The 57671-nt window shown below is 65.7% G+C and carries 49 protein-coding genes, 1 tRNA gene and 1 pseudogene (2 of these 51 cut by a window edge); 25 read left to right on the top strand and 26 right to left on the bottom strand.

Annotated elements, in window-relative coordinates; genetic code table 11:
- A protein-coding gene (gene typA / locus AC1MH0_RS09010) for a translational GTPase TypA (RefSeq protein ID WP_056051990.1) crosses the window boundary here: on the top strand, positions 1–736 show its 3' portion. 1109 nt of this gene lie to the left of the window's left edge; only the last 736 of its 1845 coding nucleotides appear in the window; the start codon falls outside the window, past its left edge; the stop codon is at positions 734–736.
- Positions 737–1159: 423 nt separating this feature from the next.
- Here typA and AC1MH0_RS09005 read toward each other — a convergent pair whose 3' ends face one another.
- Positions 1160–1813, bottom strand: coding sequence for a L,D-transpeptidase family protein (locus AC1MH0_RS09005; RefSeq protein ID WP_480965585.1), 654 nt, complete (start codon positions 1811–1813; stop codon positions 1160–1162).
- A 223-nt stretch (positions 1814–2036) separates the two neighbouring features.
- On the opposite strand from AC1MH0_RS09005, the gene AC1MH0_RS09000 reads away from it, so the two are divergent.
- Positions 2037–2441, top strand: a complete 405-nt coding sequence (locus AC1MH0_RS09000) for a hypothetical protein (RefSeq protein ID WP_480965584.1) — start codon at positions 2037–2039, stop codon at positions 2439–2441.
- A gap of 108 nt (positions 2442–2549) precedes the next feature.
- Entirely contained in the window at positions 2550–2870 is a 321-nt protein-coding gene (locus AC1MH0_RS08995) for a DUF3297 family protein (protein WP_480965583.1), read from the top strand.
- A 277-nt stretch (positions 2871–3147) separates the two neighbouring features.
- Here the strand turns inward: AC1MH0_RS08995 and AC1MH0_RS08990 are convergent, their stop codons facing one another.
- The 6 genes from AC1MH0_RS08990 to ligA all read right to left on the bottom strand — a co-directional run bounded on the left by AC1MH0_RS08990 (position 3148) and on the right by ligA (position 14631).
- Positions 3148–5016, bottom strand: coding sequence for an ABC-F family ATP-binding cassette domain-containing protein (locus AC1MH0_RS08990; RefSeq protein WP_056489932.1), 1869 nt, complete (start codon positions 5014–5016; stop codon positions 3148–3150).
- Between the two features lie 546 nt (positions 5017–5562).
- The gene (locus AC1MH0_RS08985; RefSeq protein WP_480965582.1) at positions 5563–6579 is read right to left on the bottom strand and encodes a cell wall hydrolase; all 1017 of its coding nucleotides are present in this window, start codon (positions 6577–6579) and stop codon (positions 5563–5565) included.
- A gap of 174 nt (positions 6580–6753) precedes the next feature.
- Complete coding sequence (locus AC1MH0_RS08980; protein WP_031393111.1) at positions 6754–7551, bottom strand: LytR/AlgR family response regulator transcription factor; 798 nt, start codon at positions 7549–7551, stop codon at positions 6754–6756.
- Positions 7548–8693, bottom strand: a complete 1146-nt coding sequence (locus tag AC1MH0_RS08975) for a sensor histidine kinase (protein WP_082453239.1) — start codon at positions 8691–8693, stop codon at positions 7548–7550. The genes AC1MH0_RS08980 and AC1MH0_RS08975 overlap by 4 nt, the downstream gene beginning before the upstream one ends.
- A gap of 138 nt (positions 8694–8831) precedes the next feature.
- Entirely contained in the window at positions 8832–12302 is a 3471-nt protein-coding gene (locus AC1MH0_RS08970; RefSeq protein ID WP_480965581.1) for a TonB-dependent receptor, read from the bottom strand.
- Positions 12303–12507: 205 nt separating this feature from the next.
- The gene (ligA, locus tag AC1MH0_RS08965) at positions 12508–14631 is read right to left on the bottom strand and encodes an NAD-dependent DNA ligase LigA (RefSeq protein ID WP_480965580.1); all 2124 of its coding nucleotides are present in this window, start codon (positions 14629–14631) and stop codon (positions 12508–12510) included.
- A gap of 117 nt (positions 14632–14748) precedes the next feature.
- On the opposite strand from ligA, the gene AC1MH0_RS08960 reads away from it, so the two are divergent.
- Positions 14749–15720: an SDR family oxidoreductase gene (locus AC1MH0_RS08960; RefSeq protein ID WP_480965579.1), complete on the top strand. Its 972-nt coding sequence runs from the start codon at positions 14749–14751 to the stop codon at positions 15718–15720.
- 138 nt (positions 15721–15858) lie between these two features.
- Positions 15859–16203: a hypothetical protein gene (locus AC1MH0_RS08955; protein WP_480965578.1), complete on the top strand. Its 345-nt coding sequence runs from the start codon at positions 15859–15861 to the stop codon at positions 16201–16203.
- Between the two features lie 198 nt (positions 16204–16401).
- Here the strand turns inward: AC1MH0_RS08955 and recN are convergent, their stop codons facing one another.
- Positions 16402–18066: a DNA repair protein RecN gene (gene recN, locus AC1MH0_RS08950; RefSeq protein WP_480965577.1), complete on the bottom strand. Its 1665-nt coding sequence runs from the start codon at positions 18064–18066 to the stop codon at positions 16402–16404.
- A 75-nt stretch (positions 18067–18141) separates the two neighbouring features.
- On the bottom strand, positions 18142–19041 hold the full coding sequence (locus tag AC1MH0_RS08945) for an outer membrane protein assembly factor BamD (protein ID WP_480965710.1): 900 nt from the start codon (positions 19039–19041) through the stop codon (positions 18142–18144).
- Between the two features lie 244 nt (positions 19042–19285).
- Here AC1MH0_RS08945 and AC1MH0_RS08940 point away from each other — a divergent pair, with 244 nt between their 5' ends.
- Positions 19286–20110, top strand: a complete 825-nt coding sequence (locus AC1MH0_RS08940) for a class I mannose-6-phosphate isomerase (RefSeq protein WP_480965576.1) — start codon at positions 19286–19288, stop codon at positions 20108–20110.
- 298 nt (positions 20111–20408) lie between these two features.
- Entirely contained in the window at positions 20409–21581 is a 1173-nt protein-coding gene (locus tag AC1MH0_RS08935) for a glycosyltransferase (RefSeq protein WP_480965575.1), read from the top strand.
- A 141-nt stretch (positions 21582–21722) separates the two neighbouring features.
- Here the strand turns inward: AC1MH0_RS08935 and AC1MH0_RS08930 are convergent, their stop codons facing one another.
- The 4 genes from AC1MH0_RS08930 to yajC are packed head-to-tail and all read right to left on the bottom strand — an operon-like array spanning position 21723 to position 25033.
- Positions 21723–22097: an Mth938-like domain-containing protein gene (locus tag AC1MH0_RS08930; protein WP_093398720.1), complete on the bottom strand. Its 375-nt coding sequence runs from the start codon at positions 22095–22097 to the stop codon at positions 21723–21725.
- Between the two features lie 7 nt (positions 22098–22104).
- Positions 22105–23070, bottom strand: coding sequence for a protein translocase subunit SecF (gene secF, locus AC1MH0_RS08925; RefSeq protein WP_056489900.1), 966 nt, complete (start codon positions 23068–23070; stop codon positions 22105–22107).
- A 14-nt stretch (positions 23071–23084) separates the two neighbouring features.
- Complete coding sequence (secD, locus tag AC1MH0_RS08920; RefSeq protein ID WP_056489897.1) at positions 23085–24689, bottom strand: protein translocase subunit SecD; 1605 nt, start codon at positions 24687–24689, stop codon at positions 23085–23087.
- Positions 24689–25033: a preprotein translocase subunit YajC gene (gene yajC / locus AC1MH0_RS08915; RefSeq protein ID WP_056066746.1), complete on the bottom strand. Its 345-nt coding sequence runs from the start codon at positions 25031–25033 to the stop codon at positions 24689–24691. The genes secD and yajC overlap by 1 nt, the downstream gene beginning before the upstream one ends.
- Before the next feature lie 170 nt (positions 25034–25203).
- Here yajC and AC1MH0_RS08910 point away from each other — a divergent pair, with 170 nt between their 5' ends.
- Together AC1MH0_RS08910 and AC1MH0_RS08905 are read left to right on the top strand one after the other, a co-directional pair.
- The gene (locus AC1MH0_RS08910; protein ID WP_480965574.1) at positions 25204–25512 is read left to right on the top strand and encodes a putative quinol monooxygenase; all 309 of its coding nucleotides are present in this window, start codon (positions 25204–25206) and stop codon (positions 25510–25512) included.
- Between the two features lie 93 nt (positions 25513–25605).
- Positions 25606–25682 (top strand) — tRNA-Pro (locus tag AC1MH0_RS08905).
- 141 nt (positions 25683–25823) lie between these two features.
- Here the strand turns inward: AC1MH0_RS08905 and AC1MH0_RS08900 are convergent.
- On the bottom strand, positions 25824–28106 hold the full coding sequence (locus tag AC1MH0_RS08900) for an NADP-dependent malic enzyme (protein WP_120300575.1): 2283 nt from the start codon (positions 28104–28106) through the stop codon (positions 25824–25826).
- Positions 28107–28641: 535 nt separating this feature from the next.
- Between AC1MH0_RS08900 and AC1MH0_RS08895 the strand changes: the two genes are divergently transcribed.
- The 5 genes and pseudogenes from AC1MH0_RS08895 (at position 28642) to AC1MH0_RS08875 (ending at position 32440) form a co-directional block, all read left to right on the top strand.
- Positions 28642–29178 carry a glycoside hydrolase family 108 protein gene (locus tag AC1MH0_RS08895; RefSeq protein ID WP_480965573.1) on the top strand — a complete coding sequence of 179 codons (537 nt, stop codon included), beginning with the start codon at positions 28642–28644 and terminating at the stop codon, positions 29176–29178.
- An 87-nt stretch (positions 29179–29265) separates the two neighbouring features.
- Positions 29266–29499: pseudogene (locus AC1MH0_RS08890) on the top strand (3TM-type holin); the annotation flags it as partial.
- A 204-nt stretch (positions 29500–29703) separates the two neighbouring features.
- A complete protein-coding gene (gene hslV / locus AC1MH0_RS08885) occupies positions 29704–30246 on the top strand; it encodes an ATP-dependent protease subunit HslV (protein WP_107954625.1) in 543 nt (180 codons plus the stop codon).
- 119 nt (positions 30247–30365) lie between these two features.
- Positions 30366–31661 (top strand): ATP-dependent protease ATPase subunit HslU, encoded by a 1296-nt coding sequence (gene hslU / locus AC1MH0_RS08880; protein ID WP_056489881.1) that lies wholly within the window; start codon positions 30366–30368, stop codon positions 31659–31661.
- A 113-nt stretch (positions 31662–31774) separates the two neighbouring features.
- On the top strand, positions 31775–32440 hold the full coding sequence (locus AC1MH0_RS08875; protein ID WP_480965572.1) for a nitroreductase: 666 nt from the start codon (positions 31775–31777) through the stop codon (positions 32438–32440).
- A gap of 207 nt (positions 32441–32647) precedes the next feature.
- On the opposite strand, the gene AC1MH0_RS08870 is transcribed toward AC1MH0_RS08875, so the two are convergent.
- The 4 genes from AC1MH0_RS08870 to AC1MH0_RS08855 form a co-directional block, all read right to left on the bottom strand.
- Positions 32648–32914: a hypothetical protein gene (locus tag AC1MH0_RS08870; RefSeq protein ID WP_132896051.1), complete on the bottom strand. Its 267-nt coding sequence runs from the start codon at positions 32912–32914 to the stop codon at positions 32648–32650.
- Positions 32915–32971: 57 nt separating this feature from the next.
- Positions 32972–34396, bottom strand: coding sequence for a DEAD/DEAH box helicase (locus tag AC1MH0_RS08865; protein ID WP_480965571.1), 1425 nt, complete (start codon positions 34394–34396; stop codon positions 32972–32974).
- Positions 34397–34622: 226 nt separating this feature from the next.
- Positions 34623–35357, bottom strand: coding sequence for a Crp/Fnr family transcriptional regulator (locus AC1MH0_RS08860; RefSeq protein ID WP_480965570.1), 735 nt, complete (start codon positions 35355–35357; stop codon positions 34623–34625).
- Between the two features lie 177 nt (positions 35358–35534).
- Positions 35535–35765 (bottom strand): DUF6894 family protein, encoded by a 231-nt coding sequence (locus AC1MH0_RS08855; protein ID WP_480965569.1) that lies wholly within the window; start codon positions 35763–35765, stop codon positions 35535–35537.
- Between the two features lie 151 nt (positions 35766–35916).
- Between AC1MH0_RS08855 and AC1MH0_RS08850 the strand changes: the two genes are divergently transcribed.
- The 5 genes from AC1MH0_RS08850 to AC1MH0_RS08830 all read left to right on the top strand — a co-directional run bounded on the left by AC1MH0_RS08850 (position 35917) and on the right by AC1MH0_RS08830 (position 41040).
- The gene (locus tag AC1MH0_RS08850; protein ID WP_107954629.1) at positions 35917–36936 is read left to right on the top strand and encodes a fumarylacetoacetate hydrolase family protein; all 1020 of its coding nucleotides are present in this window, start codon (positions 35917–35919) and stop codon (positions 36934–36936) included.
- 140 nt (positions 36937–37076) lie between these two features.
- Positions 37077–38366: a thiamine pyrophosphate-dependent enzyme gene (locus tag AC1MH0_RS08845; RefSeq protein ID WP_480965709.1), complete on the top strand. Its 1290-nt coding sequence runs from the start codon at positions 37077–37079 to the stop codon at positions 38364–38366.
- 56 nt (positions 38367–38422) lie between these two features.
- Positions 38423–39430 carry an alpha-ketoacid dehydrogenase subunit beta gene (locus tag AC1MH0_RS08840; protein ID WP_056053047.1) on the top strand — a complete coding sequence of 336 codons (1008 nt, stop codon included), beginning with the start codon at positions 38423–38425 and terminating at the stop codon, positions 39428–39430.
- Entirely contained in the window at positions 39430–40809 is a 1380-nt protein-coding gene (locus AC1MH0_RS08835) for a dihydrolipoamide acetyltransferase family protein (RefSeq protein WP_480965568.1), read from the top strand. The genes AC1MH0_RS08840 and AC1MH0_RS08835 overlap by 1 nt, the downstream gene beginning before the upstream one ends.
- Positions 40810–40815: 6 nt before the next feature.
- A complete protein-coding gene (locus AC1MH0_RS08830) occupies positions 40816–41040 on the top strand; it encodes a hypothetical protein (protein WP_480965567.1) in 225 nt (74 codons plus the stop codon).
- Between the two features lie 128 nt (positions 41041–41168).
- Here AC1MH0_RS08830 and AC1MH0_RS08825 read toward each other — a convergent pair whose 3' ends face one another.
- From AC1MH0_RS08825 to AC1MH0_RS08810, 4 genes are all read right to left on the bottom strand, one after another.
- Positions 41169–41945, bottom strand: coding sequence for an SDR family NAD(P)-dependent oxidoreductase (locus AC1MH0_RS08825; RefSeq protein ID WP_480965566.1), 777 nt, complete (start codon positions 41943–41945; stop codon positions 41169–41171).
- Between the two features lie 145 nt (positions 41946–42090).
- Positions 42091–43287: a thiolase family protein gene (locus AC1MH0_RS08820; RefSeq protein WP_480965565.1), complete on the bottom strand. Its 1197-nt coding sequence runs from the start codon at positions 43285–43287 to the stop codon at positions 42091–42093.
- Between the two features lie 65 nt (positions 43288–43352).
- Positions 43353–44801: a glucoamylase family protein gene (locus AC1MH0_RS08815; RefSeq protein ID WP_480965564.1), complete on the bottom strand. Its 1449-nt coding sequence runs from the start codon at positions 44799–44801 to the stop codon at positions 43353–43355.
- Positions 44802–44876: 75 nt separating this feature from the next.
- On the bottom strand, positions 44877–47873 hold the full coding sequence (locus AC1MH0_RS08810) for a TonB-dependent receptor (protein WP_480965563.1): 2997 nt from the start codon (positions 47871–47873) through the stop codon (positions 44877–44879).
- A gap of 314 nt (positions 47874–48187) precedes the next feature.
- Between AC1MH0_RS08810 and AC1MH0_RS08805 the strand changes: the two genes are divergently transcribed.
- On the top strand, positions 48188–48979 hold the full coding sequence (locus AC1MH0_RS08805) for an enoyl-CoA hydratase/isomerase family protein (RefSeq protein WP_480965562.1): 792 nt from the start codon (positions 48188–48190) through the stop codon (positions 48977–48979).
- A gap of 81 nt (positions 48980–49060) precedes the next feature.
- Here the strand turns inward: AC1MH0_RS08805 and gorA are convergent, their stop codons facing one another.
- From gorA to pgi, 3 genes are all read right to left on the bottom strand, one after another.
- Positions 49061–50434 carry a glutathione-disulfide reductase gene (gene gorA, locus AC1MH0_RS08800; protein WP_480965561.1) on the bottom strand — a complete coding sequence of 458 codons (1374 nt, stop codon included), beginning with the start codon at positions 50432–50434 and terminating at the stop codon, positions 49061–49063.
- Positions 50435–50540: 106 nt separating this feature from the next.
- The gene (locus AC1MH0_RS08795) at positions 50541–50918 is read right to left on the bottom strand and encodes a DUF4174 domain-containing protein (RefSeq protein ID WP_480965560.1); all 378 of its coding nucleotides are present in this window, start codon (positions 50916–50918) and stop codon (positions 50541–50543) included.
- A 143-nt stretch (positions 50919–51061) separates the two neighbouring features.
- Positions 51062–52552 (bottom strand): glucose-6-phosphate isomerase, encoded by a 1491-nt coding sequence (gene pgi / locus AC1MH0_RS08790; RefSeq protein WP_056489844.1) that lies wholly within the window; start codon positions 52550–52552, stop codon positions 51062–51064.
- 125 nt (positions 52553–52677) lie between these two features.
- Between pgi and lepB the strand changes: the two genes are divergently transcribed.
- From lepB to era, 3 genes are all read left to right on the top strand, one after another.
- A complete protein-coding gene (lepB, locus tag AC1MH0_RS08785) occupies positions 52678–53487 on the top strand; it encodes a signal peptidase I (RefSeq protein WP_107954639.1) in 810 nt (269 codons plus the stop codon).
- Positions 53484–54146 carry a ribonuclease III gene (gene rnc, locus AC1MH0_RS08780; protein ID WP_480965559.1) on the top strand — a complete coding sequence of 221 codons (663 nt, stop codon included), beginning with the start codon at positions 53484–53486 and terminating at the stop codon, positions 54144–54146. Before lepB ends, rnc begins: the two co-directional genes overlap by 4 nt.
- Positions 54147–54501: 355 nt before the next feature.
- The gene (gene era, locus AC1MH0_RS08775) at positions 54502–55377 is read left to right on the top strand and encodes a GTPase Era (RefSeq protein WP_333961951.1); all 876 of its coding nucleotides are present in this window, start codon (positions 54502–54504) and stop codon (positions 55375–55377) included.
- Positions 55378–55605: 228 nt separating this feature from the next.
- On the opposite strand, the gene AC1MH0_RS08770 is transcribed toward era, so the two are convergent.
- Positions 55606–56304 (bottom strand): NAD-dependent deacylase, encoded by a 699-nt coding sequence (locus AC1MH0_RS08770; protein ID WP_480965558.1) that lies wholly within the window; start codon positions 56302–56304, stop codon positions 55606–55608.
- A 216-nt stretch (positions 56305–56520) separates the two neighbouring features.
- On the opposite strand from AC1MH0_RS08770, the gene AC1MH0_RS08765 reads away from it, so the two are divergent.
- Positions 56521–57315: a hypothetical protein gene (locus AC1MH0_RS08765; protein WP_480965557.1), complete on the top strand. Its 795-nt coding sequence runs from the start codon at positions 56521–56523 to the stop codon at positions 57313–57315.
- A gap of 217 nt (positions 57316–57532) precedes the next feature.
- Positions 57533–57671 carry the 5' end (the start) of a fumarate hydratase gene (locus AC1MH0_RS08760; RefSeq protein WP_480965556.1) on the top strand. 1379 nt of this gene lie beyond the right edge of the window, so only the first 139 of its 1518 coding nucleotides appear in the window; its start codon is at positions 57533–57535; its stop codon lies off the right edge, out of view.

Below are 57671 nucleotides of genomic sequence, written 5' to 3'. Positions count from 1 at the left end.
TCAGCTGGGCGTGCTGATCGAGACGATGCGTCGCGAAGGTTTCGAGCTGGGCATCTCGCGTCCGCGCGTGCTGTTCGGCGAGGACGAGAACGGCAAGAAGACCGAGCCGTACGAGACCGTCATCATCGACGTCGACGAGGAGCATTCGGGCACCGTCGTCGAGAAGATGAACACGCGTAAGGCCGAGCTGACCGACATGCGTCCGTCGACCGGCGGCAAGACCCGCATCACCTTCTCGGCGCCGTCGCGCGGGATGATCGGCTATCATGGCGAGTTCCTGTCCGACACGCGCGGCACGGGGATCATGAACCGGCTGTTCGAGAAGTACGGTCCGCACAAGGGCGCGATCGAGGGCCGCAAGAACGGCGTGCTGATCTCGAACGGTTCGGGCGAGGCGAACAACTACGCACTGGGTCCGCTCGAAGAGCGCGGCATCCTGTTCGTGGGCCATGGCGAGGCTCTCTATGAGGGCATGATCGTCGGCGAGAACGCCAAGCCGGACGACCTCGAGGTCAACCCGATGAAGACCAAGGCGCTGACCAACTTCCGCGCGAGCGGCGGCAAGGACGACCAGGTCCGCCTGTCCCCGCCAAAGCGCGCGACGCTGGAGCAGGCGATCGCGTACATCGACGACGACGAGATGGTCGAAGTCACGCCGAAGTCGATCCGCCTGCGCAAGCGCTTCCTGGATGCCAATGAGCGCAAGCGCGCTAGCCGGGCTAAGCAGAGCGCTTGAGGCCAGCAAAGGCGAAGCCGGCTGAGCCTCAGGCGCTCGGCCGGCCTCGCTCAAGCGAGGTCCGACGACGCGGCTTTGCCGTGTCGCGCTCGTTCGGAAATGAAGAAGGGCCGGGGGGAAACCTCCGGCCCTTCTTCTGTTTGTGCGCGAAAGGCAGGACAAGCCCAATGCATCCCCCCTCCCTGAAAGGGAGGGGCCGGGGGTGGGTCGGTTTCCGTATCGCGGCACGGTTGCGGCAAAAGCTGGCCGACCCACCCCCAACCCCTCCCTTCCAGGGAGGGGGGAATGGCGGTCTTCACGGCGATGCGGCGAACCAAATCTAGTCCAGGAAACTAAAGGATCCTCTCCCTCCGGGAGAGGAAAAGACGCCGAAGGCGGCGAAGGTGAGGGCACGGCGCGCCACCGCCCGAAACCGCCCCCCCCTCAAGCAGCAGTAATCCGCCCACCCCGTTCCAACATCTCGCCACTCGTAACGATAACCCGATCCCCCAGCTTAACCTGCTCGAAAATCAGCTTCGCAAACGCCGTAGGCACCCCAACGCACCCATGCGTAGCGTACTTCCCATCCATCAGCGCGCTGCCGTGAATCGAAACCCCGTCATTGGTCAGCCGCATCATGTACGGCATCGGCGCCCCGTACAGGTTCGACACGTGATGCGCGTCCTTCTGCGTGATCTTGAACACGCCGAGCGGAGTAGGCTTCTCGTCCGCACCATAGATCACCGCCGCCGTCCCGATCTCGTACCCGCTGCGAAAGATCGACAAGGTCTGCGCCACCAGGTCGACCGTGATCACGATCGGCCCCTCCGGCACGCCCGCCGTATCCCAATAATACGCCCCATGTCGCAAAGGCTCCGGCACGTTCAGCACCCGCTTCACGACATACGCGTCCGCCGGGTCCTCCGCAGCGACCGCAACCGGCTTCGGCGCCGCCTTCGCAACCGGCGCGGCGATCCGACCCACATGCGCAGGCGCCTCGACCGCCCGCACCTTCACGGGCGATCCGGACAAGGCCAGCCCACCGATCAGCACCGCACTCCCGTCGAGCACGGCAAAGGCGATCGCTCGCGTCGTCATCATCCTGCGCATCGCGGCACCTTATTCGATATTCGTAAACAATGCCCAGCAGTGCCGCGCCGCCCGCGTCCCCGCACGGGACCGCCTTCGCCAGCTATACCGTGGGTTAACAAGCCGTTCCGAACCGGTTCAGACCGAATCGCCTAAATCCTGAAACACGGTCGGACACTTATGCGTTTGTCCCAAGCGGACCGGGCGTAACTAGTAACGGAGTTCGGAAGAGATGAACGGATTTTTCAAGAAAGCAGGCCTCGGCGTAGCACTCGCCGCAACGGCTCTGACAGCAGCAGCACCAGCCGACGCGCAGCGTTGGGGACGCGGCGGTTATGGGCGTGGCTACGGCGGCGGCTGGCACGGCCATCGTGGCGGCGGCAATGCAGCAGGCGCAGCAGTGCTCGGCGGCATCCTCGGCCTGGGTGTCGGCGCAGCGATTGCCGGCAGCAACAACCGCAATCGGTACTACGACCGCGGGTATTACAATGGCGGCTATTACGCGCAGCCACCGGTGGCCTATTACAACCCGCCGGTTCGGACCTACTACCGTGAGGATTACCGCCCGCGGTGCTGGAACGAGTGGCGCGTCGACCCCTATTACGGCGATCGGGTATCGGTGCAGGTTTGCAGCTGATTCGATCATGAGGTTGCGGAGAGGCGTCGGGAGCAATCCCGGCGCCTCTTTTGCGTCCGGTGCCTTTTTTCTGGCGCGTGCCCGGTGCTTGCCGCTAGACGCGCGACCATGACCGACACGCCAAACACCCCCGAGACCGAAGCCGCCGCCACCCCGGCCGCAACCGGCGACACGCCCCCCGATCGCCTGTCGATCAACCAGCGCAGCCCGTTCTTCCAGCAGGACCTGCTCGAACGCGGCATCGGCATCCGCTTCAAGGACAAGGTGCGCCACGACGTCGAGGAATATTGCATCTCGGAAGGCTGGATCCGTGTCGCGCTCGGCAAGAAGGTCGACCGCAACGGCAACCCGCTGACGCTCAAGCTGGTCGGCCCGGTTGAGGCCTGGTTCGAGCGTCCGGCAGCAGGCGCGGATACCGACGAGGTCTGAGCCCGAAGAGCTCGGAGCCTATCTCTGAGCTGAGAGAAGGATGTTTCCCCGCGAAGGCGGGGACCCAGACTGGGCTCCCGCCTTCGCGGGAGAACATAGAAGCGCGAACCGTCGCTGAGTTACTGGCGCGCTGGAATACGGCTGCCCCATCACAAATCTCGTCACCCCAGCGAAAGCTGGGGTATCCCGCTTGGCGGACGCCGCGACCCGAATGGGGAGATCCCAGCTTTCGCTGGGATGACGGGCTTGGGGTGGCCGCTCTGGAAGGCGAGGCCTCTTAAGCCTCCACGCCCTCCAGCGCCTCGCTAGCCTCGAGCCACTTCGCCTCGCTGGCCTCGAGCTTCGCATGCACCTCGGCGCGACGCTTGCTCAGATCCCCCATCGACATGCGCGAGAACCGCGGCTCCGCACTCGCCGGATCGACCATCGCGCGGTCCAGAGCATTGCGCTCCTTGGTGAACTTCGCGGTTTGCTCCTCGATCTCGCGCAGAGCTTTCCGCAGAGCGGCGTCATTACTCTTCGCCTCGGCCGCAGCCTTCTTGCCGGCCTTCTTGTCGGCCTTCGACGCCGCATCGCCCTTGCCGCCATCGCCCTTCAGGACAAACGCGATGTAATCGTCGAGGCTGCCGTCGAATTCCTTCGCCGTCCCGTCGTCGACCAGTACGAGACGATCGGCGGTCAGCTCCAGCATATGCCGGTCATGGCTGACCAGCACGACGGCGCCGGTATAGGCGTTGAGCGCCTGCACGAGGGCCTCGCGCGCATCGACGTCCAGATGGTTGGTAGGCTCATCGAGGATCAGCAGATGCGGCGCGTCGCGCGTAATCAGCGCCAGCGCCAGACGCGCCCGCTCGCCACCCGACAGCTTGCCGACCCGGGTCGTCGCCTTGTCGCCCGAGAAGCCGAACCGCCCCAACTGCGCGCGCACGGCGGCCGGGGTCGCGCCCTTCATCAGGTGCGACATATGCTCGATCGGCGAATCGGTCGGATCGAGTTCCTCGACCTGATACTGCGTGAAATACCCGACCTTCATCTTGCCCGACGACGACATCTCGCCGTCCATCGGTGTCAGCTGCGCCGCCAGCAGCCGCGCGAGCGTGGTCTTGCCGTTGCCGTTGCGCCCGAGCAGCGCGACCCGGTCGTCGGGATCGAGCCGCATGTTGAGCCGCTTCAGGATCGGCACGTCGGCATAGCCCACGGTCGCCATGTCGAGCGTGATCAACGGCGGACGCAGCTCGGTCGGGTTGGGGAAGCCGAACGACAGCGTCGGATCATTATAGCTCTCGGCGATCGGCTGCATCTTCGACAGCATCTTCTGCCGCGACTGCGCCTGCTTCGCGGTCGAGGCGCGGGCGGAATTCTTGGCAATATATTCCTGCAGCTTCTCGCGCTGCACCGCCTGGTTCGCCCGTGCCGCCTCGATCTGCGCGAGACGCTCGGCACGCTGCCGCTCGAACGCGTCGTAGCCGCCCGGATACAGCGTGATCTTGCCGCCCTGCAGATGCAGGATGTGATCGACCACGTTGTTGAGGAAATCGCGCTCGTGGCTGACTACCACGATCGTCGCCTTGTAGCCCTTGAGGAAGTCCTCCAGCCACATCACCGCTTCGAGATCGAGATGGTTCGAAGGCTCGTCGAGCAGCAGCAGGTCCGGCTGCGAGAACAGCAAGGCGGCAAGCGCCACGCGCATCTTCCAGCCACCCGAAAAGCTGTCGAGCGTCCGCGCCTGCATGTCCTCGTCGAAGCCGAGGCCGAGCAGGATCTGCGCGGCGCGGGCGGGCGCGGTGTAGGCGTCGATCGCGATCAGCCGCTCATACACGTCGCCGAGCCGGTCGGGATCCTCGCTCGTCTCGCTCTCGATCATCAGCGCCGCGCGCTCCAGATCGGCTTCGAGCACGGTCTCGAACGGGGTCTTCACGCCGTGCGGCGCTTCCTGCGCGAGGTAGCCGATGCGCGCGCCCTTCGGCATGTCGGCGGACCCGTCGTCGGGCTCGAGCTGACCTGCGATCACGCGCACCATCGTCGACTTGCCCGCGCCGTTGCGCCCGATCAGCCCGACGCGCGAGCCCGGCGGCAACGCAGCCGTGGCGCCATCGAGGATAACGCGTCCGCCCAGGCGTACCGTGATATTGTTCAGGTTCAGCATGGCGCTGCCGTTAGCAGATGCAGCATGGTTTTGCGAGGGTTGGGGTAGGGGGGCATTTACGGACCGATCCCCAAGTCCGACGCTTCTCGATCCTCCCCCGCCAGGGGGAGGTGGCGCCAAAGGCGACGGAGGGGGAGGACACGAACAGAGGTTTCGCATGCCTCCCCCTCCGTCTGGCAAGCGCCAGCCACCTCCCCCTGGCGGGGGAGGATCAGATTGCCGATCCGTCTTCGATAGAAGACCACCGCAGCGAAGGGTCACCACTCCGGCAGAGGCCACCACCCCGGCGGGGGCCACCACCCTGCGCGCCCACCACCCCGGCGAAGGCCGGGGCCCAGTTGGAAAGGTCCTTGTAACGAAGCGCAGTCCGCAGTTGGCAACGTCCCCCAACTGGGCCCCGGCCTTCGCCGGGGTGGTGCAGGGATTGGAATAGGGAGCCTCTAAAACTCCCTCCCCTTTAGGGGAGGGCTGGGGTGGGGCTTGTCCGCAAACGTGTCGCTCGGGGCAGTGCCCCACCCCGACCCTCCCCTGAAGGGGAGGGAGCTATCAGGTTTCGTCCGACACTACCGCGTCGTCCCCGGTACCACCGCCCAGCATCGGAGCCGCTCGCCCACCAACATGAATCCGCACCCCCGAAACGAGCCGCGTCTGCACAACCGCCGCACCCGCAATCGCCGAACCAGAACGCAACACCCCCCGGTGCACCGTCACCCCGTGCAGCGCATCGGCCGGCTCCGCACCCGAGTCCGCAACGTCGTTCCGATTACCATAATGCACCGAAACCCCAGCAACCTGCGATGCAACCGCCGCCACACCACCACCGCTCGCAAATCCAACACCCCGAATCCCAGGCTCGACCCCAGCATAAGCCTGCCGAAACGTCAGCGCCCGTTCCAGCGCCCCCTGCCAGCGATAAAACACATGCGCCCCAACCGTCGTGATCCGCGCAAGACTCGATGCCCACCACGGCAGTATGCTGGTCGTATGAAACGACGTCGCCGCCCCAACCGGCGCGTACACGCTCCCCCCAAGCGCCGCCGCCGCAACCGCACGCGCGCGATCCCAAGCCCCCGGCTCGCGCGCACGGTTCATCGAGCCATCGCACGTAAAGCTGAACTGGCACCCGGTCCGCCGCTCGGCACCCTGATACACGACCCCGCAAACACTGTTCGGAAAGGCCCGGTCACGCACCCGGTTCAGCACCACCTGCGCCACAGCCCGCTGCCCATCCTCCGACTGCGACCGCGCCTCGTAATACACCGCCGCAGTCAGGCAGTCGGCTGCACGGCTAGCATCATCGACGGAATGCGACGTCAAAAACGGCGGGGCAACGAACGGCGCCGCAGCCGCAAACGGCGCATCGGGGGCCGCCGTCGCGATCTTCGCCGAAATGTCATCGGGCACATGCAACGCCATCCGGCTCAGCAAGGCGCGCGAGTTCCGCTCCGGCTGGACCCGAGCGATCGCCGCCGGCCGATCCGCCGGCACGCACGACGTCGCCATCACCAAAGCGGGCAGGCTGATCAGCGCGTGGCGGTAAAGGCCGTAACCCGACGTCTTCATCCCCCCGCTCTAAGCCGCGGGGTTTAGGGACTGGTTAATGGCCACGGGACGCGGGGGAAGCGCCCGCTAAGGAAGCGCACCCCCGTCATCCCGACGAAAGTCGGGACCTCGATCGGCAAGGACGGAGCCGGTTACCGGGAGATCGCAACTTTCGCTAGGACGACGGGCTCGAACTCAGTGAACGAACCGCGCCACCACATCACGATACGACCGCGAAACCTTCACGCTCGCCCCCGAATTCAGCACCAGGAAACATTCCCCATTGGTATGCGGCTTAACCTGCTTCACCAGATCCAGGTTCACGATCGTCGACCGATGCACCCGCTGGAACCGCCGCGGATCCAACCGCTTCTCCAGATCCTTCATAGTCTCGCGCAAGATCAGCGTATTATCGCCGGTATAGATGCACATGTAATCGCCGGCCGCATCGATCCGCTCGATCGTATCGACATCGACGCGGAAAATCTGCCCGCGATCCTTGATGTTGATGAGCTTCTCGAACCGGTTCGCCGACACGGCATCCCCGTCGGGCATATCCGCCGCCGCATCCGGCGCGACATCGGCGAGCACCTCGCGCAACCGATCGACTTCCTCGACCCCGCGCTTCTCGGACAGACGCTGCCGAACCCGCTCGATCGTATCGGCCAGCCGCGATTCCTCGACCGGCTTCATCAGATAATCGACCGCCTGCGCCTCGAATGCGCGCAAGGCGTGGTCCGAATACGCGGTCACGAACACGAACAACGGCGGCTCGACTTCCATCAGCCCCTGCACGACGGAGAACCCGTCGAACCCCGGCATCTGGATATCGAGGAAGACCAGGTCGGGCTTGTGCGTCTTGATCGCGCGAATCGCCTCGCGGCCGTTCGAGCATTTTTCGATGATCTCGACGTCTTCATGGGCCTGGAGTCGGAGTTCCAGCCCCTGGATCGCCAGCGGCTCGTCGTCGACGAGAATGGTACGGATGGTCATGAGGCCTCTCTGTTCACGTCTTCAAGCTGATACGGAATCTCGATCTCGACCGAGAATCCGCCAGCGGGCGTGGAGCGGGTTTCGAAACGGTGGTCGGGCCCATATGCCTGAGCCAACCTGTCTCTAATATTAGCGAGCCCCACGCCTGTGGATTGGCTTGAACCGATCCGGCCCTCGATCAAGCCCGGACCGGTATCGGATACGGCGATCTGCACGCGTTCCCCGGCGAGCCGCACTTCGACGCAGATTTCGGCGCCTTCCTCCTGCGGCGTGACGGCGTATTTGATCGCGTTTTCGACCAAAGGTTGCAGGAGCAGCGACGGCAATCTCGCCCGTTCGGCGCGCGGATCGATGTCGAACTTCGGCCGCATCCGATCCTCGAAGCGCATCTTCTCGATCTCCAGATACAGCTTCAGCTGATCCACCTCCTGCGCGACGGTGACGTGCGCGGTCGGCTCGTTCGCCAGCGTGTAGCGCAGGAACGACGACAGCCGGCTCAGCATCGCATTCGCCCGCTCGGTCTGCTTGAGCAGCACCAGCGTCGAGATCGAGTTCAGCGTGTTGAACAGGAAATGCGGGTTGAGCTGGTACCGCAGCATCGCCAGCTGCGCCGACGAGGCCTGGTTCTCGAGATGCTCCATCTGGTCGATCTGCTGCTCGACGATCAGGTAGAAGTTGATCCCGAAATACAGCGCGGACCATCCGAACAGCACCGTGAACGTGACGTACACCGACCCGAGCAGCCGCGTGAGAGTCACCCCCGGCGTCGCGGTCGCGATGAACGAGAAGGTGAACGCGTCGAGCACCGCATACAGGAACGTCGCCGCCGCCAGCGTCGCGATCGTCAGAAATATGCCGACCAGCCGGTTCATCCGGCGATACTGGCCGTACATCGTCGAGAGCAGCAGCGTGATGCAATATCCGACGATCGCCTCGACGATCACCGGGATCACCCCGTCGAGCGACAGCCCGTTCGAGATCGACACAACCCCGCGCAGCAGCAGGTAGCCGCTCCACCCCACCGCCTGCAGGATCCAGAACGCCCGCGCCTTGTTCTCGAAGAACGGTCGCGCCGTGAAGGGCAGACGCCGCGTGGAGTTCAAGGCGGAAGAGCCGGGGGGCGGGACGGAAGAATTAGCCATTGGCCCATCGTCTTACACGCCGCGCAAGGCACACGCAAAAGCCGAACGGTTTGGTCGTGCGCTAGGTCGCCAAACGAAATAGGCCGCCGCGTCCCGAGGGACGCGGCGGCCAATTCGACCGATCAGGTCGGACGCGCTTTAGAAGGTGAAGCGAGCACCGATACGGATCGAGTAGAGCGACTGGTTCACGTACACCTGATCAGGCTGCGGCGTGAAGTTCGCGCTGCCGCCGACCGGCGAGTAGCGATACTGGGCGCAAGCCTGTCCGGCGTTGGTTGCCACGGCGCCATAGGTGCCACCGGCAGGATTGGCCGCACCTGGCGCCACGCCGGTCGGAACCGCGGCCTGCAAGCACTGCACGCGGACCACCGGGGTGTTGTACGGGAAGACGTACTCGCGCTGCTGGCCCCAGTTCTTGTTGATGAAGTTCGTGAAGTTCTCGATGTCCGCGAACAGCGTGATGCGCGAGCCGCCGACGAAGGTCGGAATTTCCTGCGCAACGTGAAGGTCGAGACGCGTGAACCACTTGGAATTGAAGCCGTTACGCGGTGCAGTCTTGCCACGATACTTGCCGAGACCCGACGAGTCGATGAACGCGTTGACCGCATCGCGGACTGCAGCGCTGCTGTACGAAACCTTCGCATCGTCCAGCGTCGGCACGTACATCAGGTAACGGTTGCCGCCCGTACCGGAGTTCGAGCTGACGCCCGTGGTACCGAATACCGACGCGCGCCCGCTGCCGTTGTTGCCGAAATCCTGGAACGTGTAGCTGAACGGATGACCGATCCGCGATTCGCCGAACAGCGCGAACGTGGTCTTGTAGTCCCCGAAGAAGGCGTGGTCGTAGTTCACGCCGTACTTGAAGAAGTACTTAACCTGGTCGTTCGAGATGCCATAGGCGACGTTGTTGGGATCGACGAACGCACCGTTCGAATAGTTCGATCCCGCGGTCGACGACGTCGCCGGCGCTGCGTCCTTGACGTCCTGGTACGTGAAGCTGCCGTTGATGCTCAGCCCCGAATCCCATGCCTTGTCGAGACGCGCGACGGCGATGTAGGCGCGCCCCTTCTTGGTGTTGGTCAGCAGGATGTCGGTGTTGGTGTTGGTGCTCGTCGCACCGCCATCGATCAGGTTCTGGTAACGCTGGCGACCGTCCGGGGTCAGCGAACCGGCGATCGGCACCGAACGGATGTCGGTGAAATACACCTGGTTGCGAACCTTCGAGTACAGCAGGTCGGCACCGAACACCCAGTCGTCACCCAGCGGTCCGAGGTTCGCCGTATATTCGCCCGTCAGCGTGGCGCGCCACTGCGACGGGATCTTGAAGTTCGGGTCGAGTGCGTTGACCGTCGCGTTCGCGGGAACCGAACCGTTGGTCAGGAACGTGTTGGCCGCGGTTGGAACCGACGTACCGGTCACGCCGGTCAGGAGGGCCGCGGCGGTTGCTGCCTGCTGGGCAGCCGGAGTGCCGGCGGGGAAGCCGTTGAACCCGGTCGCCGTGCGGCTGACGTTGAACGAATTGGTCAGCACGCCGGTGTTCGAGAAGCTGTTCGACACATAAACGTCGGGGGTGCCGCCGCCGAAGACGCCGCCGCCGCCGCGGATGCTGATGCGCTGCGCAGGCTTCCAGTCGAAGCCGGCGCGCGGCTGGAACAGGTCGAACCCGGAGATGTTCGCGCTGTTGTTGTTGATGTTGACGCGCTGGCCGTTGACGATCGCGCCATTGGCATAGCGCGCTGCGAAGGCGGCGCTGAGAGGCGGATTGTCATCCATCGCATACAGGTCGTAGCGCGCGCCGAAGCTGACGTTCAGCGTCGGCGTCACCTTCCACGAGTCCATCACGCCGAACGTGTAGCTCTGGTAGCCGAACTGTGCTGCGGCGGCATTGGGATCGAGTGCGGCCAGACCGTTATTGCCCACGATCGCGTTGCCGTACGCAAACGACCCTGCATTGCGGTTCTGCAGGTCTGCGATCGAGTCGAAGTAATAGCTGCCGGCGCTGTTCTGCAGGAACGAGTTGAAGATCGACACGCTCGAGATTTCGGTGAACACGCGAACGTCATGGTCGTTCATGGTCAGGCGCGCCTGGACCAGGCCACCCCATGTTTCGGTGCGCAGTTCGTTGGTCTGACGCGAGCTGTCCGGACCGAACGACACGGTGCCGGCATTGTTCTCGCAGGCGGTCGGCGAGACGGTCAGGCCCGCTGTCGCGGCCGTGCTCGTCGGGTTGGTGCAGACGCGGAACTGCGCGAAGCCGCGGCCGAGCAACGGATCCTGGATACGCGTGTAGTTCTTGTAGAAGCCGCGAACTTCGGTCGAGAAGCTGTCCGACCATTCCGAGTTCAACTGCGCGACGCCGGTGTGCAGGCGGTTGCCCTGGATATAGGCGTTCGACGCCAGGCCCAGACCGGTCGGTGCGGTCGGGAAGGTGTTCTGGAGCAGGTTGATGGCGTCGTTGGCGTAGGTGTAGGTCAACGACAGACGCTGCTTGTCGGTGATGTTCGCGTCGATCTTGGCGACGACGCGGTCGTCCTTGTCGCCGAGGTTACGCAGCACGCCGCCGGTGTCGTAATTGTAGACCGACTTCGCGATCGCGCTGATCTGGTCGACCTGCGCCTGGCTGATGCCCAGAATGCTGGTGCCGGCGTTGTTGTCGGTCGGACCCTCGGCGATCGGACGACCACCGCGAAGGCGCTCGCCGGCGACCATGAAGAACAGCTTGTCCTTGATGATCGGGCCGGACAGCTCGGCGCCGTAATTCTCGGTCTTGAAGTTGGGGACGCTGACGCGCAGGTCCTTGGTGCGCTTGCCGACGAACTCGTCGCGCGACTGCGAGTAGAAGCCGGTGCCGTGGAAGTCGTTGGTGCCCGACTTCAGCACGATGTTGATCGCGCCGCCCTGGAAGTTGCCCTGGCGGACGTCGTAAGGTGCGACCTGTGCCTGGAACTGGCCGATCGCATCGAGCGGGATCGGCGAACGGCGGCTGGGCAGGCCATCGCTGTTCAGGCCGAAATTGTCGCTGACCGACACGCCGTCGACGGTGAAGCGGTTATAGCGCGCGTTCTGGCCGGCGAACGAGACCGAACGGCCGCCCGAGGGGCTGTCGTCGAGGCGGGCGAACGGATCGCGACGCTCGAGATCGCGGATGTCGCGGTTGACCGAAGCGATGTTGGCGATCTGGCGCGCGTTGAGGACGGTCGTCGGCCCTTGCGAGATCGAGCGCGCGTTGGGCAGGCTGGCGGCGGTCACGACGATCTCGTCGGCGCCACCGGCAGCGTCGGTGGCCAGATCGATCGGAAGATCGAACGCCTGCGCGACGGTGATGTTGACGTCGGTGACCTGCTTGCTGCCATAGCCGGCTGCTGCGACGGCAACGGTGTAGGGGCCGCCGGGACGGAGGCCGTTGACGTTGAACGTGCCCGAACCATCGGTGGTCGCGGTCGAGCGCGAACCGGTCGAGGGGCTGGTGATCTCGACAGTCGCGCCGTTAACCGGCGCGCCATTCGCGGTCACGGTGCCGCGGATCGAGGAGGTCGTTTCCTGCGCGGACGCAGTCATCGGGGCGATCAGCGCAATCGCTGCCGCTCCCAGGAATAGGTTGTTACGCATTGAAGTTCCCCTTTGAGCTTCTGCTCGAGATCCGCGACTTTTCGTTCGGCCTGCCGCGCCCCTGCACGCGGGATATTTCGGTTCTGTGACATTGGCGAGTCGGGAAGTGTCACAGACACACTCGGTCATGGTGCGTTGCAAAAAAGCCACGCAATCGAACCCTTTCGGGGCAGCCGGAACCAATGTGGGGAGTGTGGTCCGCGCCTCAGCTCGCGGCGACGATCTCCGCCCATTCGGCCTCGGTGATCACGCGGATACCGAGGTCGGTGGCTTTCTTGAGCTTCGATCCCGCACCGGGGCCGGCAATGACGAGACCCGTCTTGCTCGACACCGACGCGGCCACGCGGGCGCCGAGTGCTTCCGCCTGCGCCTTCGCCTCGTCGCGGCTGAGCGTTTCGAGGCTGCCGGTGAAGACCAGGATCTGGCCCGTCACGGGCGACTCGCGGGTTTCGTGGACGACGTCCGCGGGCTTCACTTCGCGCAACAGGTCGAACACGACCCGGCGGTTATGTGGTTCGGCACAGAAGCCGACGAGGGCGCTGGCGACCTCGGGACCGATCCCGGCCGTCTCGATCGCGCCGACCAGCAGCTTGTCGCGACGGAGCACGAATTTCCGCTCGGGTTCGCCGATCACCGGTTCGATCTGGCCGCGCAGGAAGACTGCATGACGCAACACGGACCCAAGCGCGCGCGCGGACACATAGCGTCGGGCGAGGTCACGCGCGGTAATCTCGCCGACGTGGCGGATGCCGAGCGAGAACAGGAACCGGTCGAGCGGGATCGTCCGCTTGGTCTCGATCGCCGCGATGACCTTGGCCGCCCAGACGCGCCCGTCCTTCTTGCGCGCCGCGAGTTGCTCCTCGGTCAGGCGGAAGATGTCGGCGGGCGATTCGATCAGCCCATCGCGGAAGAACGCCTCGATCAGCGTCTGGCCGAGCCCACCGATGTCGAACGCGTGGCGCGAGGCGAAGTGGATCAGCCGCTCGACTCGCTGCGCCGGGCAGATCAGTCCGCCGGTGCAGCGATAGACGACCTCGCCTTCCTCGCGTTCGGCCGCCGACCCGCATTCGGGGCAGGTATGCGGAAAGACATACGCCTCGCGCTCGGCGTCAGGCGTGAGGTTCTCGACAATCTGCGGGATCACGTCGCCGGCGCGCTGGACGAGCACGCGGTCGCCCGGTCGCACGCCGAGCCGCTCGATCTCGTCGGCATTGTGCAGCGTCGCGTTGGTCACGACGACGCCGCCGACCGTGACGGGCGACAGCCGCGCGACCGGAGTCATCGCGCCGGTCCGTCCGACTTGGATGTCGATCTTCTCGAGCAATGTCTGCGCACGCTCGGCCGGAAATTTGTGCGCGATCGCCCAGCGCGGTGCCTTGGCGACCTGGCCGAGTCGCGCCTGCCAGTCGAGCCGGTCGACCTTGTAGACCACGCCGTCGATGTCGAACGGCAGATCGGCGCGTTCGGCTTCGATCTTGCGGTACACGTCGAGCGCCGCAGCCGTTCCTTCGACCCGCGCGAACCCTTCGGCGATCGGGAAGCCCCAGCCGCGCAACGTGTCGACGACCTCGGCCTGTGTCTCGCCCGGCACGACGCTCGCCTCGCCCCAACCGTGTGCGAGGAACCGGAGCGTGCGGCTGGCGGTGACGCTCGCGTCCTTCTGGCGCAGCGATCCCGCGGCGGCATTGCGGGGGTTGGCGAACTGCCGTGCGTCCTTGCCGGTCTCCTCGGCCTCGGCGAGCAGGCGCGCGTTCAACGCGGCGAAGTCGTCCTTCGCCATATAGACCTCGCCGCGAACCTCGAAGATTGCAGGCGCTTCACCCTTCAACTGTTGGGGGATGTCGCCGATCGTGCGAACGTTGGCGGTAACGTCCTCGCCGACTTGGCCATCGCCACGCGTGAGGGCCTGCACCAGCCGTCCGTCCTCATACCGCAGCGAACACGACAACCCGTCGATCTTCGGCTCCGCGGTCAGCGCCACCGGCGCGTCGTCCGCCAGTTTCAGGAACCGGCGCACACGCGCGACGAATTCCTCGACCTCCTCGTCCGCAAACGCATTGTCGAGGCTCATCATCGCCTTGGCATGAGCGACTTTGGCGAGATGCCCCGCAGGCGCCGCACCGACGGTGCGGCTCGGCGAATCGTTCCGCACCGCCGCCGGAAATGCCGCCTCGAGTGCCGCATTGCGCCGCACCAGCGCGTCATAGTCGGCATCGCTGATCTCGGGCGCATCGTCGGTGTGATAGCGCGCGTTATGATACGCGATCTGCGCGGCGAGCGTCTCCAGCTCGGCGGCGGCTTCGGTCTCGGTCGCGGGAAGGTCGGTCATCGCGTCGGGTTAGGGGAGGGGGGCGTCTTTCGACAAGACCTGGATCAACTCTCGGTGAACATTCGCCCGACTTGCGCGCTGACATCCCAAGAGAATTTTTCCCAAGGACACGCCATCATGACAGACACCAGCCGCCGAGACCTGTTCAAGGGCGCCGCCGTCACCGGCCTCGCCGCCGCCGCCGCGCCAGCCTTCGCGCAAGGCGCCGCGCCGCTGGCCGATCCGCAGACGCGCTTCGTCTCGACGCCGTTCCCCGAACAGCGCCAGAAATGGCCCGCGCTCCAGCGCGACATGCGCCCCGTCCCCGATAGCGGCGAGACCAGCTACCGCGGTTCCGGTCGGCTTGCGGGGCGGAAGGCGCTGGTCACCGGCGGCGATTCGGGAATCGGCCGGGCGGCGGTGATCGCGTTCTCGCGCGAAGGCGCCGACGTGGCGATCAACTATTACCCGACCGAGGAACCCGACGCGCAGGATGTTGCCAAGCTCCTCCGCGCCGAGGGGCGGAAAGTCGTGCTGATCCCCGGCGACCTGACCGATGCGAAATTCTGCAACGACCTGATCGCGCGCGCCAATCGCGAGCTGGGCGGGCTCGACATCCTCGTCAACAACGCCGCGTACCAGCAGTCGAAGGCGTCGATCGCCGAAATCAGCTTCGAACAGTTCGACCGGACGATGAAGACCAACGTCTACGCGATGTTCCACCTCTGCAAGGCGGCGATTCCGCTCATGAAGCCGGGTGCGTCGATCATCAACACGGGCTCGGTCAACTCGGTCGACCCGGGCGAGGAACTGCTCGACTACGCCACCACCAAGGGCGCGATCCTGATCTTCACCAAGGGGCTGGCGAAGCAGCTCGGCAAGAAGGGCATCCGCGTCAACATGATCGCGCCGGGGCCGGTATGGACGCCGCTGCAGGTCGCGGGCGGGCAGTTGCCGGGCAAGATGGGCGAGTTCGGCCAGGACACGCCGCTCGGTCGCGCGGGCCAGCCCGCCGAGCTGGCGTCGCTGTTCGTGACGCTGGCGGAGACGGGGACGAGCTTCACCAGCGGCAGCGCCTTTGCAGCGACCGGCGGCAGCGGGGTTCTGTAACCCTCCCACAACACGATCCCCACCCCGGCGAAGGCCGGGGCCCAGTTGGCAAGGTCGTTGTATCGATGCGCTGCGTTCACCAACTATCGTTTCCATCTGGGCCCCGGCCTTCGCCGGGGTGGAAGTGGGGAGGGTGCGATGAAGATAGCAGCTCTAGTGCCAGTCCTACTCTGCTCTGGGCCCGTCGCAGCCCAGCAGACGCACGTCACGCCAACGCCCGCTCCGGCGATCGGCTACGACTGGAACGACGACTCCTCCGCTGACGACCGGGTCCAGCAGCCGCTATGGCCGCGATCGGATGCCAGTGCGGCTGGGCTCGACGACATGATTCACGCCGAGCAGGCGCCGGTCCGCGCCGCGATCCACGAAGACGGCGCGTTCGGCAGTCGGGCGCTCCACGGTCTGCGCAAAGTCGGTGGCGATTACATCGTCGTGCCGGTGCTGAAGATCCATTTGGGTCACCCGCGACAGGCGATGCCCTGATCGACGGGAGAGCTAAACTAGCGCGTGTGAAAATGCGGGCGACCCGGCCCCTGGGAACGGCCGGCTCCCCTCCCTGAAAGGGAGGGGTTGGGGGTGGGTAGGCCGGCTTGTGTCGCCGACGTTTCAACATCCGGAAGCCGACCCACCCCCGGCCCCTCCCTTTCAGGTAGGGGGATAAATTGGCGGAACATCCCGACCTCAGGCCCGCTCCAACAACCGCTCCGCCTGAGCCCGCGCCTCATCGGTAATCGTCGCCCCCGACAGCATCCGAGCGATCTCCTCGCGCCGTTCGTCCTCCGACAACGCCCGCACGCCGGTCCGCGTGACCGTGCCGTCGCTGCTCTTGGCGATCAACAGGTGCTTCGCCCCCCGCGCCGCAACCTGCGGGCTGTGTGTCACCACCAGCAGCTGCGTGCTCAGCGCAAGCCGCGCGAGTCGTTCGCCGATCGCGCTCGCCACCGCGCCGCCGACGCCGCGGTCGATCTCGTCGAACACCATCGTCGACGCGCCGCCCTCTTCCGCCAGCGCGACCTTCAGCGCGAGGATGAACCGCGACAACTCGCCACCCGATGCGATCTTGGTGAGCGCCGCGAACGGCGCGCCAGGATTGGTCGAGATCTCGAACTCGACCCGGTCCTTGCCCGCCGCGGACCAGCCCTCCTCACCAAGCGGCGCAACGACGGTCTGGAACCGGGCCGCATCCAGCTTCAACGGCGCTAGCTCACCCGCCACCGCCACGTCGAGGCGTTTCGCCGCCGCCAGCCGCCGCTTCGTCAGAGCATCGGACGCCGTATCAAACGCCTTCCGAGCCGACGCCACGCGTGCCTCGATCTTCGCGATCCCTCCTTCGCCCGCATCGAGCCGCTCCAGCCGGGCGCGCATCTCGTCCGCCAGCGCCGCCAGATCGTCAGGCTGAACGCGATGCTTGCGCGCCATCGCCCGAAGCTCGAACAGCCGGGCTTCGTCATCCTCCAGCGCGCGCGGATCATACGCCATGTCCGCGCGCGCATCGCGCAGGCTCTCCTCCGCGACCGAAGCCTCGATCACCGCGCGATCGACCGCCGCCAGCGCATTGCCCAGCGCGACATGATCCTCCGCGATCCGTTCGAGCACGCGCGCGGCCTGGCGAAGCTTCGCCATCCCGCCGTCCTTGCCCTCGAGGAAATCGTCGATCGCCGCGAGATCGTCCGCGATCTTCTCCGCGCGTTGCATCGACCGCCGCGTATCCGCCAGCGTCTCTTCCTCGCCCGCGACGGGTGCGAGCGCCGTCAGTTCGGCAACCGTATGCTCGAGCCATTCGCGATCCCGCGCCGCCGTTTCGATATCCGCGCGGGCGGCGGCAAGCTCGGCCTCGGCAGCGCGAAACCCGGTATACGCCTTGCCCGTAGCCCCAGGCTCGGTCCGTCCGAAAATATCCAGCAGAGCCCGATGCCCGCGCGCATTCAGCAGCCCACGCTCGTCATGCTGGCCGTGGATCTCGACCAGATGCGGTGCCATCTCGCGCAGCAGTCCCGCCGACGCCGGCTGGTCGTTGACGAACCCGCGACTGCCGCCATCCGCCTTGACGATCCGCTTCACGATCAACGGCTCGCCGTGCTCGATCTCCAGCCCGTTCTCATCGAACAACAACGCCAGCGGCGATTCGGGCGCGGGGGCATCGAACGTCGCGGTCACCACCGCCTGCGTGGCGCCATGCCGCACCAGCCCGCTGTCACCGCGTCCGCCCAGCGCCAGCCCCAGCGCGTCGAGCAGGATCGACTTGCCCGCCCCGGTCTCACCGGTCAGCACGCCGAGCCCCTCGCCGAATCCCAGATCCAGCGCCTCGATCAGCACCACGTCGCGAATGGAAAGGTCTGTCAACATCACGCGCGTCCTAAACCATTCGCATGGGATGTTGATCCCCAATTGTTCTCGTCTTCGCGGGCTTCGGTTCCCGGCTCAGGTCCCTGGGGTCGTCCGCGTCGCGCTGCCCGGACCGACCGGCGCGGGAGTCGAGACGCCGCCCGTGCCGGTACCGCCCGAGTTGCCCTTGACCTTGGGGATCTCGACCGGACCGGTCGCCGGCGCGCCCGCGGTCCCGGTCGGCACGGCGACTTCGCCCGGTGCCAGCGGTGCGAGCGGCTTCACCGGATGCTCCTGCATCAGCTTGTAGGCGTGATCGTACCAGTCGGTACCCGGATAGTTCCGCCCCAGCACCGCAGCGGCCTTCTCGGCCTCGATAGGCACGCCGAGCTGCAGATACGTCTCGGTCAGCCGCATCAGCGCTTCCGGCGTGTGCGTGGTCTGCTGGAACTTGTCGATCACGGTGCGGAACCGGCCGTTCGCCGCGAGCCACTGACCGCGTGTCTCGTAGAACCGCCCGATCTCCATCTCCTTGCCGGCGAGATGGTCGTTGACCAGATCGATCTTCAGCCGTGCGTCCGACGCATAGCGCGTGTTCGGGTAGCGGCGCATCAGCTCGCCCAGCGAATCGAGCGCCTGGCGCGTGATCTTCTGGTCGCGCGTCACGTCGGTGATCTGCTCGTAATAGCCGAGCGCGATCAGGTAATAGGCATAGGGCGCGTCGCGGTTACCCGGATGCACGGCGAGGAAGCGCTGCGCCGAGCTGATCGACGCGGTGTAATCCTTGGCGAGGTAATAGCTGAATGCCGACATGATCTGCGCACGGCGCGCCCAGATCGAATAGGGATGCTGACGCTCGACCTCGTCGAACAGCTGTGCCGCCTCCTTGTACCGCCCCTGGTCGAGTCGCTGCTTCGCGGTCGAGTACAGCGTCCCGACGTCGCGCGCGACGTAAGGAAGGTCGCCCTTGGCGGAACGACCCGCACAACCGGCCATGGGGAGCGCAAGCGCTGCGATGAGCGTGACAGCAAAGGCACGCGACATGCTCGGAAGGGACTGGGGGATACGCATCGGCGTTGTCCTTAGCGTATGCGGGGCTTCGCGAACAATCCCTTTCGCCACCCCCGTTCGGCGCCCGAATACTGGCCCCGCGGTTGCCGACCATGGGGGGTTTCCGTGAGCCGGATCACACGGCAATAGTCGTGCGTTGCCGACCCGTCATTCCAGTCGAGGATATCCCATGCCCGCCACCCTGCTGCATACCCACCGCGTCGAGAAGCCCTGGGGTCGCGACACGCTCTGGCCCGGTTTCGAGGATGCCGCCCCCGGTACGCCGCCGATCGGCGAAGTCTGGTTCCAGGAGCCGGGCAACACCACGCCCGACCTGCTGATCAAATATCTGTTCACCAGCGAGAAGCTGTCGGTCCAGGTCCATCCCAACGACGAACAGGCGCACGCCGCCGGCCTGCCGCGCGGCAAGGACGAGTGCTGGACGGTTCTCGCCGCCGAGCCGACCTCGACGATCGCGGTCGGTACGAAGCAGCCGATCTCGAAGGATGAACTCCGGCAGTCGGCGATCGACGGCACGATCGAGGACAAGCTCGACTGGAAGCCGGTCAAGCCGGGCGACTTCATGTATTGCGCGTCGGACACGATCCACGCGATCGGTGGCGGCGTGACGGTGATCGAGGTCCAGCAGAACTCCGAGACAACCTATCGCCTGTACGATTACGGCAGTGACCGCGAGCTCCACCTCAAAGACGGCATCGAGGTCGCCGACCCCACACCCTACGTCCCCGTCGCGCCGCCGATCGAAGTCGAGACCGGCCGCACGATCATGGTCGAGGGCCCGAAGTTCGTGCTCGAGCGCTGGAAGGGCGGCGACCACGTCGTCAACCTGCCCGAAGGCACGACAGGCTGGGTGATCCCGATCACCGGCTCGGGCGATGTCGCGGGCGTCGCGTTCAAGGCCGGCGAATGCGCGACGATGACCGGCAGCGAAACGATCTCGACGAGTGCGGATGCGGATGTGCTGTTCGCGTATCCGCTCGCGAAGCGGATCTGAGCAACACCTTCACCTCCCGCCTCCTTGTTCTCCCGCGAAGGCGGGAGCCCAGTCTGGGTCCCCGCCTTCGCGGGGAAACATGGTAATCGAGGGCAACCACCCCTCACACGAACACCACCCCGGCGAAGGCCGGGGCCCAGGTGGAAAGGCGGCAATAATGGAGGATCACGCTCCGTTAGCTACGTCCCCAACCGGGCCCCGGCCTCCGCCGGGGTGGCGTCTCGTGAGCAAGTTCACGTTCCACGACATCGAGTCCAAACTCACCCCACATTAACCCGCCCCCTGTAACCCCCAGACCATGCTCCGCATCCTAACCCTCTCCACCCTGTTCCCGGATGCGACCCGCCCCAATTTCGGCGTCTTCGTCGAACGCCAGACGCTCGGCCTCGCCGCGCATCCCGACGTGTCATTGCAAGCGGTAGCACCGATAGGCCTCCCCCCGGGCCCGCTCCGCCACCTCGGCCACTACGCAACCCTCGCCAAGCTCCCGACGCACGAACGGTGGAAAGGCATCGACCTCCACCGTCCGCGCTTCACCGTCCGCCCGTTCCTCCAGGGCCGCCATCACGCCGCAGCGTTGCAGCGCGCGCTCATCCCCATCCTCGACGCGATCCGCGAAGACTTCGCGTTCGACGTCATCGACGCGTCGTTCTTCTTCCCCGACGGCCCCGCCGCGGTCGCGCTCGGCAAGCGCTACGGCGTCCCCGTCTCGATCAAGGCGCGCGGCTCCGACATCCACATCTGGGGTACCGCGCCCGCCACCGCCGCCCAGGTCCGCGACGCGGGCCGCAACGCCGCGGGCATGCTGGCGGTCAGCGCCGCGATGAAGGCCGACATGGTCGCAATTGGCTTGCCCGCCGACCGCATCCGCGTCCACCACACCGGCGTCGACCAGGACCGCTTCCACCCCATCGACCGCGCCGCCGCCAAGGCAGCCCTCGGCGTCTCCGGTCCATTGGTCGTCTCGGTCGGCGCGCTGATCCCGCGCAAGGGGCACGACATCGTCATCGACGCGGTCGCCGCGCTCCCCGGCGTCACGCTCCTGATCGCCGGGCACGGCCCAGCGCGCGCGAAACTGGAAGCGCAGATCGAACGACTCGGTATAACCGACCGCGTCCGCCTGCTGGGCGCCGTACCCCACGCCGAAATCCCTAAGCTGATCGCCGCTGCCGATGTCAGCGCGCTTGCCTCCGAGTCCGAAGGCCTCGCCAACGCCTGGGTCGAATCGCTCGCCTGCGGCACGCCGATCGTCATCACCGACGCCGGCGGCGCGCATGACGTGGTGACATCCCCCGAAGCAGGCCGCGTCACGATCGGCGACCCACTAGCCTTCGCCGCCGCGATCGGCGCGCTTCTAGCCGATCCTCCTACGCCTGAAACCACCCGCGCCACGGTCGCCAGCTTCACCTGGGAAGCCAACACCGCCGCGCTCTACGAGCATTTGGCAACGCTGGCGGCAAACCGCTTTTAAACGATCCTCCCCCGCCAGGGGGAGGTGGCACCGAAGGTGACGGAGGGGGAGGGCACCGAACGGCGGTTTATCCTTATCTCCCCCTCCGTCTGGAAAGTGCCAGCCACCTCCCCCTGGCGGGGGAGGATCAACAGTCTCAAATCACCCCTCGAGCGGGTACAGCGCCGCCACGATCCAGCGACCCTCACCACGCAGAACCGCCCAAGCCCGAGCGGCAGCACGACTATCCATAGCCTCGATCCCGAACCCCCGCGCCTCGACCGCCCGCTTGAACGCAAGCGGCGGCTGACGCAGCGCGGAACCGGTACCCAGCAACAGGAACTCCGGCGGCGGATCGAGCGCCAGCAACGCCGCAACGTCCGCCTCTCCAAGCGCCTCGAACGCCGGCGGCTCCCAGCCATCCGCCCGCTCGGGACTGATCAACAGCGCCGTATAATAGCCGTCGTCGACCTTGAACCCGGCCCGACCGATCGCCGAGATCATCGGCCCATCGGTCTTCTCGCGGTCCATCCTCATGACGTGATCAACGCTCGACCTTCGGACCAACCCGCTCGGCACCGTCCTGCACGCCGCCCTTACGCGGCGCAGGATCGGCCCGCAGCCCCAGCGTGATCAGCAGCGACGACGACACGTAGATCGACGAGTACGTTCCGACGACGATACCCAGGATCATCGCCGCGGTGAACCCGCGCAGCACATGGCCGCCGAGCACCAGCATCGCGACCAGCGCGAGCAGGATCGTCACCGACGTCATCACCGTACGCGGCAGCGTCTCGTTCACAGACAGGTCGATGATCTCGCGCATGTCCATCTTCCGATAGCGGCGCATGTTCTCCCGGATACGATCGTCGATCACGATCTTGTCGTTGATCGAGTACGAGATGATCGTCAGCACCGCCGCGACGATGTTCAGGTCGAACTCGAACTGCGTCAGCGCGAAGAAGCCGAGCGTCATCAACAGATCGTGGACGATCGCGACGACGGTCGACACGCCGAACTGCCATTCGAACCGCACCACCGCGAACAGCGCGATGCCCAGGATCGCGAGTCCGACCGCGAGCAGGCCCTTGCTGATCAGCTCGTCCGAGACCTTGCCCGAGATCGTGTCGTATTTCGAGAAGGTCGCGCCGGGGAACTTCACGGCGAGGTCGTCCGACACCTTCTTGACGAGGCGGTTGGTCGCGCCTTCGTCACCGGCGGGCACGGGCAGGCGGATCGACAGCGTCTTCGGATCGCTGAACGACTGGATCGAGGCCTCGCCGACGCCGAGGCGGTCGACTTCGGTGCGGACCGCATCGATCGACGGCGGGGTCGCGAACTTCTCTTCGATCAGGACGCCGCCGACGAAGTCGACGCCCATGTTGAGGCCCTTCGTCACGACCAGCCCGACCGCGAGCAGGGACAGCAGCAGGGTCAGCCCGAACGCCCATTTGCGGAGCGAGACGAACTTCAGGTTCGTGTTGTCGGGTACGAGTTTCAGCAGGCGCATGGTTATCTCCCGCCTCAAATATTGATCGTGGTGGGGCGGTTCTTCCGCAGCCACAGCGCGACCATCATCCGCGTGAACGTGACGGCGGTGAACACCGACGTGCAGATCCCGATCAGCAGCACGACCGCAAAGCCCTTCACCGGACCCGAGCCGAGCAACAGCATGATCACGCCGGTGATGGCGTGCGTCACGTTGGCCTCGAAGATCGTCCGCGATGCTTCCTTGTAGCCGAGCTCGACCGACTGGACGACGCTACGCCCGCGTCGCCGCTCCTCGCGAATACGCTCGTTGATCAGCACGTTGGCATCCACCGCGGTCCCGATCGTCAGCACGAACCCGGCGATACCGGGCAACGTCAGCGTCGCGTTCAGCATCGCCATGACCGCGACGATGACCAGGATGTTGATGACCACCGCGAGGTTCGCATACAGGCCGAACCGGCCGTAGGTGACGAACATGAACACGATCACGAGCAGCGCGGCCACGATCGACGCCAGCACGCCGGCGCGGATCGAATCCTTGCCGAGATCGGGGCTGACGGTGCTCTCGGCGATGGTCTTCAAATTGACCGGCAGCTTGCCCGACCGCAGCGAGATCGCCAACGCGTTGGCCGACTCGACGGTGAAGTTGCCCGAGATCGACGCGCGACCGCCCAGGATCGGCTCGTTGATGTTCGGCGCAGAGATCACCGAATTGTCGAGGATGATCGCGAACGGCTTGTTGGTGTTCTCGGTCGTCACCTTGGCGAAGCGTCGGCCGCCGACCGCGTCGAACGTGATCGCCACCTGGGCTGCGTTGGTCTGCGACTCGAACTCCTGGCGCGCATCGGCGAGCTGGTCGCCCGAGATGATCACCGATCGCTTGACCGCGATGAACGGCACGCCGCGCGGGTTGCCCGGATATGGCAGCACCTGGCTGCCGACCGGGGCGATCCCCTTGACCAGGTCGGCCGGGTTCGCAGTCTCGTCGACCAGCTTGAACTCCAGCTTGGCGGTCTTGCCGATCAGCTCTTTCAGCGCCTGCGGGTTCTTCAGGCCCGGCACCTGCACCACGATCCGCGTCGCGCCCTGGCGAACGATCGTCGGCTCCTTGGTGCCGAGCGCGTCGATACGACGACGGACGACTTCGGTCGCGTCCTTCATCGCGGTGTCGACCGCCTGGGTCAGGCCGGCCTGGGTCGGCTTGAGCACGAACCGGCTCGTGTCGACGACGTTGATGTCCCATTCGCGCTGGCCGCTCATCCCGGCGCCACCGCCGGTGATCGCCAGCAGGCGCTCGCGGGCGGCGTCGACCTGGCTCGGATCACGCAGCAGAAAGGTCAGCTGGCCGCCCCGCGTCGAAATGTCGCCGATCTCGATCCGCGGCGTCCCGTTGCGCATCGTCCCCGCGACGCTGTCGCGCATCGCCTCGATCCGCGTCGCGGCGAGGTCGGCGGTATCAGCCTCGAGCAGCAGGTAACTGCCGCCGGCGAGATCGAGCCCGAGGTTGATGTGCGGATGCGGAATCCGCCCCCATTGGCTCGTGGTGCTCTCGGGGAGGAAGCTCGGGATCGCCAGCAGGCACAATGCCGCCAGCAACCCGATGATCGACCCGATTTTCCAGCGCGGGAAGTCGAGCATCAGTCGTTCGCCGGCTTCGTGTTCGGGCTGGTGATGTCGGTCAGCGTCGCCTTGACGACGCGCACGCGGACATTCGGGGCGATCTCGACCTCGACGACGTTATCCTCGACCTTGGTCACCTTGCCCAGGATCCCGCCCGAGGTCACGACGCTGTCGTTCTTCTTCACCGCGGCGACCGACGCCTGCAGCGCCTTCATGCGCTTTTGCTGCGGGCGGATCATCAGGAAATAGAACACGACGAACACGAGGAAGAGCGGCGCGAGGCTCAGGAACGAGGCGATCCCGCCTCCCGCCGTCGTGGCGGCGCCGTCTGCGGCCTGGGCGTATGCTGGTGAGATGAACATGGAGTTCCGTATCTGTGAAGGGTGGCTCGGTTCGCGCGCCGCGCGGCCGGTCGCATTGGTCCGCCCGCTATCATCGCTTGGTGTCCCGTGCAACTGACGCAGGCGTAGACGGTTCGTGTAGAGACCACGATGAAGTCGCGGCGAAACCAGGGCGAAACAGGAGAGATGCGATGATTCTGGTGATGGGACATATCAAGCTGGCCACAGGCGAGGGCGCAAAGATCGCCGATACGTTGATCGCGCACATGGCCGCCTGCGCCAAGGAAGACGGCTGCGAGTTCTACAATCTCGCGCTCGACCTGATCGATCCCGACCTGATCCGGATTTCCGAACGCTGGGCGAGTCCCGAGGCGATCGCCGCGCACGGCCAGGCCGAACACCAGAAGGCCTTCGGTCGCGCCCTGCGCGCGTACACCATCGAGCAGGTCAGCGTGAAAGCGTATGACGGCAGCTTCTGGCGCACGCTGATGGGCGACTGAGGCAATTCTTGCGGGCAAGCGGCGTTGCGACTTGCATCGCGCGCCGACCCTGCGTAGAGCGCGCGGCTCGGGCTGCTATGCGGCCCGTTCGGTCGGAGCGTAGCGCAGCCTGGTAGCGCACCACACTGGGGGTGTGGGGGTCGCAGGTTCGAATCCTGTCGCTCCGACCATTTTCTTACATCAATGAACGACAGCCAGCCGATCAGGTCTTGGCAAATCTTCTTGTTCCCCCGCGAACGCGGGGGCCCAGGATCACGAACGCTGCCGCCCGCAACCCTGGGCTCCCGCTTTCGCGGGAGAACCGTTAGAGGTCAGGCCGTCTCGCTCACCGTCGCCGCATGACCCACGGCCACCGCGCTCAAATTCACGATCCCCCGCGCCGTCACGCTAGGCACCATCATCTGCAACGGCTTGGCGAGCCCCAGCAGCATCGGCCCCAATGGCAACGACTCGGTCGACGCCGACAACAGCGACACCGCGATGTTCGCCGCATCGATGTTCGGCATCACCAGCAAATTTGCCGACCCGGTCAGCGGGCTGTCCGCGACCAACCGCCGCCGCAGCGCCTCCGACAGCGCCGCATCGCCGTGCATCTCTCCATCGAACTCGAACTCGGGCGCCGCCGCCTTCAGCAACGCATGCCCCGCGCGCATCTTCTGCGCCGAGGGCGACCGCGACGCGCCGAAGCTCGAATGCGACAGCAACGCCGCCTTCGGTTCGATCGCGAACGCCCGCACAGCCTCGGCCGCGAGCAACGTCATCTCGGCGATCTGCTCGGCAGTCGGATCGACCGTCACATGCGTATCGCAGAAGAAAAGACTGCCGGTCCGCAAAATCACCGCCGACATCGCATACAACCGCGAGACGCCCGGCATCCGCGGGATCAGCGGCATGACGTAGGTCATCTGCGTCCACCAGTCGCCGATCCCGCCACACAAGGCTGCATCGACACGCCCCTCGCGCAGAAGCATCGCCGCCGCCACGCTCGGCCGAGTCCGTAGCGCGCGCTCCGCGCTGTCGGGCGGCGATCCACGACGGCCGACCAGCGCGTTATACCCGGCAAGCAGCGGATCGAACACCTCGCGGTCGGTACCCGGATCGAGCACCTCCACGTCGGTGCCGATCGCCATCCGCAACCCGCTCGACTGAATCTTCTCGGCGATCACCTCGCGCCGCCCGATCAGCACCGGCCGCCCGATACCCTCGTCGATCACCGTCTGCACCGCGCGCAGCGTGCGGTCGTCCTCGCCCTCGCCATACGCGATCGAGCGCCCCGCCTGCTTGGCGCGCGCGAAGATCGGCCGCATCAACTGGCCCGAGCGATACACGAACACTTCGAGGTCACGCAGGTACGCGTCGAAATCCTCGATCGGCCGCGTCGCCACGCCCGAATCCATCGCCGCCTTCGCCACCGCCGGCGCGACATGCAGGATCAGCCGAGGATCGAACGGCTTGGGAATGATGTAGGTCGGCCCGAACACCGGCGTCGCGCCACCGTAAGCGGTGACGACCACATCGGAAGCCGTGGCGCGCGCAAGGGCCGCAATCGCGTCGACCGCAGCGACCTTCATCGCCTCGTTGATCTCGGTCGCGCCGACGTCGAGCGCACCGCGGAAGATGAACGGGAAGCACAGCACGTTGTTGACCTGATTCGGAAAATCCGAACGCCCGGTCGCGATGATCGCATCGGGCCGCGTCGCATGCACGAGCGCCGGCTGGATCTCCGGCTCAGGGTTCGCCAGCGCCAGGATCAGCGGATCGGGTGCGAGCAGATGCAGCCATTCCTGCTTCAGCACGCGCGGTGCCGACAGTCCGAGGAAGATGTCCGCCCCTTCCAGCACGTCCGGCAGGGTCCGCGCATTGGTCGTGCGGGCGTACCGCGCCATGTTCGGCGGCATCACGTCGCCGCGATCCTTGTGCACGACGCCCGCGATATCGGTCAGCGTCACGTTCTCGGGATTGAGCCCCATCGACACCAGCAGGTCGACCGTCGCGAGCGCCGCCGCACCTGCGCCCGACGTCACCAGCTTCATCTGGTCGAGCCGCTTGCCGCGCAGTTCGAGCACGTTGCGGACTGCCGCCGCACACACGATCGCGGTGCCGTGCTGGTCGTCGTGGAACACCGGGATGTTCATCAGTTCACGCAGCTTGGTCTCGATCTCGAAGCATTCGGGTGCCTTGATGTCCTCGAGATTGATCCCGCCGAACGTCGGCTCGAGCACGCGGACAGCCTCGATGAACGCCTGCGGATCGAGCTGGTCGATCTCGATGTCGAAGCAGTCGATCCCCGCGAATTTCTTGAAGAGCACCGCCTTGCCCTCCATCACCGGCTTCGACGCCAGCGCACCGATCGCACCGAGCCCAAGCACCGCGGTGCCGTTGGTGATGACCGCGACGAGATTGCCCCGCGCGGTATAATCCCGCGCCTTGTCCGGATCGGCGGCGATTTCCTCGCACGCGGCGGCGACACCCGGCGAGTAGGCGAGCGCGAGGTCGCGCTGCGTCGCCATCCGCTTGGTCGCCTCGACCGAGAGCTTACCGGGCTTGGGATAGCGATGATAATCGAGCGCGGCTTTGCGGAAATCGTCTTCCATGGTCTTCCTAACCTGTCGGCCGCGGCGGCGACCGGGTTGAGCGCGCAGACAGAGCCCGCGGCGAATGTTCAAGGGAGCGCATAGCCTTAGGGGCACCAATCCGCCAACCCCGCGCGGACGTAGCGTCGGTTTGCGGGTGGAGCGGGGGCACGCCGGCTACCCTGGAACTGGTCATCACCCCAGAATTAGATGCCACCTGGGAACTGGCCACCGCCCCGGCGAAGGCCGGGGCCCAGTTGGAACGTCAGAGGTAACGAAGCGCCGGTCTCCGTTGTCACCGTCCCCCAACTGGACCCCGGCCTCCGCCGGGGAGGTGCGATCTAATCGGATGGGCCGGGCTCCCTTTTCCGTTCTCCCGCGAAAGCGGGAGCCCAGGAATCACGAACGGCGTCCGCCGTAACCCTGGCCCCCCGCCTCCGCGGGGGAACGGTAGACCGAGGAAGTGAAGGAACGATGCAGGGCATGATCCCCAAATTCCCCTGTCCTACAGCGAACCAATATGGTTCAATTCCGTCGACAAAACCGGGAGCCCGCCATGACCATCGACCACCTAATCGACGCCGTCATCGACCGCGAAGGCGGCTATACCAACCACCCGGCAGACCGAGGCGGCCCCACCCGCTACGGCATCACGCAACAAGTAGCCCGCACCAACGGCTACCCCGGAGACATGCGCAACTTCCCCCGCGACCAGGCGGAAACCATCTACCACCGCCTCTACTGGACCCGCCCGGCCTTCGACCAGATCGCCCCGCGCGCCCCAAAAATCGCCAAAGAACTGTTCGACACCGGCGTAAACATGGGCCCCGCAGTCGCCGCCACCTTCCTCCAACGCGCGCTCAACGCGCTGAACCGCGGCGCCACCGACTATCCCGACATGACTCTCGACGGCCGCATCGGCCCCGCCACGCTCACCGCGCTCGACTCCTTCCTGGCCCGCCGCAAACCCGGCGGAGAAACCGTGCTCCTGAAAGCGATCGAGGCGCTGCAAGGCGAACGCTACGTCGCGCTCGCCGAGACTCGCCCCGCCAACGAAGCCTTCCTCTACGGCTGGCTCGCCAACCGCACCTGACGCCCCGGCGAAACGCTCCCAGCGTCTACACTTCCTATACTTCACTTTTGCCGAAGGCAGCCAATGACCCCGCAACCCCTTGATCCCGCACCAGATCCCTGGATCACCCGAGCCCGCCCGACCTTCCTCTACGTGATGTACACATTGCTGCTAGGCGCGATCCCCGCAGGCCTGATCGCCGCCGTCCGTCCGCAGATGGCGCAGGCGATCGCTGCCGGCATGGCGGCGTATTTGAACGCAATCCCCGAACCCCTCTACGCGCTCTTCGGCACTGGTTATCTAGGCTACACGGTGGCGCGCGAATGGGGGAAGGGGCGGTAACCACCCAAGCCTCCTTCGTCATTCCCGCGGAGGCGGGAACCCATACTGGCTGACTTCAGTGATGAACGGGTGAGGTCCGAGGCTCTGGATCCCCGCCTGCGCGGGGATGACGGATGATGGGAGAGGGGGGATGCGTGGGCGAAGAGGCGTTGCACCCCCAAAACCAAACCCTACATCGCGCCTATGAGCAACGACCCCCACGCCATGCCGACATGGCACGGCACCACGATCCTCTCGGTCCGCCGCGGCGGCAAGGTCGTCGTGATCGGCGACGGCCAGGTCTCGATGGGCCAGACCGTCATGAAACCCAACGCGCGCAAGGTGCGCAGGCTGGGTGACGGCAGTGTCATCGGCGGATTCGCCGGCGCCACCGCGGACGCGTTCACCTTGTTCGAACGCCTCGAACGCAAACTCGAAGCACACCAGGGCCAGCTGCTGCGCGCCGCGGTCGAACTCGCCAAGGACTGGCGCACCGACAAGTTCCTCCGCAACCTCGAAGCGATGATGATCGTCGCCGACAAGGACGTGACGCTGATCCTCACCGGCAACGGCGACGTGCTCGAACCCGAAAACGGCGTCGCCGCGATCGGCTCCGGCGGCAACTACGCGCTCGCCGCCGCCCGAGCGCTGGTAGAATACGAGACCGACGCCGAAGTCCTGTGCCGCAAGGCGATGGGCATCGCGTCCGAGCTCTGCGTCTACACCAACGACCGCCTCACGGTCGAAACGATGGATTCGACTAGCTAATTCCCCTCCCGCTTGCGGGAGGGGTTAGGGGAGGGGCTGAAATACACCCCACCCACGCCTTCCGCTGCGGCCACGCCCTCCCCCGACCCCTCCCGAGCGGGAGGGGAGAAGGTAACAAAATGAACGACCAGCTCACCCCCAAGGCCATCGTCGCCGCGCTCGACGCCCACATCATCGGCCAGGCCGCCGCGAAACGCGCGGTCGCCGTCGCCATGCGCAACCGCTGGCGCCGTCAGCAGCTCAGCGAAGACCTACGCGACGAGGTCACGCCCAAGAACATCCTGATGATCGGACCGACCGGCTGCGGCAAGACCGAGATCAGCCGCCGCCTCGCCAAGCTCGCCGACGCGCCGTTCGTGAAGGTCGAGGCGACCAAGTTCACCGAGGTCGGCTATGTCGGCCGCGACGTCGAGCAGATCGCCCGCGACCTCGTCGAGGAAGCCATCCGCCTCGAAAAGGAACGACGTCGCGTCGCCGTCAAGGACAAGGCGGAGGAGGCGGCGATGTCGCGCCTGCTCGACGCGCTCACCGGCAAGAACGCGAGTGAAGCGACGCGCGAGAGCTTCAAGCAGCGCTTCCTCGACGGTCATCTCAACAACGCCGAAGTCGAGATCGAGGTCGAGCAGGCGCCGACCACGCCGTTCGAAATTCCCGGCGGCGCGCCGCAGATGATCAATCTCGGCGAGATGATGAAGTCGTTCGGCGGCGGCCAGCAGTTGAAGCGGCGCAAACTGACGGTCCACGCGGCGTGGGACAAGCTCGTCGAGGAAGAGGCCGACAAGCGTCTCGACCAGGACGAAGTCAGCCGCGCGGCGCTCGCCGATGCGGAAGCCAATGGCATCGTCTTCCTCGACGAGATCGACAAGATCGCAGTGGCGGATGGCCGCGGCGGTTCGATCAGCCGCGAAGGCGTCCAGCGCGACCTGCTGCCCTTGATCGAGGGCACCACCGTCGCCACCAAATACGGCCCGATGAAGACCGACCACATTCTCTTCATCGCGTCGGGCGCGTTCCACGTCGCCAAGCCGAGCGACCTGCTTCCCGAATTGCAGGGCCGCCTGCCGATCCGCGTCGAGTTAAAGGGCCTCACCGAAGCCGATTTCGTCGCGATCCTGTCGGATACCAAGGCGTCGCTGCCGCTGCAGTACAAGGCGCTGATCGCCACCGAAGGCGTCGGCATCGAGTTCACCGAAGACGGCATCGCCGCGATCGCGCGCATTGCCGCCGAAGTGAACTCGGAGATCGAGAATATCGGCGCCCGGCGTCTGCAGACGGTGATGGAAAAGCTGCTCGAGGAGGTAAGCTACAACGCCGAAGACCGCGGCGGCTCGAACCTCGTCATCGACGGCGCGTACGTCGACAGCCAGCTGAAGGAAATCGCGCGCAACACCGACCTGAGCCGCTTCGTGCTGTAAGGGCCAAGCCTAACCGTTTTCCTGCGAACGCAGGAATCCAGGGTAACATGGCGAAACGCTCGCAACCCTGGACTCCTGCGTTCGCAGGAGAACAAAATTGGAGAGGAGAAACCATGGACGTGACCGAAGCCGTAGCCGCTCGCCGCTCCGTCCGAGGCTTCCTCGACACCCCGGTCGATCCCGCGCTCCTCCGCGACCTCGCGATAAAAGCGTCCCGAGCAGCAACCGGCGGCAACCTCCAACCTTGGCACATCGCCATCGTCCAAGGCGAACCCCTGGCCCGCCTCAAGGCGACGATGGTCGAAAAGATCGCAACAGGTACAACCGAAACCCCAGCCTACGACGTCTACCCCAGAGACCTCGTCGCCCCCTACCGAGACCGCCGCTACGCCGTCGGCGAAGCGATGTACGCCCACCTCGGCATCCCCCGCGACGACAAGCCAACGCGGCAGAAATGGTTCGCCCGGAACTTCGAATTCTTCGGCGCCCCCGCCGCCTATTTCTGCACCGTCGACAAGCGCATGGGCCCGCCGCAATGGTCAGACCTCGGCATGTACCTGCAAAACCTGATGCTGCTCGCGGTAGACGCCGGCCTCGCCACCTGCCCGCAGGAATGCTGGGCGATGTATCCGGAAACGGTCGGTAGGTTCCTGGACCTGCCCGAAGACCGCATGCTCTTTTGCGGCATGGCGATCGGCTACGAGGACAAGAGTGCGCCGGCCAATGCGTTGCGCACCGAGCGCGCGGACGAAGCGGAATGGCTGACCACGATCCGCTGACAGCTCTCAAGCGAGCGCAAACCGAGCCCCACCCCGGCGAAGGCCGGGGCCCAGTTGGGAAAGGATTGTAACGAATGGAAGCGCTTCGTCACGCCGGCCTTGCCAACTGGGCCCCGGCCTGAGCCGGGGTGGTGGCGTATGCGGCACTGTTCGCCCGCGAAGGCGGGTGCCCAGACTGGGTCCCCGCCTTCGCGGGGAAACAACTTTTTAGAGGACTACCGTAACCGGCTTGGCGCCCTTGATCCCCGCAAGGATCATCGCTTCCCAGACCGCAGGATCGCCCGCCGCCGCCATCGCCTTGTCCGGCTCCCGGAGAGTCTTCAGCACCGCCAGCGCATCGGGCAGATAATCCGCCCAAGCCGCGTCGATCAGCCGCGACGCCGACTCGGCATCGCCGCCGGCATTCGCGCTAATCCGCTGTCCCGCCAGCACGCGTGCGACGCGTTCGGCGACAGGTGTAGTGGAAACGTCCATGAGCATTCTCCTCGCGGGACCGGTCTACACCAAACCCGCGAGGCGAACGAATGCTCCTTAGCGTGCCGAGCTCGGACCCGCGCCGCGGCTCGGACCACGACCACCACCGCCGCCGCCAGCCGGACGACCACCGCCGCCCTGGCCGGCGGGACGACCACCGCCCTGGGGACGACCGCCGCCGCCACCCTGGCCACCACGGCTAGCACCCGCATAGTTGCGCCCGGTCGTACCGGTCGCCCTAGGCGAATGCGTCGCGCGCGGCCGTGCCGGATCGCGCGGACGGTCGATCCGGACCTCGGGGTCGGCGCCCATCGTCTTCACGCGCGTCTGCTTGATCTGGTTCGACAGGTTGACGAAATCGTCCGGCAGCGACCGGACCTGGACCTTCTGACGAGTGATCCGCTCGATGTCGCGCAGATAGGCCTTCTCGTCATCGGCGCAGAACGCGACGGCGATGCCGCTGGCGCCCGCACGCGCGGTACGGCCGATGCGGTGGACATACTGCTCGGCGACGTTCGGCAGCTCGAAGTTGATGACGTGCGAAACGCCCGAGACGTCGATGCCGCGTGCGGCGATGTCGGTCGCGATCAGGACCTTGACCTTGCCCTGCTTGAACTCGCCGAGTGCCCGCTCGCGCTGGCCCTGGCTCTTGTTGCCGTGGATCGCGTTCGAGGCGATGCCGTTGCCGGCCAGCAGCTTCACGACGCGGTCGGCGCCGTGCTTGGTACGCGTGAACACGAGCGCGCGGTCGATCGCCGGATCGGCCAGCGTGATCGTCAGCAGCGCCTGCTTCTCCGACTGGTTGCAGAAGGTGACATACTGGTCGACGCGCTCGGCAGTGGTCGCAGCCGGCTTCACCGACACCGTCTTCGGGTCGAGCAGGAACTGCGAGGCGAGCTCACGGATCGCAACCGGCATCGTCGCCGAGAAGAACAGCGTCTGGCGCTTCTTCGGCAGCATGCGAACGATCTTCTTCAGCGCGTGGATGAAGCCGAGGTCCATCATCTGGTCGGCCTCGTCGAGCACGAGGATCTCGATCATCGACAGGTTGCAGAAGCCCTGCTCGATCAGATCGATCAGGCGGCCCGGCGTGGCGACGAGGATGTCGACGCCGCGGCTCAGGTCCTGGCGGTTCTTGTTGATGCTGGTGCCGCCGAACACGGTCGTCACCGACATCTTGCTGAACTGGCCATAGGCGCGCGCGCTGTCGGCGATCTGGCTGGCGAGTTCGCGCGTCGGTGCGAGCACCAGCATGCGGCAATGCGTCGGCAGGACACGCTTCTGGGTCTCTGTCAGGCGCTGGATCGACGGCAGCACGAACGCCGCGGTCTTGCCGGTGCCGGTCTGCGCGATGCCGAGCAGATCGCCGCCCTCGAGCAGGATCGGGATCGACTGTGCCTGGATCGGCGTCGGCTCGGTATAGCCCTTGGCTTCGAGCGCACGGACGAGCGGCTCGGCAAGGCCGAGGTTTGCAAATGACATGGATAGTCTCTCAAATAGATGCCGGGCTCGCGAATCCACACAAGGACGCGCGAGGGGCGGTGGTGTTTTGACACCCCGCGTGAAAAGGGAAGCCCGTTGGAAACGACCGAGGCGGAGCTAAGACCGGCTAGGGTCCAATCACGCTGCATTACGCCTCGATAGCGGCCATTTGGCGTATCACGGTCGAAAAGTCAACCTTCGGCCCCTTTTTGCACCCATGGTTGGGTCAACGGCGGATCTGGCCGAGGTGCAGATAGCGCTCGTTGAACTCGGCGGCATCGCGCAGGCGGGGCCAGTCGATCACGCTCACCTGGCGCTTCTTGCGCGCGATCAGGCCGTCGGTCTCGAGCGATTTCAACACGCGATTGACGTGGACGGGGGTGAGCCCGAGCGCATCGCCCAACTGCTCCTGCGTCATCGGCAACTCATACGCCATCGCATCGGCGAGCGTCGATTTCTGGAATCGAACGGAAAATTCGCACAGCAGATGCGCCAGCCGGCTGCGCGCATTGCGCCGCCCGACATTGAGCAGCCACTCGCGGTGGATCGACGATTCGACCAGCGCGTCGATCCACAGGGCCTGGCCCGCTGCCGGGCACGCCTCGATGAAAAGACGCAGCGCCGCGATCGAGACTTCGGCAAGCGTCAAGCGGGTCAGCGCCTGGATATCGTGATCGGATTCGTCGAGGAACAGGTTCTGCAGATCGACGAACTCGCCGGGCAGGAGGATCGACACGATCTCCCGCTCGCCGTTCGGCGTCAGCTTCTGCCGATAGGCAAGCCCATCCAGAATGAACGCGCAGCGCGTCGGGCGCTGGCCTTCGCGCAGCATGTAGGTCGACGCATCGATCGTCCGGACCTTGAACGGCAACGCCGCGATCTGCGCGCGATCGTCCGCACCCATCGCCATCCGCGATTCGAATTTCCGTAACACTTTTTCCGTCACGGTGGAGATATCCACGTGCACTCTCCGCATCCGGTGCAGGAGCACTCGTTTCTCGCTGTCACCCTCTCTGAGATAGCGCGTTGCAACACTACGCACCTTATCCCAGGATTGGGCGAGGCGACAAAACCCATGTTATGACAATTACGTGCGCCAACGCGGGGCGTGTGGCGAGAAGTAGAACCGACCGTTCGGCTAATTCGTTTCGTCGATCGTTACCATGACCGTCAGCAGGACGCTGCCCTGCTCGTTGCGCACCGATACGCTGAACCGAGCGCCGTCGCGTGCGATCCCCGGATGATCGCTCAGATAGTCACCCGCGAAGATCACTGCCTGAACGCGGGCTTCCTCGTCGTCCGCGAGGTTGGTCCCGTCGTCGTCGTTGACGTGTTTATGGTTGTCGATATCGAAGAAGTATCTGGGCATGCTCACCTTCCTCGACCGTTATGTGAGTTCGAACCTATCAGGTCGCCATAAGCTCCGCTCTTACCAATATCAGGTTTGCTGCGCGGTGGATGCTCGACTTGAACTCCGTGACGGGCGTAGGATGCGTCCAAACATACAGAGGATCCGCCCGATGAAACTCGCCAGCCTGAAGCATCCCGACGCCACCCGCGGGCGAGACGGCAAGCTCGTCGTTGTCTCCAACGACCTCGCCTGGTACGCCGATGCGAGCCACATCGCGCCGACGCTGCAGGCCGCGCTCGACGACTGGGACCGGCTCTCGATCGACCTCAAGAACCTGTCGACCGATCTCGAGCACGAGATGATCCCGATGCGGCGCTTCCACGAGCATGACGCCGAGTCGCCTCTGCCGCGTGCTTATCAATGGGCGGATGGCTCGGCCTACGTGAACCATGTTGCGCTCGTGCGACAGGCGCGTGCGGCGGAAATGCCCGACAGCTTCTGGCACGATCCGCTGATGTACCAGGGCGGCTCGGACGGGTTCCTCGGGCCACGTGATCCGATCCCGCTCGCCGACGAGTCCTGGGGCTGCGACATGGAGGCCGAGGTCGTCGTCGTCACCGGCGACGTGCCGCTCGGTGCGAGTCGCGACGAGGCGCTGGCGGCGATCCTGCTGGTTGGGCTCACCAACGACGTGTCCTTGCGCAACCTGATTCCCGGCGAGCTCGGCAAGGGCTTCGGCTTTTTCCAGTCGAAGCCGGCCAGCGCGTTCTCGCCCGTGTTCGTCACCCCCGATTCGCTCGGCGACTGGTGGAAGGACGGCAAGCTGCACCGCAAGCTGATGGTCGACCTCAACGGCCAGCCGCTCGGTCGCGCCGAGGCTGGCGAGGACATGACGTTCGACTTCGGCACGCTCGTCGCCCACGCCGCCAAGACCCGGAAGCTCGGCGCGGGGACGATCGTCGGATCGGGCACCGTCTCGAACCGCGGCCCCGATGGCGGCCCCGGCAAGTCGGTAGCCGAGGGCGGCGTCGGCTATTCCTGTCTCGCCGAAGTGCGGACCATCGAAACCATCCAGGGCGGCAAGCCCGTCACGCCGTTCCTGAAGCAGGGCGACGTCGTCCGTATCTGGGCGGAAGACGACAAGCGCCATCCGATCTTCGGCGTGATCGAACAGACCGTCGGCGGCTGACTCTCTGCGGAGGGGGAGAAAAAATCCGCGCGGCACATCGTGAATGCGCAACTCCCCCTCGCAATCTGCGTTGAAATTTAATAACAAGCCTCGGTAAGAGTGTTCCGCGGTCACAGCGGCCTCATGGAGATGGAATGACGATGGCAAGCGAGCATCCGCGCGCCAATTTGCAGCCACTTACGCTGCATATCCCCGAGCCGAAGTTCCGCCCCGGCGACGCGGTGGACTTCGCCGAAGTCGACGTGCCGCCCGCCGGCGAGGCACGCCGTCCCGACACCGCGGACAAGGCGTCCGACTTCATCGATCTCGCCTATACGCTGGTCCGCGTGCTCGACGACGACGGCAACGCGGTCGGCCCTTGGGACCCCAAGCTTTCGCCTGACGTGATGCGCCGCATGTTGCGCAGCATGGCGCTGCTCCGCGCGTTCGACGAACGCATGTTCCGCGCACAGCGGCAGGGCAAGACCAGCTTTTACATGAAGGCGCTCGGCGAGGAGGCGGTCGCGGTCGCCGCGGCCTACGCTCTCGATTACGAGGACATGTGCTTCCCCTCGTACCGCCAGCAGGGGCTGTTGATCGCACGGGGCTGGAGCCTCGTCGACATGATGAACCAGATCTATTCGAACACGGCTGATAGGCTCGGCGGCAAGCAGTTGCCGATCATGTATTCGGTTAAGGAAGCCGGCTTCTTCTCGATCTCGGGCAACCTCACGACGCAATATCCGCAAGCGGTCGGCTGGGCGATGGCGTCCGCCGCCAAGGGCGACACGCGCATCGCCGCGACCTGGTGCGGTGAGGGCTCCACCGCGGAAGGCGACTTCCACTCCGCCTGCACGTTCGCCGCGGTCTACCGCGCGCCGGTCGTTTTCAACGTCGTCAACAACCAGTGGGCGATCTCGAGCTTCTCTGGGTTCGCCGGTGCCGAGGCGACGACGTTCGCGGCACGCGCAGTTGGCTACGGCATCGCCGGGCTCCGCGTCGACGGCAACGACGCGCTGGCAGTCTATGCCGCGACCGAATGGGCCGCGGAACGCGCGCGCACCAATCAAGGGCCGACGCTGATCGAGCACTTCACCTACCGCGCGGAAGGCCATTCGACCTCCGACGATCCGGGCCAGTATCGCAGCGAGGGCGAACCCAATGCCTGGCCGCTCGGCGACCCGATCAAGCGTCTGAAGGATCACCTGATCGCGATCGGCGAATGGGACGACGAGCGCCACGCCGCGCAGGACAAGGAACTCGCCGAACAGGTGAAGGCCGCGCAGAAGGAAGCCGAGAAGAACGGCATCCTCGGCCACGGCCTGCACCAGCCGCTCGAGTCGCTGTTCGACGGCGTGTTCGAGGAACTGCCCTGGCATCTGAAGGAGCAGCGTCAGCAGATGCTCGACGAGGAAACGGCCAGCGGCCGTCCATGGGATCGCAAGGCATGAGCGACATGATCGAAGCACCCGAGTCCGAAGCAACGGACGCCGAACCCACCACCCGCATGAACATGATTCAGGCGATCAACTCCGCCATGGACATCATGATGGAGCGCGACCCGGACGTGATCGTCATGGGCGAGGACGTCGGCTATTTCGGCGGCGTGTTCCGCGCGACCGCCGGGCTTCAGGCCAAGCACGGCAAGACCCGCGTGTTCGACACGCCGATCACCGAATGCGGCATCATCGGCGTCGCGGTCGGGATGGGCGCGTACGGCCTGCGTCCCGTCCCCGAGATCCAGTTCGCGGACTATATCTACCCCGCGCTTGATCAGCTCGTGTCGGAGGCCGCACGCCTCCGCTACCGTTCCGCCGGCGAGTTCACCTCGCCGATCACGGTGCGCTCGCCCTTCGGCGGTGGCATCTTCGGCGGCCAGACGCACAGCCAGTCGCCGGAGGGGCTCTTCACCCACATGTCCGGCATCAAGACGGTGATCCCGTCGACGCCCTACGACGCCAAGGGCCTGCTGATCGCCGCGATCGAGGATAATGACCCGACGCTCTTCTTCGAGCCAAAGCGCATCTACAACGGCCCGTTCGACGGCTATTGGGATCGCCCGTCGCAGAACTGGTCGAAGCATCCGGCCGGCGAAGTCCCGACCGGCTACTACAAGATCGAGCTCGGCAAGGCGAAGATCGTCCGTGCCGGCGAGGCGCTCACCATCCTCGCCTACGGCACGATGGTCCACGTCTGCGCCGCCGTCGTTGCCGAAGCCGGGATCGACGCCGAGATCGTCGACCTGCGTACGCTCGTGCCGCTCGACATCGAGACGATCGAGGCGTCGGTGAAGAAGACCGGTCGCTGCATGATCGTCCACGAGGCGACGCGCACGAGCGGCTTCGGCGCGGAGCTGTCGGCGATCGTCCAGGAACGCTGTTTCTACCATCTCGAGGCGCCGATCGAGCGCGTGACCGGGTTCGACACGCCGTACCCGCACAGCCTCGAATGGGCGTATTTCCCGGGGCCGGTTCGCATCGGCGAAGCCCTGAAAAAGATCATGAAGGACGCATAATGGCCCGCTTCACCTTCAAGCTGCCGGATATCGGCGAAGGCATCTCCGAGGCTGAGATCGTCGCATGGCACGTCGCCATCGGCGACCGCGTCGAGGAGGATTCGCCGATCGCCGACATGATGACCGACAAGGCCACCGTCGAGATGGAATCGCCGGTGACGGGCGTGGTCGTCGAACTCGCGGGCGAAGTCGGCGACCAGGTCTCGATCGGCGCCGCGCTGGTGGTGATCGAGACGGACGCGGTCGATGCCGCGGACGAGGTCGTCGCCGCACCGCTTACGTCGGCGCAGGCGGAAACAGCCGAACAATACGAAGCCGAGAACCCGGGCGTCGAAATCCTCCCCGAAACGGGGAGGGGGACCGCCGGCGAAGCCGGGGGTGGAGGGGGCGTGCCGCAAACGACCCCGCCGGTGAAGGATACTGCGCCGGTGGGTATGTTCCCGCAGGCCGTCCCGCCCGTGGAAGCCCCCCTCCACCATCCTGCGGATGGTCCCCCTCCCCGTGCCGGGGAGGATAAGGCGCACGCGCTCGCATCCCCCGCAGTCCGCGCCCGCGCCCGCGATCTCGGTATCGACCTAGCCTCGGTAAAAACCGACTCCGACCGAGTCCGCCACGCCGACCTCGACGCCTACCTCCGCTACGGCTCGGGCGAGGGCTACCACCCCCCGCACGCATCGCGCGCTCGCGAGGACCAGCCCATCAAGGTCATCGGCATGCGTCGCCGCATCGCCGAAAACATGGCCGCCTCGAAGCGCGCGATCCCGCACTTCACCTATGTCGACGAGATCGACGTCACCGCGCTGGAGGCAATGCGCGCCGACCTCAACGCCAATCGCGGCGGCCGCCCCAAGCTGACGATGCTGCCGCTGATGATCGTCGCGATCTGCAAGACGATCCCCGAATTCCCGATGCTCAACGCGCGCTACGACGACGAGGCCGGCGTGGTCACGCGCCACGGCGCCATCCACCTCGGCATGGCCGCGCAGACCGACGCCGGGCTCACCGTCCCCGTGATCCGCGACGCGCAGGACCGCAACGTCTGGCAGCTCGCCACCGAGATAACCCGCCTCGCCGAAGGTGCGCGCGCCGGCAAGCTCGCCCCCAGCGAAATGGGCGGCGGCACCATCACGGTAACCTCGCTCGGCCCGCTCGGTGGCATCGCCACGACCCCGGTGATCAACCGCCCCGAAGTCGCGATCATCGGCCCCAACAAGATCGTCGAGCGCCCGGTGTTCAAGGGTGACGAAGTGGTTCGCGCGAAACTGATGAACCTGTCGATCAGCTGCGACCACCGCGTCGTCGACGGCTGGGACGCGGCAAGCTTCGTCCAGGGGCTCAAGAAGTACCTCGAAACCCCCGTCCTTCTCTTCGCCGACTGAGCGAGAATGAAGGGCATGCACCGCGGCGATCTGACGATCGAGGGTAAGTTCACGGGCATGCTCGACGGCACCGCGATCGTCCCGGCCGGCGCCACCGCCGAGATCGCCGGGATGATCGACGGCACGCTGATCGTCGAACCCGTCGCGATCGTGCTCGTGAGCGGCATGGTCGACGGCGAGATCATCGATCGCGGCGGGCATATCACCGTGACCGGCATGGTCAGCCGCTAACCGCCACGCGCCTACGCCGCAGACGTGAAGTACCCAGACAATCCTCCCCCGCCAGGGGGAGGTGGCAGGCAAAGCCGGACGGAGGGGGCGGCAAGCGGAGCCGCTGTTCAGGTCCCCCTCAACCCGAGTCACCCGCGAGCTTTCTGCAAAGACCCCGCGATCCGCCGCGCGATACTCCGCGGCGTAAACCGTATCCCCTCGGCCATCGCGAAATTCAGCGCACCCGACACCTTCACCGCCCGGTTTGCCGCCAGCGCCGCCAACCCGTCGCGCACCACCACCGCCGGATCGCTCGCCAGTCGCTCGAACAGCGCGGTATCGCCGAGCCCCGCCACATCGGCGAACTCGGTCCGCGTCGGCCCGGGGCACAGCGCCGCCACGCGCACCCCCTTGCCCTTCACCTCCTCGTGCAGCGCTTCGGAAAAGCTCAGCACGAACGCCTTGCTCGCGTAATAGACCGCCATCCACGGCCCCGGCTGGAACGACGCGACCGAAGCGAGGTTGAGGATCCCGCCCGATCTACGCGCGATCATCTGGGGTAGCACGGCATGCGTCAGCGCCACCAGCGCACGGCAATTGAGGTCGATCATGCCCAGTTGCAGCGCGCTATCGAGCTCCGCGAAATCGCCCCGTGCACCGAACCCCGCGTTGTTGACGAGTATGTCGATCGGCAACGCGGCGGCTGCGATGGCAGCAATGAGCGTGTCCGGACCAGCCTGATCCGCAAGATCGGCGGCAAACACATGCACCGTGACGCCGTGCGCCGCACGCAGTTCGGCCGCCAGCGCCTCCAACCGATCGACCCGACGCGCCGTCAGGATCAGGGCATTGCCCTCGGCCGCAAGCGCCCGCGCAAAACCTTCGCCCAACCCCGCCGATGCGCCGGTGATCAAAGCCGTCGTCATAGCCCCGCACTCCTATCCTAGGAGCTGTGAACCTGCGCCGCCGCCAATGTCTTGGCAACTACACCCTCTCCCATCGGGGAGAAGGAAGGGGCTCGCGGCGTCTTCGCCGTGGGAAGGGTGAGGGCACGCCACGTCGGTGCGCGCGTCAAACGATCTCGAACAACCCCGCCGCGCCCATGCCCCCCGCGGTGCACATCGACACCACGACATAGCGCACCCCGCGCTTGCGTCCCTCGATCAGCGCATGCCCGACCAGCCGCGATCCGGTCATCCCGAACGGGTGCCCGACCGCGATCGCGCCGCCGTTGACGTTGTACTTCTCCGGATCGATCCCGAGGAAATCCCGACAATAGAGGCACTGCGACGCGAACGCCTCGTTCAACTCCCACAGCCCGATGTCACCAACCGCCAATCCCGCCCGCTCGAGCAGTTTAGGAATCGCGAAGATCGGCCCGATCCCCATTTCCGCCGGGCTGCACCCCGCCGCCTGGAACCCGCGATAAATGGCCAGGATGTCCTTGCCCTCGGCCTCCGCGGTCCTGCGATCCATCAGCAGTTGCGCCGACGCGCCGTCGGAAAGTTGGCTCGCATTGCCCGCAGTCACGCTCGACCCCGGCCCGGAAAAGTCGCCGCCCGGCCACACCGTCTTCAGCCCGCGCAATCCCTCCAGCGTCGTCCCCGCGCGAATACCCTCGTCCTGCGACAAGGTGACGCTCTCGATCCCGGCATGCGCGCCCTGCTTGTCGTAGAGTGCCTTCTCGACCGTGATCGGCACGATCTCCTCTGCAAATGCTCCGCTCGCCAGCCCCGCGGCAGCGCGCTGCTGGCTCATCGCGGCGTATGCGTCCTGCGCCTCGCGGCTGATCCCGTATTTCTCCGCGACGATCTCCGCGGTCTCGATCATCGGGATATACGCCGCCGGCTCCTTCGCCACGACGCTCGCATTGACGAAGCGTGGCGCGTCCTTCGTCACGGTATAGCTGATCGACTCCATCCCGCCCGCCAGCGCGACATCCGCCTCGTCGCACATGATCGTCCGCGCCGCGAGCGCCACCGCGGTCAGCCCCGACCCACACTTCCGGTCGAGCGTGAACGCCGGCACCGACTCCGGCAGCCCACCCGCGAAGATCGCCATCCGCCCGGCGTTCCCGCCCTGTGTACCCCATTGGTTGCCGACACCCCAGAACACCTCGTCGATCCGCGCCGGATCTACCCCTGCGCGTTCAACGACTGCGTTCATGACATGCCCCGCCAGCACCGGCGCCTCGGTCGCATTAAACGCACCCCGATACGCCTTGCCGATAGCGGTACGGGCGGTCGAGACGATGGCGGCTTCACGCATGCTGGAACCTTTCGAGGATCGGGTATGCACTCGACCTAGGCGTTCCGGCGCGGCGGCGAAACCCCTTAAGGAACGCGCGCGAGCCATCCCCCGATAAATCCGGCACGGTCCAGCCCGCGTCGGATATGCGGGTTCCGCCGCATCGTGTTCCAGACCATGCCGGTTCGCCAATTCTCTATCATCGCGACGATCGGCCCCTGGTCGATCCCGAGATAGTCATTGTCGACCCAGCCCACGCCGGGCACGATCCGGCCATGCTTCAGCGGCTCGCCCATCTCGGTCAGCGTCGGGTTGAAGGCGTCAAAGAACCCGTATTTGCCGTATATCCCCTTGCCGTAGCGGTCATGCATCGCAGTGATCGCGGGGATGACGAGATCCGGCGCAAACACGATCGATCCGACCGCAGCGGTAGGCGCGAGCGTACCGTCGTCGCGCGCGCCGGGCCCGCGTTCGGAGTAACTGAAGAATTCCCGCGCGCGCCCGCCGATCGTCGCCTTGAAGTCGCCCGGCCCGTCGCACGCGGTCAGTCCCCAGATGTCGGGGCCATAGCCCGCGAACCCGCCCGCATTGGCGATCGCATAATCGCGCTGTGCGATCGTCGCACGCTTGCTGTTCTCGAAATAATCGATGCCCTTGGCCGCGATATACGCGTCGCGGATGCCGCGAAAATCGACCCAGACGTGGCTGTACTGGTGCACGAACATCGGCGGATAGTGGAGATGATCGCCGCGCCACGACGGTTCGAATTTCGCGGTCAGCGCCCCCCAGGTCGACGGCGGCAGCGGATGCGTCGGCGATCCCAGCGCGAGCAGATACATCAGCATCCCCTCGTTGTAGATATTCCAGTCGCTCGGGATGAAGCCGCTCTCGGGATGCCAGCCCATCGACAGGAACGGCGCACGCGGCGTGATCCACGTCCAGTCGACCGCGCCATAGATCTGGTCCGCCAGCGCGCGGATCCGCTGTTCCTCGGGGTGATCGCCGTCGAACCAGCTCTGCGCGAACAGCATCCCGCCCAGCAGCAGCGCGGTATCGATCGTCGACAGTTCCGCGCGGGCGAACCGCTGGCCCTTGGTGATGCCGAGAAAGTGGTAGAAGAATCCCTTGTATCCGCTGTTGCCGGTAGGCTCGGGGCCCATCGGTGCGATCGCGAAGAACTCCATCGTCGCCAGCGTCCGCTTGCGCGCCTGTTCGCGCGTGATCCAGCCGTTGACGACGCCGATCGGATAGGCGGTCAGCGCGAACCCGACCGCGGCGATCGACGAGAAGGACGGCGTCGGCCAGCGATCGAGCGCCAGCCCGGTGACCGGGTCGGTCGTGTCCCAGAAATACAGGAACGCACGCTCCTGCAGATTGTCGATCAGCGGGTTGGCGGACGGCGGCGGTGCACGGGGCGCCGTGCCTGTAACGCTCTCGATCGCCTTGACCAGCGGCCGCCCGACCGATGTGCATCCCGCGGCAAGTCCACCGAGCGAGATTGCCCCGGTGCCGAGAAACTGCCGTCGATCGAGCATCCGAACTCCTGATCAGGGTACGCCACGACCATGAGGTCAGGCGGGCGACTGGAAGGGTCGCCCGTCCTTAACGCATCAGAACCTGTAACCAACCCTGAACTGGATCCGCCGCGGGAGGGTCAGCGTGCTCGTGCCGATCCGTGCAGGCTCGAGCGGATCGGTCGCCTGACCGGTCGCGGGGTCGATCGTGTTGTTGAACGAGGCGTCGAACCCTTCGAAGTTCTTGTTGTTGAACGCGTTGAGCAGGTCGACCGCCGCCTCGAACTGATCCTCCTTGCCGAGCACGCTGAAGCGCTTGGCCAGCGTCAGGTTGACCTCGCAATAGGCGAACACGCCCTTGATGCAGTTCTTCCGCGGATAGCGCGCGGTGAAGCGGTTGAAGCCCGAATCCGCGCCGTTGGTCGCATCGGTGACCTGGAACGCCTGGCCGCTGCCCAGCGTGTTCAGCATCGAGAACTGGAAGCCGAGCGGCAGGTCGACCATGCCCGAGATCACCACCCGGTGACGTTCGTCGCCGGCACGCGGGCGCCAGCCATAGGCGTCCGGCGTGATCGCATCGAGGCTGAACAGGTCGCCGCCGTTCTGCTCGCCCTTCGAGAAGGTGTAGGCGACGTTCAGGCCCCAGCCCGAAGACTTGGTGTAGTTCTTGTCGAGCGTGAAGTAGATCGCCTTGTACCGCGTATCGAGTCCGTCGAGGCCTACGATCGCGTTCGCATAGCCGAACGGTTGCAGCGGCGCGGTGTTGCAGCAGCCACCGAGCCCGTTGAGCGTCCGCGTCGCGAAGATGTTGGTATAGCCGTTGCGCCCGCGGATGTAGGAGGCGGTTAACGCGGCCTGGAAGATCCCGACCTTCTGGCGAATACCGATGCTCGCCTGGTCGTTGACCGGTGGGCGCGCGTCGTTCTTCACCGCGAACAGTTCCGGCAGCCCTTGCGTCGAAGTGGCGGCGAGCTGCAACAGCCCGTCGCGCGTCAGATAGGCGGGATTCCACTGGACGGTCGGCAGGCCCTCGCGCGGCGCGCCGTTCGGCGAGAAGCGGAACACGCCGATCGGGTTGATCGTGCGGCTGAGCTCGTCGACCGTGTTGTTGAAGTTGTTGCGATCGTAATAGCGCCCGATCCCGCCGAAGATGACCGTCGTCTGGTCGTCCTTCAGATCGTACGAAAACCCGAATCGGGGTGCGATCGCGCCAGCGAACGGACTGCGGTTGCTGCCGTCGGTGATGTAGTTTTCTGGATCGAAATACGACGTCGTGGGCAGCGCGCGCAGCGCCGCGGCGGCGTTGGCGGGCGTACGATACTCGTTGTTGAAGCCGTTCGTTTCGTAATCCCAGCGGACGCCGACGTTGAGCTGGAGCTTGCTCGTCACGTCCCAGTCGTCCTGTGCGTACAAGCCGATCTGCGAGTTCGAGGCGAGGATCTTGCCGCTGCCGAGGCCCAGTCGTGCTTCGGCCGGCGACGCGAAGGTCAGCCCGTTCTGCGGCTCGCGCCGATAGGTGTAGCGCGGCTGGATGAACGACTGGTTGTCGAACTCGATATCGGTGATCTCGACGCGGGCGCCCGCCTTGAACGAGTGGTTCTGAAGGCCGGTGTAGGTGACGTCGTCGCGCAGCGTGTAGCCCTGCTGGACCTCGCGGCGGGTCGAATCCTTCCCGCCGAAGATGATCACGCCGTCATAGTCGTAGGTCGGGAGGTCGGGGTTGAGCGACGTCGGATTGAACGTGTAGCTCAGGTAGTTGGCGTTGAACTCGTTGATGAAGTTGCCGCCGGTATAGGTCCATTTGTACAGATACGTGTCGACGACGTTGATCTTGTTCTCGGCGTTTTCATACGACACGTTGCCGCCGAAATTCTGGATGTCGGTTTCCTGGCGACGGCTGAACGACAGGTCCATCACCTGGTTGCTGTCGGGGGTCAGCGTCAGCTTGCCGAAGTAGAAATCGCCACGGAACGGACTGACGAACGCGCCTTCGAAGTCGCTCAGGCGACGCCCGGAATTGGCCTCGAAATCGGCGACCGCCGCTGTCGATCCGGTGCTATCGACGTTGAACGCGCGATCCTGGTCGTTGCCTTCGTAGGTCGCGAAGAAGAACAGCTTGTCCTTGATGATCGGGCCGCCGAGCGACACGCCGTATTGCTTGCGCCTGAAGGCGGGTTCGGGGCGGTTGTTGGCCTTGTCGAGGTAGGATTTCTCGCTGAGGCTCTTGTCGGTATACTGGCCGAACGCCTCGCCGTGGAACTCGTTGGTACCCGACTTGGTGACGGCGGTGATGATCGCCGCGCCGGCCTGCTCGTATTCGGCCTTGTAGTTCTGCGTCAGGACGCGGAATTCCTGCACCGCAAGCTGGCCGAACGGGTTGCCGCGACTGTTCTGCTGGCCGGCGACGCCGCCCTCGCGCAGCTTGTTCTTCAGGCTGACGCCGTCGATGAACACGTTGACCTGGCTGGCGGTCGACGCGCCCGACTGGAAGCCCTTGTTGGTCTCGCTGTCGTTGTATTTCACGCCCGGCGCGAGTGCTGCGAACGACAGGAAATTGCGATCGGTCTGCGGCAGGTTGCGGATTTGCTGCTGGCTGACGTTGGTCGCGACTTCGCTGGTCCTGGTCTCGACCAGTCGCCCGCCGGTGACCACGATCTCCTGGCCGTCGCCGGTGGCCGGAGCCGAGTCGCCGGTCGTGGCGCCGGTTGCGTCGGTGTTCGCAGCCGGCGCCGCCGCCGCCGGTGCAAGCGTCGCGTCGAGCGTCGCGGACTGGCCGATCGAGACGATGATACGCTGTACCGATACGTCGCCGTTCGTACCCGTGACGGTGATCGTGTACTGCGCCGGCCGCAGCCCGTTGAGGATGTAACTCCCGTTCGCTGCCGTCACCGTGCGGAAGCTCTGGTTGGTCCCCCCGTTCACCGCCACCACGGTAGCGCCGGCCACCGCCGCGCCCGCCGCATCGCGGACCTGTCCGCGGATCGCGGCGGTCGTCGTCTGCGCGGTCGCGGTGGTCGGCAGGGCGACTGCCGATCCGAGGATCGTCGTCGTCACCAGCGCAGCGCGCAGCGCTGCGACTATCATGGTCTTCATGTCGAATAGTCCCCTGTGCTGGCCGGGATCGGCATATGGCTGGGCACAACCGGGGCGGTCCTGCCGATGGCAGTGCCCGATGCTGCTGTTCGCGACGGTCGCGACCCCATGCCCTGACCTCTCCCCTAGCCGTTTCCCATGAAACGGCCCCGGCGCCATGATCTTCGTCGCGCGGCCGGGATGGACGCTCTACGCCCGCTTTCAGAACTCTGCCAATGGCTCGTGCGCGTCGGACATGGATTCGGCGACGGTCCGTGTCATAATCGCCACAATACATGTTTCTAGCGCCATATTCGACAGTAACGAGGTTGAAGATGATCACCGATTTCCCGAGTTGTTCCGGCTTAAACGTCACCCGCGACGCGCATGTCGCGATCGTCACGTTCGCGCGGCCGCCGCACAACTTCGCCGATCTCGCGCTGATCGAAGCGATCGCGGCTGCGTTCGCCGCCGCGGATGCCGACCGCGAGGTGCGCGCGATCGTCCTGCAATCCGAGGGCAAGGTGTTCTGTGCGGGGGCGGATCTCGTCAACGCCAATCCGGTCGCCGCGGAGCGGGCTGAGGGCGAGCGCAACCCGTTCTACGTCGCCGCCGCCAAGCTGTTCGCGGTCGAGACGCCGGTCGTCGCGGCGATCCAGGGGGCGGCGGTAGGGGCTGGCCTCGGCCTAGCGCTCGTTGCCGATTTTCGCGTGGCCTCGCCCGAGGCGAAGTTCGTCGCCAATTTCGTCCAGATCGGCTTCCACCCCGGCTTCGGTATCTCCGCGGTGCTGGAACGCGTGATCGGTCGCCAGCGCGCGCTGCTGATGACCCTGACCGCGCGCCGTATCCGCGCCGAGCAGGCGGAGGCCTGGGGGCTGGCGGACGCAGTCGTTCCGGCGGACCAGTTGCGGGCGGAAGCGCTGTCCCTCGCAAAGGAGATCGCGGCGGGTGCGCCGCTGGCGGTCGCCTCGACCCGAAAGACGATGCGCGGAGACCTGTTCGCGCTGGTCCAGTCACAGACCGATCACGAACTCGCCGAACAAGCCTGGTTGCAGAAGACCAACGACTTTGCGGAAGGCGTCCGGGCCGTCAGCGAGAGGCGGCCGGGAAATTTTACAGGCACCTAAAAACGTGTTCCCCCGCGAAGGCGGGGGCCCAGACTGGGCTACCGCCTTCGCGGTAGAACACGCTTGAAGCGGGGCCGCCCTTCACTTCATCAAGACAAGCTCTTCCGCCATCGTCGGATGCAGCGCGACGGTCGCGTCGAAATCGGCCTTGGTCAGCCCGGCCTTCACCGCCACCGCAGCCGATTGCAGGATCTCGGGACAGTCCGGCCCGATCATGTGGATGCCGACCACCCGGTCGGTCTCGCCATCGCAGATCATCTTGTACAGCGACCGCTCGTTGCGGCCCGCCAGCACGTTCTTCATCGGCCGGAAGTCGCTCGAATACACCCTAACCGAGCCAAGTGCTTCCCGCGCCTGCGACTCGGTCATGCCGACGCCGGCCATCGGCGGATGGCTGAACACCGCGGCGGGGACGTTGGCGTAATCAACGCGGGTTGGCTTGCCGCCGAAGAAGGTGTCGGCAAACGCCTGCCCCTCGCGGATCGCGACCGGGGTCAGCTGGATGCGGTTGGTGACGTCACCGACCGCGAAGATCGAGTCGCAGCTCGACCGGTTGTCCTCATCGACGATCACCGCGCCAGCCGCGTCCATCTCGACGCCACCGGTGTCGAGCCCGAGGCCCTTGGTATTGGGCAAACGACCCGTCGCGAACATCACCAGGTCGACGACGATCGGCTCATGCCCGCTCATCTTGACCGTCAGGCAGCCATCCGAATCCTTCTCGATGCTCTCGAACGCAGCGTTGAAGCGAAAGTCGATGCCCTTGCTCATCGAGATTTGGAGCAGCCGGTCGCGGATCGATTCGTCATAGCCGCGCAGGATCACGTCGGTCCGGTTGACCAACGTCACGTGCGATCCGAACTGGTGGAAGATCCCGGCGAACTCGTTGGCGATATAGCCCGCGCCCGCGATCAGCACGCGCTTCGGCACGTCGTCGAGATGGAAGACCTCGTTCGAGGTGATGCCGTGCTCGGCGCCGGGGAACTCGGGCACCAGCGGATGCGCGCCGACCGCGATGAGGATCTTCGCCGCCGTCTTCGTGGTGCCGTCAGCGAGCGTGACTTCATTCGGCCCGGAGACGACCGCGCGCTGGTGGATGATGTCGACGTGATTGTTCTGCAGCGTGGTCGTGTACGCGCCGTTGATCCGGTCGACCTCCTCCATCACGTTGTCGCGCAACGTCGGCCAGCTGAACGCGCAGTTATCTGGGACCTGCCAGCCAAAGCGCTTCGCATCCTTCAGATCCTCGGCGAAATGCGCGCCGTAGATCAGCAGCTTCTTCGGCACACAGCCCCGGATGACGCAGGTGCCGCCAACCCGATACTCCTCCGCGACCGCGACGCGCGCACCGTGTGCGGCGGCGACGCGCGACGCACGCGTGCCACCCGAGCCTGCGCCGATGACGAACAGGTCATAGTCGAATTGGGTGTCGGTCACGGATTTGGTCTCGGTCACGGGCAGTCCTCGTAGGTCGCGTGCCGCGGGGCGGCTTTGCATGCCATCTGGGGCAGGGGGCGCGAGGCGGCAACCCCGGCGCGGCGATCACGCTGATCGGCTCAGCCTATCGCTGCCCCGCCTTGCGCATCGGCATCGCATCGATCGTCGCCTCCAGCGCGGCGGCGGGGAAGGGGTTGGCACTCCGCAGTTTTTCGCCACCGTCCTTGCCAATGAGGATCGCAGTGAAGCTGGCGGGGAGACGGTATTTGCGGCGTATCGATGCGGCTGGGTCGCTCGCGCCGCGAACCGTGTCGCCGACGACCTCGACGATGGTGAGGTCCCGAGCGGCGGCGTTGGTTTTCCACCCGGCGAGGATGCGCCGTTGTTCGGTGAGTGATGCGTCATCGGCGACTGGGGCGGACACGATCAACACACGCCGCTCCCATTTCATCTGCGCGACGGTGGGTGAGGCTGCGAGCGCGATGGCAAGAAGTAGAGGCATGAGAATGTAACGCCTCAGCCTCTCCAGTTCTCCCGCGCCCTGTAGTTCTCCCGCGAAGGCGGGAGCCCAGGATCACAAGAGCTGTGGGTGGTATCCTGGGCCCCCGCCTCCGCGGGGGAACAAGAAAGAGGTTTCTCTCGGAATTACCCAAAAGCGCGCTTGATCAGATCATCCGTCGAAGGATCGAACGTCTGCCCGCCCTTCTCCGCCGCCTTCGCCATTTCCTTGCCCAGCTCGACTCCGAACTGATCGAACGAATTGATCCCCAGCAGCACGCCGTTCACGAACACCCGATGCTCATAAAACGCGATCAGCGCCCCAAGAGTCCGCGCATCCAGATCGTCCAGCAACAGCGTCGAAGACGGCCGATCGCCCGAATAGCTCCGCGCCGGATCCTCGACCTGCTTGCCCGCCATCAGCGCAGCCCCCTGCGCGAACGCGTTGAGCAACAGCGCCCGATGATGCTCCTCGGGCAGCGTATCGCCCGGCTCGATCACCGCGATGAACTCGACCGGCACCAGATGCGTGCCCTGGTGCAGCAACTGGAACACCGCATGCTGCGCCTCCGTACCGACGCCACCCCAGGTGATCGCCGCCGAAGGCCGCCCAAGCGGCTGCCCGTCGACCGTCACAGACTTGCCGTTCGACTCCATCTCGAGCTGCTGGAGATAGCTCGGCAGCAACCGCAACCGCTCGTCATACGCGAACGGCGCGCGCGTCTCGGCATGGCGGATCTGCGTGTAATACAGGTCCGCAAACGCCGCGAGCGCCGGCGCGTTCTCGTGGAGCGCCGACAGCCGGAAATGCCGATCCATCTCGGCCGCACCCTCGAGCAGTTCCTCGAACCGGTCCCAGCCCAGCGCGATCGCCGCCGGAAAACCGATCGTCGACCACAACGAATACCGCCCACCGACGCTCTCCGCGAACGGCAGGATACGCGTTTCGTCGACGCCCCATTCCATTGCCTTCTCGGGCGACGCGGTCAGCGCGATCACCCGGCCATACGGATCCTCAACATTGTGCTCGGTCATCCACTGCAGCACGCTTTCGGCGTTCATCAGCGTCTCAGTCGTGGTGAACGTCTTCGACGCGACCACCAGCAACGTCGCCGCCGGATCGAACTTCGCGAACACGTCCTCCAGCGCGACGCCGTCGACATTCGCGACGATCGCCACGTCGTACCTTTTGTCGTCACGCCCCAGCGCATCGACCAGCAACTGCGGCCCCAGCGCCGACCCACCGATCCCGACATGCAGGATATGCCGCACCGGCCCGAGCGCCTCGGCCTCGATCGCGTCGATCAGCGTCCGCATCCGCTGGTGGCTGGCCTGCGCGATCGCGACGCTCTCGGGCTTGCCCTCGCCGCGCTCGGCGGTGTGCTCGACCGCGCGGCCCTCGGTGACGTTGACGACCTCGCCCGAGAACAGCGCCTGGCGCTTGCCCGACAAGTCCTGCGCCTTCGCCATTTCCTCGAACGCCGTCACCATGTCCGTCGTCAGGTGAGTCTTCGACCAGTCGAAGTGGATCCCCGCGACGTCGAGGCTCAGCTTCGAGAGGCGCTCCGAGTCCGCCGCGAACAGGTCGGTCAGCTTGGTGGCGGGCAGGGCTTCGATCTTGGACCAGTCGGCGGTCATGCTGCTTCTCCGAATAGACGTGCGCGCCGGTCATGCTGCAAGCGCGAGACCGCGACAACGCTCTTTCGGTGACACGTATCCCGCACACGCTTGACGATAGGCGCGGTCTGCGCAAACCCGCGCACATGGCAAATGACGTGAAGACGAAACCGCAGCGGTCCGAAACAAGCGAGACCTTCCGCTTCCTGCTGAAGCTGGCAGTGGTCGTGCTGATCCTGCGCAGCTTCATCTTCGCGCCGTTCAGCATCCCGTCCGAATCGATGCTGCCCCGGCTGCTGATCGGCGACTATCTCTTCGTCTCGAAGTGGAACTACGGCTACTCCCGCTGGTCGCTCCCCGCCGGTATCCCGCTGATCCCCGGCCGCATTTTCGGCAGCACGCCGACCCGCGGCGACGTCGTCGTCTTCCGCGCACCCGAAGTGCTCGACCACGACGTCATCAAGCGCGTCATTGGCCTGCCCGGCGAGACCATCCAGATGCGCCAGGGCACCGTCTACCTCAACGGCAAGGCAATCCCGAAGCTCCGCATCGCCGACTTCACGATCCCGCTGACCGAGAACTTCAACGCCGAGAAATGCGGCGCGCCGTACGTCGATGTGGTCGCGAACGTCCAGATCTGCCGTTACCCCCGCTTCCGCGAAACGCTTCCGGGCGGCCGCAGCTACGAAGTCCTCGACCAGGCCGAACTCCCCGACCGCGACGACACCGGGCTCTACACGATCCCCGCCGGCCACATCTTCGTCATGGGCGACAACCGCGACGACAGCGGCGACAGCCGGTTCCCCGCGCCGCAAGGCATGGGCTACGTCCCGCTCGAGAACGTCGAGGGCAAGGCGGTCGTCAATTTCTTCTCGACCGATGGCGATGCCGAATGGCTGAAGCCCTGGACCTGGGTCAGTGCCGCGCGCTGGAGCCGTATCGGGGAAGGCTTTTGAGCGACCTCGCCGGTTGGCTGAAGACGCTCTTCGGCCGCGCACCGACCAACCTCGCCCCCTATGAGCGCGCGCTGACGCACGGCAGCCAGGCGGTGGCGAACTACGAGCGTCTCGAGTTCCTCGGCGACCGCGTGCTGGGCCTGATCATCGCCGAATGGCTTTATGAACTGTTCGCGACCGACCCCGAAGGCTCGCTGTCGAAGCGCCTCAACGCGCTCGTCACCGGCCCCGTCTGCGCCGACGTCGCGCGAGAACTCGGCGTCCGCGCGCATCTCAAGCTCGGCAAGCAGGCCCGCGACGACGGCGCCAGCGACAGCGACAACGTGCTCGGCGACGTGATGGAAGCGCTGATCGGCGCCTGGTATCAGGAAGCCGGCCTCGACGCCGCCCGCGTCTTCGTCCGCGGGGCCTGGGGCGACCGCGTCCAGGCGGGCGCAAAAGCCCCGCAGCACCCCAAGTCCGCCCTCCAGGAATGGGCCGCCGCCCACAACCGCAAGCCCCCCGAATACACCATCGTCGAACGCACCGGCCCCGGCCACGCCCCCAAATTCACGATGCTGGTGTCAGTCGGCAAGCTTGCCGAAGCCACCGCGACTGGTTCCAGCAAGCAGGAAGCCGAGACGGCGGCGGCAAAGGCGCTGCTGGAGAAGCTCGGCTAAGAAGGCTGGTTCACGCGGAGACGCGGAGCCGCGGAGGTGGTGCGGTTGGAACTCCGGTCTTGCCCCAGACGCCTCCGAGATAATCGGCGGCGCATGATCGCGGACGGCGCGAGCCCCATCCACACCATCTCCGCGCCTCCGCGCCTCCGCGTGAACCATTTCTCCTTCTCGGACTGCGCCCGACGCGCCGGCGAGTGAGGCCGCAATTCGGCGGGAATGACGCGAGGGCGTTTTATCTGTATGACCCGCCTTGAATATCCCGATGCCGAAAAGAGCCTAAGTGACCGAACCTACTACCCCTGAATTTCCTGCCCCCGCGCACGACGCTCCCCAGGGCGTCCCCAAGCATTGCGGCCTGGTCGCCATCGTCGGCGCACCGAACGCGGGCAAGTCGACGCTCGTCAACGCGCTCGTCGGCCAGAAGGTCGCGATTGTCAGCCCCAAGGCGCAGACGACGCGCGCGAAGCTGATGGGCGTCGCGATCGAGGGCGACACGCAGATCCTGCTCGTCGACACCCCCGGCATCTTCGAGCCCAAGCGCCGCTTCGACCGCGCGATGGTCGCCGCCGCCTGGGGTGGCGCGGAAGGGTCCGACATCATTGCGCTGGTGGTCGACGCGAAGGGCGGGATCGGCGGCAAGGTCACCACGATCGTCGAGTCGCTGGTCGGCCGCACCGAGCCGATCTGGCTTATCCTCAACAAGGTCGATCTCGCCGACAAGACCAAGCTGCTGATCCACGCCGAGAAACTGAACGCGCTGCTGCCGTTCGCCGAGACGTTCTTCATCAGCGCCGGCACCGGCGACGGCCTCGCCCACTTCAAGACGCAGCTGGCGAAAGCGATGCCAGAAGGTCCGTGGCACTACCCCGAGGATCAGGTCTCCGACTCGACCGAGCGCGCACTGGCCTCCGAAGTCACGCGCGAGCAGCTCTATCTCCAGCTCCACGCCGAACTCCCCTATGCGAGCACGATCGAGACCGAGCAGTATATCGAACGCCAGGACGGGTCGTTGGAGATCCACCAGCAGATCCTCGTCGAACGCCCCACCCAGCGCGCTATCGTGCTCGGCAAGGGCGGCGTCCGCATCAAGGAAATCGGTGCCCGCTCCCGCATCGAACTGTCCTCGATCACCGGCAAGCCCGTGCATCTCTACCTGCACGTAAAGGTAAAACCCGGCTGGGACGAAGACCGCGAAGTATACCGCGACATGGGCCTCGACTGGGTCGACTGACCCACCCAAGAGACTGTTCCCCCGCGAAGGCGGGGCCCCAGCCTGGACTCCCGCCTTCGCGGGAGAACAATCTTCCGTCGTCCACGAGGCGCGGCGAAGCCACCAACCCATCACCACCCCGGCGAAGGCCGGGGCCCAGTTGGGGGACGGTCGTCACGACGGACAGCGCTCCGTTACTCAGGCCTTCCCTACTGGGCCCCGGCCTCCGCCGGGGTGGATGTCAATTAACTAGCCCAACACCTCATCAACCCACGCCGGCACCAACACCCCAGCCGCCCCGATCCGCGTCTCCTCGAAAAACACGCTCCCCATCGACGGATCGAGGTTCAACTCCAGCGTCCGCGCCCCATGATACGCCGCGGTCTGTACGAACCCCGCCGCCGGATACACCGCGCCCGAAGTCCCGATCGACACGAACAGATCGGCCTTCGCCAGCGCCGCCTCGATCCGCTCCATCTGGTACGGCATCTCGCCGAAGAACACGATGTCCGGCCGCAACGCCGCCGACCCGCACGCGCTGCAAACCGACCCCTCAGGCAACGCCCCCGTCCAAGGCTCACGCGCGTCGCAAACGGCACACAAGGCCGACAACAACTCGCCATGCATATGCAGCATCCGCGTCGCCCCCGCCCGCTCGTGCAGGTCGTCGACATTCTGCGTGACGATTAGCAACTCGCCCTCCCAAGCCGCATCCAGCCGCGCCAGCGCATGGTGTGCCGCGTTGGGCTCGACCGTGGCCAGAGCCGTGCGTCGCAGATCATAGAACCGGTGCACCAGTTCCGGATCCGCCGCGAGCGCCTCGGGCGTGCACACGTCTTCGACACGGTGCCCTTCCCACAAGCCGCCCGGCCCGCGAAACGTCGCGATCCCGCTTTCCGCCGAGATGCCCGCGCCCGTCAGGACGACGATGTTTCTGATATCCTGCATCGGCACATTCTAGGCGGGGCAGTGCCGCGCGGAAAGCCGAAGTCGGCCTGCCGCCGCGGAAATGGCCTTCCGGTCGCCGCACGTCCTGTCCATCCGATGCGACCGATTGTCCCTTCCGACGTTGAGGTACATCGACCATATCATCATGGCCGTCTGCGAACCGATCGCCGGTGCCGTCTCGGCGCTACGCTTTGATATTGTGAAGGATTTACTGCGATGTTGACGAAAAAGCTGATGCTGCTGGGCGGCGTGATCGCGGTCCTCGGCGGCTGTGGTCAGACGACTTCGACGGACTCGAACACCACGACCGCGAACATCGCCATGGGCAACACCAGCGCCGCGGCGAGCGCGACCCCGGCGGTCAACCGCGTCCGCGGCGTGATCACCGCGATCGGCACCGACGCGCTGACCGTCCAGACCTATGACGGCAAGTCGGCCACCGTGCCGCTCGACGCCAACACCAAGTTCGCCTGGGTGGTGAAGTCCGACCTGTCGACGCTCAAGGACGGCGACTTCATCGGCACGGCGACGACCGGTCCCGACAATGCGTTGCGCGCGGTCGAACTGGTCATCTTCCCCGAGGCGATGCGCGGCACCGGCGAGGGCCATTATCCCTGGGACGTCCCCGGCGCGGTCGCGGCTGCAGGCGGCGGCACGAGCGGGTCGAGCGCAATGACCAACGGCACCGTCGACGGGCAAAGCGCGATGACCAACGGCACCGTCGATGGCCAGAGCGCGATGACCAACGGCACGGTCGCGCAGCAGAGCGGCATGACCAACGGCACCGTCACAGGTGGCGCAGGCAAGCCCGGCGAGACCAAGCTGAGCATCTCGTACAAGGGCGGCAAGGCCCAGGTCGTCGTTCCCGTCGGCACGCCGATCGTCCGGTTCGAGCCGGCCGAGCGCACCGTCCTAGCCAAGGGCCAGAAGCTGTTCGCGATCGTATCGACCGACTCCAAAGGCGCAAAGTCGGTCGCCGTCGGCAAGGACGGCGTGACGCCACCGATGTGATCGCACTAACACCTTGAAATAACTAGGAAAGGTCGGGGTGGCGCTAAGGCCATCCCGGCCTTTTCCGTTTGGCGGCACCGGATAAGCGAGGGCACGTTGGTGTGACCTTATCGTAACCTTCGGCCGTTTGCGCGCCGATCACCGCAGCGACCCCGTCTTCAAAAATCGCACGATCGCCGTTAAGACGCTTGCAAACCCGTATCCGTAAAGGCGCTGCATGACCGTCATCACCGAAGCCGACCTGATCGAAAGCGTCGCCGACGCACTCCAGTTCATCAGCTACTACCATCCAATGGATTACATCCGCGCCTTGGGCGTTGCGTACGAGGCCGAGCAGAGCCCCGCGGCCAAGGATG

It is taken from the genome of Sphingomonas sp. AP28 (assembly GCF_056680455.1).
This window is presented reverse-complemented; position numbering and strand designations above follow the sequence as displayed.

Coding starts and splice junctions, on each gene's coding strand:
- AC1MH0_RS09005 (WP_480965585.1), bottom strand. CDS start 1,813: ATGACGACGCGAGCGATCGCCTTTGCCGTGCTCGACGGGAGTGCGGTG.
- AC1MH0_RS09000 (WP_480965584.1), top strand. CDS start 2,037: ATGAACGGATTTTTCAAGAAAGCAGGCCTCGGCGTAGCACTCGCCGCA.
- AC1MH0_RS08995 (WP_480965583.1), top strand. CDS start 2,550: ATGACCGACACGCCAAACACCCCCGAGACCGAAGCCGCCGCCACCCCG.
- AC1MH0_RS08990 (WP_056489932.1), bottom strand. CDS start 5,016: ATGCTGAACCTGAACAATATCACGGTACGCCTGGGCGGACGCGTTATC.
- AC1MH0_RS08985 (WP_480965582.1), bottom strand. CDS start 6,579: ATGAAGACGTCGGGTTACGGCCTTTACCGCCACGCGCTGATCAGCCTG.
- AC1MH0_RS08980 (WP_031393111.1), bottom strand. CDS start 7,551: ATGACCATCCGTACCATTCTCGTCGACGACGAGCCGCTGGCGATCCAG.
- AC1MH0_RS08975 (WP_082453239.1), bottom strand. CDS start 8,693: ATGGCTAATTCTTCCGTCCCGCCCCCCGGCTCTTCCGCCTTGAACTCC.
- AC1MH0_RS08970 (WP_480965581.1), bottom strand. CDS start 12,302: ATGCGTAACAACCTATTCCTGGGAGCGGCAGCGATTGCGCTGATCGCC.
- ligA (WP_480965580.1), bottom strand. CDS start 14,631: ATGACCGACCTTCCCGCGACCGAGACCGAAGCCGCCGCCGAGCTGGAG.
- AC1MH0_RS08960 (WP_480965579.1), top strand. CDS start 14,749: ATGACAGACACCAGCCGCCGAGACCTGTTCAAGGGCGCCGCCGTCACC.
- AC1MH0_RS08955 (WP_480965578.1), top strand. CDS start 15,859: ATGAAGATAGCAGCTCTAGTGCCAGTCCTACTCTGCTCTGGGCCCGTC.
- recN (WP_480965577.1), bottom strand. CDS start 18,066: ATGTTGACAGACCTTTCCATTCGCGACGTGGTGCTGATCGAGGCGCTG.
- AC1MH0_RS08945 (WP_480965710.1), bottom strand. CDS start 19,041: ATGGCCGGTTGTGCGGGTCGTTCCGCCAAGGGCGACCTTCCTTACGTC.
- AC1MH0_RS08940 (WP_480965576.1), top strand. CDS start 19,286: ATGCCCGCCACCCTGCTGCATACCCACCGCGTCGAGAAGCCCTGGGGT.
- AC1MH0_RS08935 (WP_480965575.1), top strand. CDS start 20,409: ATGCTCCGCATCCTAACCCTCTCCACCCTGTTCCCGGATGCGACCCGC.
- AC1MH0_RS08930 (WP_093398720.1), bottom strand. CDS start 22,097: ATGAGGATGGACCGCGAGAAGACCGATGGGCCGATGATCTCGGCGATC.
- secF (WP_056489900.1), bottom strand. CDS start 23,070: ATGCGCCTGCTGAAACTCGTACCCGACAACACGAACCTGAAGTTCGTC.
- secD (WP_056489897.1), bottom strand. CDS start 24,689: ATGCTCGACTTCCCGCGCTGGAAAATCGGGTCGATCATCGGGTTGCTG.
- yajC (WP_056066746.1), bottom strand. CDS start 25,033: ATGTTCATCTCACCAGCATACGCCCAGGCCGCAGACGGCGCCGCCACG.
- AC1MH0_RS08910 (WP_480965574.1), top strand. CDS start 25,204: ATGATTCTGGTGATGGGACATATCAAGCTGGCCACAGGCGAGGGCGCA.
- AC1MH0_RS08900 (WP_120300575.1), bottom strand. CDS start 28,106: ATGGAAGACGATTTCCGCAAAGCCGCGCTCGATTATCATCGCTATCCC.
- AC1MH0_RS08895 (WP_480965573.1), top strand. CDS start 28,642: ATGACCATCGACCACCTAATCGACGCCGTCATCGACCGCGAAGGCGGC.
- hslV (WP_107954625.1), top strand. CDS start 29,704: ATGCCGACATGGCACGGCACCACGATCCTCTCGGTCCGCCGCGGCGGC.
- hslU (WP_056489881.1), top strand. CDS start 30,366: ATGAACGACCAGCTCACCCCCAAGGCCATCGTCGCCGCGCTCGACGCC.
- AC1MH0_RS08875 (WP_480965572.1), top strand. CDS start 31,775: ATGGACGTGACCGAAGCCGTAGCCGCTCGCCGCTCCGTCCGAGGCTTC.
- AC1MH0_RS08870 (WP_132896051.1), bottom strand. CDS start 32,914: ATGGACGTTTCCACTACACCTGTCGCCGAACGCGTCGCACGCGTGCTG.
- AC1MH0_RS08865 (WP_480965571.1), bottom strand. CDS start 34,396: ATGTCATTTGCAAACCTCGGCCTTGCCGAGCCGCTCGTCCGTGCGCTC.
- AC1MH0_RS08855 (WP_480965569.1), bottom strand. CDS start 35,765: ATGCCCAGATACTTCTTCGATATCGACAACCATAAACACGTCAACGAC.
- AC1MH0_RS08850 (WP_107954629.1), top strand. CDS start 35,917: ATGAAACTCGCCAGCCTGAAGCATCCCGACGCCACCCGCGGGCGAGAC.
- AC1MH0_RS08845 (WP_480965709.1), top strand. CDS start 37,077: ATGGCAAGCGAGCATCCGCGCGCCAATTTGCAGCCACTTACGCTGCAT.
- AC1MH0_RS08840 (WP_056053047.1), top strand. CDS start 38,423: ATGAACATGATTCAGGCGATCAACTCCGCCATGGACATCATGATGGAG.
- AC1MH0_RS08835 (WP_480965568.1), top strand. CDS start 39,430: ATGGCCCGCTTCACCTTCAAGCTGCCGGATATCGGCGAAGGCATCTCC.
- AC1MH0_RS08830 (WP_480965567.1), top strand. CDS start 40,816: ATGAAGGGCATGCACCGCGGCGATCTGACGATCGAGGGTAAGTTCACG.
- AC1MH0_RS08825 (WP_480965566.1), bottom strand. CDS start 41,945: ATGACGACGGCTTTGATCACCGGCGCATCGGCGGGGTTGGGCGAAGGT.
- AC1MH0_RS08820 (WP_480965565.1), bottom strand. CDS start 43,287: ATGCGTGAAGCCGCCATCGTCTCGACCGCCCGTACCGCTATCGGCAAG.
- AC1MH0_RS08815 (WP_480965564.1), bottom strand. CDS start 44,801: ATGCTCGATCGACGGCAGTTTCTCGGCACCGGGGCAATCTCGCTCGGT.
- AC1MH0_RS08810 (WP_480965563.1), bottom strand. CDS start 47,873: ATGAAGACCATGATAGTCGCAGCGCTGCGCGCTGCGCTGGTGACGACG.
- AC1MH0_RS08805 (WP_480965562.1), top strand. CDS start 48,188: ATGATCACCGATTTCCCGAGTTGTTCCGGCTTAAACGTCACCCGCGAC.
- AC1MH0_RS08795 (WP_480965560.1), bottom strand. CDS start 50,918: ATGCCTCTACTTCTTGCCATCGCGCTCGCAGCCTCACCCACCGTCGCG.
- pgi (WP_056489844.1), bottom strand. CDS start 52,552: ATGACCGCCGACTGGTCCAAGATCGAAGCCCTGCCCGCCACCAAGCTG.
- lepB (WP_107954639.1), top strand. CDS start 52,678: ATGGCAAATGACGTGAAGACGAAACCGCAGCGGTCCGAAACAAGCGAG.
- AC1MH0_RS08770 (WP_480965558.1), bottom strand. CDS start 56,304: ATGCAGGATATCAGAAACATCGTCGTCCTGACGGGCGCGGGCATCTCG.
- AC1MH0_RS08765 (WP_480965557.1), top strand. CDS start 56,521: ATGTTGACGAAAAAGCTGATGCTGCTGGGCGGCGTGATCGCGGTCCTC.